The 57671-nt window shown below is 68.1% G+C and carries 53 protein-coding genes, 2 tRNA genes and 1 pseudogene (2 of these 56 cut by a window edge); 42 read left to right on the plus strand and 14 right to left on the minus strand.

What is annotated here, in order from left to right:
- Positions 1–531, plus strand: the 3' portion of a protein-coding gene (locus FFS52_RS07405) for a hypothetical protein (RefSeq protein WP_058250035.1). 159 nt of this gene lie to the left of the window's left edge; only the last 531 of its 690 coding nucleotides appear in the window; its start codon lies off the left edge, out of view; the stop codon is at positions 529–531.
- Between the two features lie 189 nt (positions 532–720).
- Positions 721–2418, plus strand: a complete 1698-nt coding sequence (locus FFS52_RS07410) for an HNH endonuclease signature motif containing protein (protein WP_137809317.1) — start codon at positions 721–723, stop codon at positions 2416–2418.
- Positions 2419–2508: 90 nt separating this feature from the next.
- On the opposite strand, the gene FFS52_RS07415 is transcribed toward FFS52_RS07410, so the two are convergent.
- Together FFS52_RS07415 and FFS52_RS07420 are read right to left on the minus strand one after the other, a co-directional pair.
- Positions 2509–4299, minus strand: coding sequence for a glycoside hydrolase family 13 protein (locus FFS52_RS07415; RefSeq protein ID WP_137809318.1), 1791 nt, complete (start codon positions 4297–4299; stop codon positions 2509–2511).
- A 77-nt stretch (positions 4300–4376) separates the two neighbouring features.
- A complete protein-coding gene (locus FFS52_RS07420) occupies positions 4377–4823 on the minus strand; it encodes a globin (RefSeq protein WP_226513045.1) in 447 nt (148 codons plus the stop codon).
- A 133-nt stretch (positions 4824–4956) separates the two neighbouring features.
- On the opposite strand from FFS52_RS07420, the gene FFS52_RS07425 reads away from it, so the two are divergent.
- From FFS52_RS07425 to FFS52_RS07435, 3 genes are all read left to right on the plus strand, one after another.
- On the plus strand, positions 4957–5538 hold the full coding sequence (locus FFS52_RS07425; protein ID WP_137809319.1) for an HNH endonuclease: 582 nt from the start codon (positions 4957–4959) through the stop codon (positions 5536–5538).
- A gap of 149 nt (positions 5539–5687) precedes the next feature.
- Positions 5688–5942 (plus strand): hypothetical protein, encoded by a 255-nt coding sequence (locus FFS52_RS07430; RefSeq protein WP_058250036.1) that lies wholly within the window; start codon positions 5688–5690, stop codon positions 5940–5942.
- Positions 5929–6423: a DUF5130 family protein gene (locus FFS52_RS07435; protein WP_171011575.1), complete on the plus strand. Its 495-nt coding sequence runs from the start codon at positions 5929–5931 to the stop codon at positions 6421–6423. Before FFS52_RS07430 ends, FFS52_RS07435 begins: the two co-directional genes overlap by 14 nt.
- 68 nt (positions 6424–6491) lie before the next feature.
- Here the strand turns inward: FFS52_RS07435 and FFS52_RS07440 are convergent, their stop codons facing one another.
- Positions 6492–7925 (minus strand): cation:dicarboxylase symporter family transporter, encoded by a 1434-nt coding sequence (locus FFS52_RS07440; RefSeq protein WP_137809320.1) that lies wholly within the window; start codon positions 7923–7925, stop codon positions 6492–6494.
- A gap of 143 nt (positions 7926–8068) precedes the next feature.
- Between FFS52_RS07440 and FFS52_RS07445 the strand changes: the two genes are divergently transcribed.
- Together FFS52_RS07445 and FFS52_RS07450 are read left to right on the plus strand one after the other, a co-directional pair.
- Positions 8069–9628 (plus strand): ATP-binding protein, encoded by a 1560-nt coding sequence (locus FFS52_RS07445; protein ID WP_137809321.1) that lies wholly within the window; start codon positions 8069–8071, stop codon positions 9626–9628.
- Positions 9625–10305 (plus strand): response regulator, encoded by a 681-nt coding sequence (locus FFS52_RS07450; RefSeq protein WP_137809322.1) that lies wholly within the window; start codon positions 9625–9627, stop codon positions 10303–10305. Before FFS52_RS07445 ends, FFS52_RS07450 begins: the two co-directional genes overlap by 4 nt.
- A gap of 19 nt (positions 10306–10324) precedes the next feature.
- Here the strand turns inward: FFS52_RS07450 and pepN are convergent, their stop codons facing one another.
- Together pepN and FFS52_RS07460 are read right to left on the minus strand one after the other, a co-directional pair.
- The gene (gene pepN / locus FFS52_RS07455; RefSeq protein ID WP_137809323.1) at positions 10325–12928 is read right to left on the minus strand and encodes an aminopeptidase N; all 2604 of its coding nucleotides are present in this window, start codon (positions 12926–12928) and stop codon (positions 10325–10327) included.
- Positions 12929–12947: 19 nt separating this feature from the next.
- Entirely contained in the window at positions 12948–14213 is a 1266-nt protein-coding gene (locus FFS52_RS07460; protein WP_137809324.1) for a TetR/AcrR family transcriptional regulator, read from the minus strand.
- Between the two features lie 194 nt (positions 14214–14407).
- Here FFS52_RS07460 and FFS52_RS07465 point away from each other — a divergent pair, with 194 nt between their 5' ends.
- The gene (locus tag FFS52_RS07465) at positions 14408–15028 is read left to right on the plus strand and encodes a DsbA family protein (protein WP_137809325.1); all 621 of its coding nucleotides are present in this window, start codon (positions 14408–14410) and stop codon (positions 15026–15028) included.
- 33 nt (positions 15029–15061) lie between these two features.
- Here the strand turns inward: FFS52_RS07465 and FFS52_RS07470 are convergent.
- Positions 15062–16108: pseudogene (locus FFS52_RS07470) on the minus strand (M48 family metallopeptidase).
- 22 nt (positions 16109–16130) lie between these two features.
- Here FFS52_RS07470 and FFS52_RS07475 point away from each other — a divergent pair.
- The 4 genes from FFS52_RS07475 to FFS52_RS07490 all read left to right on the plus strand — a co-directional run bounded on the left by FFS52_RS07475 (position 16131) and on the right by FFS52_RS07490 (position 19035).
- Positions 16131–16613: a ribose-5-phosphate isomerase gene (locus tag FFS52_RS07475; protein WP_137809326.1), complete on the plus strand. Its 483-nt coding sequence runs from the start codon at positions 16131–16133 to the stop codon at positions 16611–16613.
- Positions 16614–16628: 15 nt separating this feature from the next.
- Entirely contained in the window at positions 16629–17432 is an 804-nt protein-coding gene (locus FFS52_RS07480; RefSeq protein ID WP_137809327.1) for a DNA-formamidopyrimidine glycosylase family protein, read from the plus strand.
- A 103-nt stretch (positions 17433–17535) separates the two neighbouring features.
- Entirely contained in the window at positions 17536–17973 is a 438-nt protein-coding gene (locus tag FFS52_RS07485) for a homocitrate synthase (protein ID WP_078113594.1), read from the plus strand.
- A 108-nt stretch (positions 17974–18081) separates the two neighbouring features.
- The gene (locus tag FFS52_RS07490; protein WP_137809328.1) at positions 18082–19035 is read left to right on the plus strand and encodes a PE-PPE domain-containing protein; all 954 of its coding nucleotides are present in this window, start codon (positions 18082–18084) and stop codon (positions 19033–19035) included.
- A gap of 30 nt (positions 19036–19065) precedes the next feature.
- On the opposite strand, the gene FFS52_RS07495 is transcribed toward FFS52_RS07490, so the two are convergent.
- Both FFS52_RS07495 and FFS52_RS24095 read right to left on the minus strand, forming a co-directional pair.
- Positions 19066–19764: a L,D-transpeptidase gene (locus FFS52_RS07495; RefSeq protein ID WP_137809329.1), complete on the minus strand. Its 699-nt coding sequence runs from the start codon at positions 19762–19764 to the stop codon at positions 19066–19068.
- Between the two features lie 307 nt (positions 19765–20071).
- On the minus strand, positions 20072–20257 hold the full coding sequence (locus FFS52_RS24095; protein WP_058250048.1) for a hypothetical protein: 186 nt from the start codon (positions 20255–20257) through the stop codon (positions 20072–20074).
- Between the two features lie 241 nt (positions 20258–20498).
- On the opposite strand from FFS52_RS24095, the gene FFS52_RS07505 reads away from it, so the two are divergent.
- Positions 20499–20753, plus strand: coding sequence for a hypothetical protein (locus FFS52_RS07505; RefSeq protein WP_137809330.1), 255 nt, complete (start codon positions 20499–20501; stop codon positions 20751–20753).
- 57 nt (positions 20754–20810) lie between these two features.
- Here the strand turns inward: FFS52_RS07505 and FFS52_RS07510 are convergent.
- Positions 20811–20884 (minus strand) — tRNA-Gly (locus FFS52_RS07510).
- Positions 20885–21117: 233 nt separating this feature from the next.
- On the opposite strand from FFS52_RS07510, the gene FFS52_RS07515 reads away from it, so the two are divergent.
- From FFS52_RS07515 to proB, 16 genes are all read left to right on the plus strand, one after another.
- Positions 21118–21191 (plus strand) — tRNA-Pro (locus tag FFS52_RS07515).
- 88 nt (positions 21192–21279) lie between these two features.
- Positions 21280–22647, plus strand: coding sequence for a trigger factor (gene tig / locus FFS52_RS07520; protein ID WP_171011576.1), 1368 nt, complete (start codon positions 21280–21282; stop codon positions 22645–22647).
- Positions 22648–22924: 277 nt separating this feature from the next.
- Positions 22925–23524 carry an ATP-dependent Clp protease proteolytic subunit gene (locus FFS52_RS07525; protein ID WP_078113597.1) on the plus strand — a complete coding sequence of 200 codons (600 nt, stop codon included), beginning with the start codon at positions 22925–22927 and terminating at the stop codon, positions 23522–23524.
- A 64-nt stretch (positions 23525–23588) separates the two neighbouring features.
- On the plus strand, positions 23589–24284 hold the full coding sequence (locus FFS52_RS07530; RefSeq protein ID WP_058250292.1) for an ATP-dependent Clp protease proteolytic subunit: 696 nt from the start codon (positions 23589–23591) through the stop codon (positions 24282–24284).
- A 209-nt stretch (positions 24285–24493) separates the two neighbouring features.
- Positions 24494–25774, plus strand: coding sequence for an ATP-dependent Clp protease ATP-binding subunit ClpX (gene clpX / locus FFS52_RS07535; RefSeq protein WP_058250051.1), 1281 nt, complete (start codon positions 24494–24496; stop codon positions 25772–25774).
- Positions 25775–25880: 106 nt separating this feature from the next.
- Entirely contained in the window at positions 25881–26525 is a 645-nt protein-coding gene (locus FFS52_RS07540) for a molybdenum cofactor guanylyltransferase (protein WP_283205434.1), read from the plus strand.
- A 95-nt stretch (positions 26526–26620) separates the two neighbouring features.
- Entirely contained in the window at positions 26621–29284 is a 2664-nt protein-coding gene (locus FFS52_RS07545; protein ID WP_137809370.1) for a valine--tRNA ligase, read from the plus strand.
- Positions 29281–30813 (plus strand): folylpolyglutamate synthase/dihydrofolate synthase family protein, encoded by a 1533-nt coding sequence (locus FFS52_RS07550; RefSeq protein ID WP_068972581.1) that lies wholly within the window; start codon positions 29281–29283, stop codon positions 30811–30813. The genes FFS52_RS07545 and FFS52_RS07550 overlap by 4 nt, the downstream gene beginning before the upstream one ends.
- Positions 30810–31199 carry a DUF4233 domain-containing protein gene (locus FFS52_RS07555; RefSeq protein ID WP_058250055.1) on the plus strand — a complete coding sequence of 130 codons (390 nt, stop codon included), beginning with the start codon at positions 30810–30812 and terminating at the stop codon, positions 31197–31199. The genes FFS52_RS07550 and FFS52_RS07555 overlap by 4 nt, the downstream gene beginning before the upstream one ends.
- A gap of 225 nt (positions 31200–31424) precedes the next feature.
- The gene (locus FFS52_RS07560) at positions 31425–31877 is read left to right on the plus strand and encodes a hypothetical protein (protein ID WP_065629007.1); all 453 of its coding nucleotides are present in this window, start codon (positions 31425–31427) and stop codon (positions 31875–31877) included.
- Positions 31878–31915: 38 nt separating this feature from the next.
- Positions 31916–32332 (plus strand): nucleoside-diphosphate kinase, encoded by a 417-nt coding sequence (gene ndk, locus FFS52_RS07565; RefSeq protein ID WP_058250057.1) that lies wholly within the window; start codon positions 31916–31918, stop codon positions 32330–32332.
- A gap of 428 nt (positions 32333–32760) precedes the next feature.
- On the plus strand, positions 32761–36282 hold the full coding sequence (locus FFS52_RS07570; protein ID WP_137809331.1) for a translation initiation factor IF-2 N-terminal domain-containing protein: 3522 nt from the start codon (positions 32761–32763) through the stop codon (positions 36280–36282).
- 283 nt (positions 36283–36565) lie between these two features.
- The gene (gene rplU / locus FFS52_RS07575) at positions 36566–36877 is read left to right on the plus strand and encodes a 50S ribosomal protein L21 (RefSeq protein WP_004019625.1); all 312 of its coding nucleotides are present in this window, start codon (positions 36566–36568) and stop codon (positions 36875–36877) included.
- A 38-nt stretch (positions 36878–36915) separates the two neighbouring features.
- The gene (gene rpmA / locus FFS52_RS07580; protein ID WP_004019626.1) at positions 36916–37179 is read left to right on the plus strand and encodes a 50S ribosomal protein L27; all 264 of its coding nucleotides are present in this window, start codon (positions 36916–36918) and stop codon (positions 37177–37179) included.
- A 95-nt stretch (positions 37180–37274) separates the two neighbouring features.
- Entirely contained in the window at positions 37275–38744 is a 1470-nt protein-coding gene (gene obgE / locus FFS52_RS07585) for a GTPase ObgE (protein ID WP_058250060.1), read from the plus strand.
- Positions 38741–39892 carry a glutamate 5-kinase gene (proB, locus tag FFS52_RS07590; protein WP_058250061.1) on the plus strand — a complete coding sequence of 384 codons (1152 nt, stop codon included), beginning with the start codon at positions 38741–38743 and terminating at the stop codon, positions 39890–39892. Before obgE ends, proB begins: the two co-directional genes overlap by 4 nt.
- Positions 39893–39899: 7 nt before the next feature.
- Here the strand turns inward: proB and FFS52_RS07595 are convergent, their stop codons facing one another.
- The 4 genes from FFS52_RS07595 to ectA all read right to left on the minus strand — a co-directional run bounded on the left by FFS52_RS07595 (position 39900) and on the right by ectA (position 43283).
- On the minus strand, positions 39900–40778 hold the full coding sequence (locus FFS52_RS07595) for a Sir2 family NAD-dependent protein deacetylase (RefSeq protein WP_058250062.1): 879 nt from the start codon (positions 40776–40778) through the stop codon (positions 39900–39902).
- A gap of 48 nt (positions 40779–40826) precedes the next feature.
- Positions 40827–41258 carry an ectoine synthase gene (locus FFS52_RS07600; RefSeq protein ID WP_058250063.1) on the minus strand — a complete coding sequence of 144 codons (432 nt, stop codon included), beginning with the start codon at positions 41256–41258 and terminating at the stop codon, positions 40827–40829.
- The gene (gene ectB, locus FFS52_RS07605; RefSeq protein WP_058250294.1) at positions 41255–42526 is read right to left on the minus strand and encodes a diaminobutyrate--2-oxoglutarate transaminase; all 1272 of its coding nucleotides are present in this window, start codon (positions 42524–42526) and stop codon (positions 41255–41257) included. The genes FFS52_RS07600 and ectB overlap by 4 nt, the downstream gene beginning before the upstream one ends.
- A 229-nt stretch (positions 42527–42755) precedes the next feature.
- Positions 42756–43283 carry a diaminobutyrate acetyltransferase gene (gene ectA, locus FFS52_RS07610; RefSeq protein WP_058250064.1) on the minus strand — a complete coding sequence of 176 codons (528 nt, stop codon included), beginning with the start codon at positions 43281–43283 and terminating at the stop codon, positions 42756–42758.
- Between the two features lie 164 nt (positions 43284–43447).
- Between ectA and rsmD the strand changes: the two genes are divergently transcribed.
- The 6 genes from rsmD (at position 43448) to mutM (ending at position 47881) form a co-directional block, all read left to right on the plus strand.
- Positions 43448–43999 carry a 16S rRNA (guanine(966)-N(2))-methyltransferase RsmD gene (rsmD, locus tag FFS52_RS07615; RefSeq protein ID WP_065629001.1) on the plus strand — a complete coding sequence of 184 codons (552 nt, stop codon included), beginning with the start codon at positions 43448–43450 and terminating at the stop codon, positions 43997–43999.
- A 16-nt stretch (positions 44000–44015) separates the two neighbouring features.
- The gene (coaD, locus tag FFS52_RS07620; RefSeq protein WP_078112235.1) at positions 44016–44504 is read left to right on the plus strand and encodes a pantetheine-phosphate adenylyltransferase; all 489 of its coding nucleotides are present in this window, start codon (positions 44016–44018) and stop codon (positions 44502–44504) included.
- 118 nt (positions 44505–44622) lie between these two features.
- Positions 44623–45492, plus strand: coding sequence for a DivIVA domain-containing protein (locus FFS52_RS07625; protein ID WP_058250067.1), 870 nt, complete (start codon positions 44623–44625; stop codon positions 45490–45492).
- A gap of 93 nt (positions 45493–45585) precedes the next feature.
- Positions 45586–46218 (plus strand): DUF177 domain-containing protein, encoded by a 633-nt coding sequence (locus FFS52_RS07630; RefSeq protein ID WP_171011583.1) that lies wholly within the window; start codon positions 45586–45588, stop codon positions 46216–46218.
- Positions 46211–46936 carry a ribonuclease III gene (gene rnc / locus FFS52_RS07635; protein WP_065628999.1) on the plus strand — a complete coding sequence of 242 codons (726 nt, stop codon included), beginning with the start codon at positions 46211–46213 and terminating at the stop codon, positions 46934–46936. Before FFS52_RS07630 ends, rnc begins: the two co-directional genes overlap by 8 nt.
- Positions 46937–46969: 33 nt before the next feature.
- On the plus strand, positions 46970–47881 hold the full coding sequence (gene mutM / locus FFS52_RS07640; protein ID WP_137809332.1) for a bifunctional DNA-formamidopyrimidine glycosylase/DNA-(apurinic or apyrimidinic site) lyase: 912 nt from the start codon (positions 46970–46972) through the stop codon (positions 47879–47881).
- Positions 47882–47917: 36 nt separating this feature from the next.
- On the opposite strand, the gene FFS52_RS07645 is transcribed toward mutM, so the two are convergent.
- The gene (locus FFS52_RS07645) at positions 47918–48796 is read right to left on the minus strand and encodes a hypothetical protein (protein ID WP_083229499.1); all 879 of its coding nucleotides are present in this window, start codon (positions 48794–48796) and stop codon (positions 47918–47920) included.
- A gap of 134 nt (positions 48797–48930) precedes the next feature.
- Between FFS52_RS07645 and FFS52_RS07650 the strand changes: the two genes are divergently transcribed.
- The 7 genes from FFS52_RS07650 to FFS52_RS07680 all read left to right on the plus strand — a co-directional run.
- The gene (locus FFS52_RS07650) at positions 48931–49389 is read left to right on the plus strand and encodes an OsmC family protein (protein ID WP_137809333.1); all 459 of its coding nucleotides are present in this window, start codon (positions 48931–48933) and stop codon (positions 49387–49389) included.
- Between the two features lie 4 nt (positions 49390–49393).
- Positions 49394–49684, plus strand: coding sequence for an acylphosphatase (locus tag FFS52_RS07655; RefSeq protein ID WP_137809334.1), 291 nt, complete (start codon positions 49394–49396; stop codon positions 49682–49684).
- Between the two features lie 43 nt (positions 49685–49727).
- The gene (gene smc, locus FFS52_RS07660) at positions 49728–53336 is read left to right on the plus strand and encodes a chromosome segregation protein SMC (protein WP_137809335.1); all 3609 of its coding nucleotides are present in this window, start codon (positions 49728–49730) and stop codon (positions 53334–53336) included.
- Complete coding sequence (gene ftsY, locus FFS52_RS07665) at positions 53333–54919, plus strand: signal recognition particle-docking protein FtsY (protein WP_137809336.1); 1587 nt, start codon at positions 53333–53335, stop codon at positions 54917–54919. Before smc ends, ftsY begins: the two co-directional genes overlap by 4 nt.
- A gap of 230 nt (positions 54920–55149) precedes the next feature.
- Positions 55150–56502, plus strand: coding sequence for an ammonium transporter (locus FFS52_RS07670; RefSeq protein ID WP_171011577.1), 1353 nt, complete (start codon positions 55150–55152; stop codon positions 56500–56502).
- Between the two features lie 50 nt (positions 56503–56552).
- The gene (locus FFS52_RS07675) at positions 56553–56891 is read left to right on the plus strand and encodes a P-II family nitrogen regulator (RefSeq protein ID WP_004572306.1); all 339 of its coding nucleotides are present in this window, start codon (positions 56553–56555) and stop codon (positions 56889–56891) included.
- Between the two features lie 113 nt (positions 56892–57004).
- Positions 57005–57671 carry the start of a [protein-PII] uridylyltransferase gene (locus tag FFS52_RS07680; protein ID WP_068972341.1) on the plus strand. 1874 nt of this gene lie beyond the right edge of the window, so only the first 667 of its 2541 coding nucleotides appear in the window; its start codon is at positions 57005–57007; the stop codon falls past the right edge of the window.

Below are 57671 nucleotides of genomic sequence, written 5' to 3' on the forward strand. Positions count from 1 at the left end.
ACCCGATCGGTGACCGGACGAATCGCGCCGACCGACATCGTGTGCGACGCTTCGACACTGCGTGCGACCGTCGAATCGGCCGGCCCGGGCACGGCGGTCGATCCCGGTTTCTCCCTCGACAGTGCCTGGCGCGGAGCGCTTCCCGCTGCGGTCGGGTTCCGACACATCGACGACGTACCCGCCCGCAGCGTGGTCGAACTGTCCCGGGAAGGCGCCCGGGTGGCGCGCGAGGAGGGGAGCGGGCACGGTCCCGCAACGGGTCTGCTCGATCAGGATGTCCTCGAGGTCACGTCGGAGGAGGGTGCGCTGCGGGCCGCGGTGAGCATGCGATCGGTCTTCGCCCTGACCGGCATGGGATTCATCCGCGACGCGGACGGACGAGCGGTCACCGAGACCTCCGACACCGGGGCGATCGCAGCCGACGAACCGGTACGAATCCGGATGTCGGCGGCGTGGATTCGGATCGATGCACGCTTCGGCTCGGTGTATCAGCGCCGGCACCGCGATCTCGCGGTCACCGTCCTGAACTAAACGGTGTGTCTCACGATGATCTCTCTTGTCGCCTGAGCTCCAGCCATGGTGATTCGCACTGGCCGCCACGCAGACACGATTATCTCGAAGTCGGAGGCCTGTCAGTACGTCGTGGTTCGATTTGTAGGACGTCCGGGACTTGGAAAAATCAAGCCTTGACTCGAACATATTTTCGAGTACGATGGTGTCATGTCATCGGGGGCGGGGGCCGGATCCACGGCGGTGGACCCATCACAGGAGTCCGTCGAACCGCGCTTTCGTCCCGACCATGAACTCTCCGCATCCGAACTCGTCGAGGTCCTCAACCACTGCGCGGGCTTGGCGGCAGCGTCCGCGCATCGAATGATGGTCGTTGCCAGCCTCATTCACGATGAACGCGAGATGGATTACGCGCAGCGCCGCGCCGAGACGCACAGCGGCGAACTCGACTCCATCGAAGCCTTCGAGCACCTATCAGCGCGAGTGGCCGCCGGCGAGAACCCCTACGAGCAGTTCGGGCCCAACGGTCTCGAACAAGCCATCGCCGAAGTCGGCGCCACCCTCACCGTGACACCGGCCGAGGCGAAAGACCTCATCGAGGCCGGCGACGCACTGCGCTACCGACTCTCCTTCACCGGGCACGCACTGGCGTGCGGTCGAATCGACAAGCGCCGCTTCCTCATCGCTCTCAAGCGCACCGATCTCATCACCGACGACGAAGAGATGCAGACCGTCGACGCCCATCTCGCCGAAGCGATCTTCGCCCGCCCACCGATGTCGACGGCCCGGTTCACCGCCATGGTCGATTCGATCGTCGCCAAGTGGGCACCCGACGCGATCCGCCGACGCAAGGAGCGAGTGAAGTCCGACCGCAAGGTGACGGTCACCCCCGATCGGTTCACACCCGGGCAGTCCCGGATCTCCGGGACGCTGCCCGATGCTGATGCCGCCGAGTTCGACGCCCGCCTGACGGCGATGGCCACCGCGGTCCACGCCGGCGACCCTCGAAAGTTGGCCAACCGCCGGGTCGATGCCCTCAAAGCACTTTCGCGCGGCGAAGCCGCCATCACCTGCCTCTGCGACGACTGTGTCATCACCGCAACCGAACCCGACACAGCACCAGACCTCGACGCAGCGACAGTGGATACCGCCGAGCCGCCTACATCAGCTGCTGAGATGGTGGATGCGGACAACGACGTCGACCCGTCAGCCGACGTCGTTGTCGATGACCCGGCCGCGCCGACCGACTCGGCGTCGGACTCGCTGGCGCCGCGCGCGACTTTCCACATCGTGGTGAACCTGTCGACCCTGATCGGCCTCGACGACGACCCCGCCTTCCTCGACCGCCACGGCATCATCGACGCCGACACCGCCCGAACACTCCTCGCCGAAGCCCGCCGCACCTACATCCATCCCGCACCCGACGCACCCGACGGTTCACCGCCTCCCGACGCGGACAGTTCGACAACGCGATACACCCCCTCGAAGAAGCTGCAGGCGCTGGTGCGCGCCGGCGAACTGTGCTGCACCTTCCCCGGCTGCAACGCCCCGGTCTGGCAGATCGATCTCGACCACACCGAACCCTTCGACCACGCCGACCCGCGTCGCGGTGGCCCGACCGATGCGCGCAACCTCAAACCGCTGTGCCGGTTCCATCACCGCATCAAGACCTTCACCAGCTGGCAGGACCACCAAGACGAACTCCAGACCGCCTGGTTCACCACACCCACCGGGCACATGTTCGTCGGCAACGCCTTCAGCGGACGCGACCTGTTCAACAAGCTCTTCCCCAGACGATCACCCGATCACCCCGCCCGCGACCGACTCACCAAGCAGCGCGACAACGACTTCCGACGCCACCAACGCGCCGAGAAGCGCTGGAACGACGCCAACCCGCCGCCCTTCTAGCAGCGTTTCACGATTGTCTTGCTTGCTATCGACGGCGGTGAGGTGCCTGCGTGCCCCTCACGTGGTCCGCGGCCGGCTGCCCGAGTTCAGTCACACCAGCCAGGCAGCTGCGTCTGGCGCCAGCATCCCGTCGATGAGAGGCGAACTGACGAGCAGCAATTCGCCGGGCGGAAGGGGCACCGGCTCATCGCCGGCGTTCAGCGCACAGACCAGCTGACCCTCGGAACGACGGAACGCCAGGCATCCCTCCGGCGCGCCGTACCACTCGAGGTGCTCACCGGTGAACTCCGGACGGGTCACCCGCAGGTCGATGGCTGCGCGGTACAGCGACAGCATCGACCCCACGTCCTCGAGCTGGGCCTCGACGGTGAGCGCGCGCCACGACTCCGGGATCGGCAGCCAGGTCTCGGGCGTCGCACTGAATCCGAAGGGCGGCTCGGTCCCCTCCCAGGGGATCGGGACACGGCAGCCGTCCCGCCCGCGTTCGGTGCGTCCGGACCGTTCCCACACCGGGTCCTGGAGTGCGTCGTCGGGCAGGTCGTCGACGTTCGGCAGTCCCAGTTCGCTCCCGTTGTAGAGGAAAACCGTTCCGGGCAGGGCCATTTCGACGACGAGCATCGCTCGTGCGCGCCTCGTGCCGCGCTCGAGGTCGAGTGCCCCGGTCTCCGGGTCGGCGACGGCGTATCGCGTGACCTCGCGGGCGACATCGTGATTGGACAGCGTCCACGTCGGAGTACCCGACACCGACAACACCGCGTCGAGTGAGTTCTCGATGGCCTCCCTGATCGCACCGGATTCGAACGGCGCCTTCGCGAGCCGGAAGTTGAACCCGAGGTGCAGTTCGTCGGGACGCAGGTACTCGGCGAATCGCTCGTTGTCGCTGACCCAGATCTCACCGACGTTGGCGGCCCCGGGGTACTCGTCGAGGACCTTGCGGATCTTGCGGTGGATCTCGTGCACCGCATAGTTGTTGAAACGCGGGTCGTCGTCGGAGTTCTGCAGCAGTTTGGTCGCCGACAGATCCATGTCGGGCAGGTCCGCGGGTTTGGCCATGCCGTGCGCGACGTCGATGCGGAAGCCGTCGACACCCCGATCGAGCCAGAAACGCAGCGTCTTCTCGAGATCGGCGAAGACGTCCGGGTTCTCCCAGTTCAGGTCCGGCTGCTCCTTGGCGAAGATGTGCAGGTACCACTGTCCCGGCGAGCCGTCGGCCTCGGTGACGCGGGTCCAGGCGGGTCCGCCGAAGATGCTGTGCCAGTTGTTCGGCGGCGCGTCGCCGTCGTCACCGAGGCCGTCCCGGAAGATGTACCGTTCGCGTTCGGGACTGCCGGGGGCCGCGGCCAGGGCGGCCTGGAACCACTCGTGCTGGTCACTCGTGTGGTTGGGGACGAGGTCCATCGTCACCCGGATGTCGCGTTCGTGGGCCTCGGCGATGAGCTCGTCGAAGACGTCGAGGTCGCCGAAGAGGGGATCCACGTCCCGGGGATCGGAGACGTCGTATCCGTGATCTGCCATGGGAGAGGCCATGATGGGACTGAGCCAGATCGCATCGATCCCGAGGAGTTCGAGATAGCCGAGTTTGTCGATGACACCGGCGAGATCGCCGACGCCGTCACCGCTCACATCGGAGAACGAGCGCGGATAGATCTGATAGAACACCGCGGACTTCCACCACGTGGTGTCGGCCGGATCCAGCTGCGAGACAACGGGTGGTGCGACCGGTGCGTCGGCGGCGACGACGGTCTCGTCGGCAGCCGGCTCCTCGAGCGCATCGACGTCGGACTCGATCGCGCCGTCGTCGAACGAGACGTCGTCGGGCTGACCCCCGTCGGATGGCTCGGCGGGGACGACCTCTGGTGTCTCATCGCTCACCGTGGTCATTGTGCCCTACCTGAGTTTTCTCGGAGAAATCCAGGTCAGTCGGCGAGTCGGGCGGCGTGTCGGGACAGAAAACGCTCTCAGATGGGTGAATTCATCATCGATTGCGCCGCCATCTCCATGTAGTCGATCAGCGCCTGGCGGTGGGGTGCGTCGAGCGTGTCGTCATCGATGGAGGCGATTGCGGTGTGCATACAGCGCAGCCACGCGTCCCGCTCGATGGGCCCGACGCGGAAGGGGTTGTGACGCATGCGGAGTCGGGGGTGGCCGCGCTCATCGGAGTAGGTTCGCGGGCCGCCCCAGTACTGTTCGAGGAACATGCGCATCCGACGCTCGGCCGGACCCAGGTCCTCCTCGGGATACAGCGGGCGGAGCACCTCGTCGCGCGCCACCTCGCGATAGAACACAGCCGTGAGTCGCCGGAACGTCTCGGCACCGCCGACCTCGTCGTAGAAGGTCCGCGCGGGGGTTGCCGGCGCCGGTGGGGTCGGAGGGGATGTGTTGGGTTCGCCAGTCACCCTCGCCATTGTCCTCACCCGGGCGCGGTGTCTCAACGTCGACGCCGGGTCGGCCCTGTGAGCTGGCCGGACACCGTGAAACAGCTGTCACGGGGACCGCCACCGTGGTGGACTTGTGCTCGTCGGGGTGGCGGGAGGCGAGATGACGCACAGATCACACGGGAAGACGGGACGCGGGCAGATCCGTCCCGCTCGCTGCGCCGGGGCCTGGACACGCCGCCGGGTGCTGCTCCTCAACGCTACGTACGAGCCGCTGACGGCCGTGACGGTCCGGCGTGCGGTCGTCCTCATCCTCCGTGATCGCGCCGATCTGGTGCACGCCGACGAACAGGGCGAGGCGGTGCACTCCGTGGGTGGCGCGGTCCCGGTTCCGACCGTGATCCGCCTCCGCAGGTACGTCCACGTGCCGTACCGGGCGACCGTGCCGATGACCCGGGCCGCTCTGATGCGTCGTGACCTGACCAGGTGCGGCTACTGCGGTGCACGGGCGACGACGATCGACCATGTGGTCCCGCGGAGCCGGGGCGGGACGCACACCTGGGAGAACTGCGTGGCGTGCTGTGCCTCGTGCAATCACCGGAAGGCGGATCGTCTGCTCGGGGAGCTGGGGTGGACGCTGCGGACGGTTCCGACCGTGCCGAAGGGCAGGCACTGGCGTGTGCTGGCCACCATCAAGGACATCGATCCGGCGTGGCTGCAGTACCTCGATGCCGGCGCCGCGTGACGGCGTGATCCGGTCGCACGGGGTCGCCTCACACGTCTACGACGCGCTGTAGGCCCCCGTGGGCAGGGCGGCGGCCAGTGGGTTAGATTGATCAACGATGACCTGCGCCGACAACCGGGCGGGTCCGGCGCGACCATCGAAAGGGTGACATGGACGTCGACAGCCTGATCGTCCCCATCGGAGTGCCAGTCACGATTCTCACGGTGCTTGCTGTTCTGCTCTGTGTTGTCGCGATGGTGTTCTCCTCCGGGGTCAAGTACCCGAAGGTCGAGGAGTACACCCTCGACCAGCAGTGGGAGCACGCACCGCTTCTCTTCAGTGCCACCGACATCGAACCGATGGCACTTCCGCGGCATGCGGAACCCGGCGACGTCGATGGGAGCTCGGCCAGTGGCAAATGGTGAGGTTACGCACGCAAATGTGAGCGCCGAGGTCGCGGCCCGGTCGGCCGCCGAACTGCCGCTGGGCGCCGTCTTCACCAACAGCGGTCGCATCTCGGCGGCACGCTACCCGGCCGACGCTCCGACGACGCCGCCGTTCAGCAAGAAGGATCTGATCGCGCTCGACGAGACGCTCAAGGCCGCCAGCGAGAAGGCCCTCGTGCGCTTCTCGGTCTACATCGGCGACCTCGACGGTGAGCTGGAGACCAGCGCCCGTGCGATCCTCGCGAAATCGCCCGAGCCCGCGTACGGCACCCTCATCGCCGTCTCGCCGAACTCGCGTGACGTGGTCATCGTCTCCGGCAACAAGGTGTCCACCCGCGTGAACGATCGCGTCGCGGCTCTCGGTGTCACCGCCGCGGTCACCGGCTTCCGTCAGGGCAACCTGATCGACGGGCTGATCGCCTCGCTGCGCGTGATGGCCACCGCCGCCGCCGGCGGCTGATCGCTCGCACACCCTGATACACGAAGGCCGCCCCACCGTTCCGGTGGGGCGGCCTTCGTCGCGGGTCGTCAGTGGGTGAGGACCTTCTCGTGGGCTCCGCGAGCGGTGGTGACGTCGTCGAGCTCGTCGTCGACCATGTTGCTCTCGTCGAACGGATCCCGGCCGGACAGCACGTCGTCGACGCGCTGCTTGTCGATGGTGCTGGTCCACGAGCCGACGAGCAGCGTCGCGACCGCGTTGCCGGAGAAGTTGGTGACCGCGCGGGCCTCCGACATGAACCGGTCGATGCCGACGATGAGGCCGACGCCGTCGAGCATGTCGGGGCGATGGGCCTGGAGTCCGCCGGCGAGGGTGGCCAGTCCCGCACCGCTGACGCCGGCGGCGCCCTTGGACGCGATGATCATGAACGCGAGCAGGCCGATCTGCTCACCGACCGACAGCGGGTCGCCCATCGCGTCGGCGATGAAGATCGACGCCATCGTGAGGTAGATGGCGGTGCCGTCGAGGTTGAACGAGTACCCGGTCGGCACCACGACGCCGACTGTGGTCTTCTCCACGCCGAGGTGCTCCATCTTCGCGATCAGGCGAGGCAGCGCGGACTCCGAGGACGACGTCGCGAAGATCAGGATGTACTCGCGGGTGAGGTACTTGACGAGTTTGAAGATCGAGACGCCCGACACGGTGCGCAGCAGCACCCCGAGCACGCCGAACACGAACACCAGGCAGGTCAGATAGAACGCGAGCATCAGCGTCAGCAGCTGCTGGACCGCGGCCCAGCCGGTCTGTCCCACGACGCTGGCGATGGCGCCGAACGCGCCGATCGGGGCCACCCAGAGCACCATGGTGAGCACCTTGAAGACGAGCTTCTGGAAGTAGGAGACCGCGGTGAGGATCGGTTCGCCGGTGCGGCCCATCGCCTGGATCGCGAACCCCACGAGCAGCGCAACGAACAGCGCCTGCAGGACGCTGCCCTCGGTCAGCGCGGACAGCATCGATTCCGGGATGATGCCCTGGATGAAGTCGAGGGTTCCGCCGGACTCGTGTGCGTCCTCGGCGAGTTCCTGGCCCTTGCCCGACACCGAGTCGATGTTCAGGCCGTCGCCCGGCTGGATGATGTTGCCGACGACCAGGCCGATCGCCAGTGCGACCGTCGACATCGCCAGGAAGTAGACGAACGCGAGTCCGCCGACCTTGCCGACCGTCGCCGCCTTGCGAACCGAGCCGATGCCCAACACGATCGTGCAGAAGATGACCGGGGCGATCATCATCTTGATGAGGCTGACGAACATGGTCCCCAGCACTCCGAGGTCTTTGCCGACGCCCGGCGCGACGAGCCCGACCACGACGCCCGCGATCACCGCGATGATGACACCGATGTACAGCCAATGGGTGCGGTCGCGCTTGGCCTTGGATGGCGTGTCGGCCGTATCGTCGGGCGTGGTCACGATGGGATCGGAACCGTCCCCGGCCGGTGAGTCGCCGGACCTACCTCGAATGTTCATCGGTGATTCTCTCCTCGTACACCTCGGACAACAGTGATGAGGATTGTGGCCCGATGTGGTGACGCGGGTCACGATTGTGTTCATTACGTTCATATTCAGCACGTCCGGAGTCCTCACTTCGGACAGGAACGAGGTCGGCAGGGATGCGGTGGTACCCGCGCACGCTCGCCGGACAGGTCGCCGCGCTCGCATTGGCGGTCTTCGCGGTGGTCGTCGTCGCCGAGAGCGTTCTGGCGGCCGTCGACGCCCGCATCGACGCGGACCGCGCGGCCCGGGCCGAGGTGACAGCGGTGGCCGTCAGCCTGGCGGAGTCGCCGTCGACCGTCGCCGCCCTCACATCTCCGGATCCCAGCGCGGTGCTGCAGCCGGTCACCGAGCGGGTGCGCGCGGCAACCGGGATCGCGTTCATCACCGTGCTGGCGCCCGACCGGACCCGCTACACCCACACCGACCCGGCGCGAATCGGCGAGCCGTATCTGGGGAGCATCGACGCGGCACTGCGCGGGCAGACCGTGACCGAGAACTACACCGGCACGCTGGGCCCGTCGATCCGGACGATCGTCCCCGTCCGTGATGCCGACGGCCGGGTGGTGGGGATGGTCGCTGCCGGGATCACCCAGCGCTCGCTGACGTCGGCGTGGCGTGGCCAGCTGCCGATGATCGCCCTCGCCGCGTTCGCGGCACTGCTCACCGCCGTCGGCGGCGTGTGGTGGATCCGGCGACGACTGCTGCGGCAGACCGGTGGACTCGCGCCCGACGAGTTACGGCTGATGTACGACCACCACGACGCCGTGTTGCGTTCCGTGCGCGAGGGATTGGTCGTCGTGGAGGACGGGCGACCGGCACTCGTCAACTCCGAGGCGCACCGCCTGCTCGAGATCGGACCCGACACGGCCCCCGCGGACCTGCCCGCCTTCCTCACCGACGGCGACGAGGAGACGGACGTGACCTACGCCGACCGCGGCCGGGTGCTGCTGGTGAGTCGTTCCCCGGTGGCCGGCCGACGCGCGTCGTCGGTGGTCACCATCCGTGACCGCACCGAGCTCTCGGAGGCGATGGGCGAACTCGACTCGATGACGCGGTTCGCCGAGGCCCTCCGATCGCAGGCGCACGAGGCGGCCAACCGGTTGCACACGATCGTCGCCCTCGTGGAGATGGGCCGGCCCGACGAGGCGATCCGGCTGGCGACGACCGAGTTCGAGCTCTCCCAGCACCTCATCGACCGGATGACCCAGGCGGTGGCCGAGCCCGCGCTGGTCGCCCTCCTGCTGGGGAAGACGGCGCAGGCGGCCGAACGCGGGATTGCGCTGTCCCTGACCGAGGAATCGCAGGTGAGTGACGCCGCCACCGGGCTCCTCACGCCCGGTGAGATGATCACGGTCGTGGGCAACCTGATCGACAACGCCCTGGACGCCTGCGACCCCGCGGACCCGTGGGTGGAGGTGACGGTCGTCGGGGACGACCGCGTGCTCGACATCGTCGTCGCCGACAGCGGCAGCGGCATGGATGCCGACCTGCTCGCACTGGCGACCACTCGGGGTTACTCGACGAAGCCCGGAGGTGACGCCGCCGGGCGCGGCCTCGGTCTCGCCCTCGTCGCCCAGGTCGTCGCGCGTCGGCACGGGACGATGAGCGCCGAGAACACCTACGGCTCGGTCATCTCGGTACGCGTGCGCGCCGACGCGGGGGAGCGCGGACGATGATCCGCGTCCTGATCGTCGAGGACGAACCCGTGATCGCTGAGGCGCATCGCGATTATCTCGTCCGGCTGGGCGGATTCGAGGTCGTCGGTGCCGTGTCCACCGCGCAGGAGGCGCTGCGGATGGCCACCGCCGGACCGGTGGATCTGGTGCTGCTCGACCTGGGTCTGCCCGACGCACGTGGCGTGGACCTCGCCTCGGCGCTGTCGGGTGTCCGCCCGGCGCCCGACGTCATCGCGATCACCGCCCAGCGCGACCTCGCCACCGTCCGGAGCGCGATGTCGCGCGGGGTGCTGCTCTACCTGTTGAAACCCTTCACCTTCGCCGCGTTCCGGGAGAAGATCGAGCAGTACCTGCGCTACCGCGAAGCCCTCACCGGCGACGCCGACGCGGTCAGTCAGCGCGACGTCGACCGGGCGCTCGCCGAGCTGCGCACGAGCGACACCCGTCGATCGGCGAAGAAGGGCGCGGCGCCGCAGACCGAGGACGCGGTCAGCCGGGCGGTCCGTGACAGCCCCGACGGGCTGACCGCCTCGGAAGTGGCGCGCGCCCTCGGATCGTCGCGGGTCACCGCATGGCGCTACCTCGAGCGGCTCGCCGACGACCATGTACTCGAACGCTATACCGAGTACGGCTCGGCGGGCCGCCCGCAGGTGCGCTACCGGTGGCGACGGCGCTGACCCCCGGCGTCCGCGGGGTTCAGCTCTCCTGCGCGTCGTAGGCGCGCGCCCGCAGCGAGCGGGCGACGCCGTCGCGGCCCTCGGAGATCAGCCGCTTCAGCGCAGACGGGTGGTCCCCGGACAGGAAGTCCTCGGCGAGGTCGAGGGCATGCTGCGACATCGCCCAACTCGGGTACAGGCCGATGACGACGGTCTGCGCGACCTCGCTCGACCGGCGTGCCCACACCTTCGGAACCGCCTCGAAGTACTTCTCCACGTAGGGCTCGAGGAGTTCGCCCTGGCCGGGACGGGCGAATCCGCCGATCATGGTGCGGGTGTACATATTCGACAACGAGTCGTCCTCGATGGCGCGAGTCCAGGTGTCCGCCTTGGCCTCTGCCAGCGGACGCGCCGCCCGCGCCAGCGCCGCCGAACGCGTGCCGGTGGCGGTGTTGTCCCGCTCGGCCTCGGCGTCGATGACCGGGGTCGACTCCGGATCGGTGTCGATCGCCCCGGCGGTGGCCAGCGCGGTCACCAGCTTCCACCGCAGGTCCGTGTCGACGGCGAGACCCTCGAGCCCGTGGTCGGCGGGATCCGCGCCCTCGAGCAGCGCCCGGGCCACCTCGGTGTGGTCGTCGTTGATAAGGCCGCCGAGCCAGGTGTTGACGAACGCCAGCTGATGGTCGGAACCCGGCTCGGCCGCGCGGGCGAGTTCGAGCATGCGCGAGCTGAATCCGGGACGGCCCGTGGTGGCCGCCCACTCCGGGTCGGCATAGGATTCGATGGCGGTCGTCGCCTGCAGCAGAACTCGTTGCACCACACCGATTTCCGACTCCCCAGCGATGTCCTGCCGAACGAGTTCGACGAAGTCACGGGCACGCATCTCGGCCTGACGGGTCATCTCCCACGCCGCCGACCAGACCAGGGTGCGCGGCATCGGATCGCTGATGTCGCCGATCCGGGCGGTCGCCGTCGCCAGCGACTCCGGATCGAGCCGAACCGAGGCGTAGGTGAGGTCACCGTCGTTGAGCAGCACCAGATCTCCACGATGCACACCGACGAGGTCGGCGACGTCGGTGCGCTCGCCCTCGATGTCGAGTTCCACACTGTGCGTCTGCTCGATGGCACCGGATCCGTTGTCGGCGTAGACACCGACGCGCAGTCGGTGTGCCCGGGTCTCGCCGGCGCCCGGGGCGGCGCCGTCCTGGACGATGGTGAACCGCGTGAAGGCGCCGGAGTCGTCGACCTCGAAGTCGGGCCGGATGACGTTGATGCCCGTGGTGCGCAACCACTGGTCGCCCCAGTCCGACAGGTCCCGGCCCGACGACTTCTCCAGAGCGCCGAGGAGATCGGCGAAGGTGGCGTTGCCGAACTGGTGCGCGGCGAAGTAGCTGCGCAACCCGGCGAGGAAGTCCTCGAGGCCCACGTAGGCGACCAGCTGCTTGAGGACCGACGCGCCCTTGGCGTAGGTGATGCCGTCGAAGTTGACCTCGACGGCCGCGATGTCGGGGATGTCGGCTGCGACCGGGTGGGTCGAGGGCAGCTGGTCCTGCCGGTAGGCCCAGGACTTCTCGACGTTGGCGAATGTCGTCCAGGCGCTGGCGTATTCGGTCGCCTCGGCCTGGCACAGCACGGACGCGAAGGTCGCGAACGACTCGTTGAGCCACAGATCATCCCACCACTGCATGGTGACCAGGTCGCCGAACCACATGTGGGCCATCTCGTGCAGGACGGTCTCGGCGCGGCGCTCGTAGAGGTACTTGGTCACGCGGGACCGGAAGACGTAGTCCTCGAGGAAGGTCACGGCGCCGGCGTTCTCCATCGCGCCGGCGTTGAACTCGGGGACGAACAGCTGGTCGTATTTGCCGAAGGCGTAAGGGATCCCGAAGTTCTGGTGGTAGAAGCCGAAGCCCTGTTTGGTCTCGGTGAACAGGCGCTCGGCGTCCATGTGCTCGGCGAGCGATGCGCGGCAGTAGATGCCGAGCGGGATGTCGCCGTGCTCGTCGGAGTAGACGTCGGTCCACTCCGCATACGGCCCCGCGATGAGCGCGACCAGATAGGTGCTCATAGGTACTGTTTCCCGGAAGCGGTGCACCACAGTGGATGTGGAGCCGTCCGGTTCGCCAGGGGCCTCCGCGTGCGCGGCGTTGGAGATGACCTTCCAGTCCGCGGGAGCGGTGACGGTCACCGTGTAGGTCGCCTTGAGATCGGGCTGATCGAAGCAGGCGAACATCCGCTTGGCGTCGGCCGTCTCGAACTGTGAGTACAGGTACACCGAGTCGTCGGACTGGTCGACGAAGCGGTGCAGACCTTCGCCGGTGTTGGAGTACGCGCAGTCGGCGACCACAGTGAGCGTGTTCTCGGCGGCGAGGCCCGACAGCGGGATACCCACTGATTCGTCGAAACCGGAGACGTCGAGGTCGGCTCCGTTGAGGGTGGCCGAGATCAGGGTGGGTGCCACGAGATCGACGAACGTCTCGCTGCCCTCCGTCGCGGTGAACCGCACCGTCGTCGTCGAGCGGAAGGTCTCGGTCCCGGGCGCCCCGGAACCGTCGGTGAGGTCGAGGTCGATCTGGTAGTTCGACACGTCGAGAATCGCTGCGCGGTCGCGGGCCTGGTCTCTGGTGAGGTTCGGAGCAGTCACGCAGGCCAGCTTATCCAGGTCAGGACTCCGGCGGTGCTCCACGCAGTCCGGTGGGGTTCAGGATCGCCCGTGCGATCGTCTCGAGTTCGGCGGTGACCCCGGGCCGGGACCGCAGCTGCGGCGACTCGATGATCTCGCACGTGTAGCCGAACAACGACTGGGCGAGCGCATTCGCGTCGGCCGCGGTCAGCAGTGGGTTACGGGACCGGATCGCGTCGATCCATTCGGCCCGGTAATCCATCTGCGCGTTCCGGAGCTGCGTCTTCTCGGTGTCCGGGAGATACATGAGGTCGCTCGTGAAGACGGGCATGATGCGGCCGTGGACGTCGAGTGCGTACTCGACGAAGACGCGGATGAGCACGTCGAGCGGGTCGTCGGAACCGGCGCGGCTCAACGCATGGGCGGTGACGTAGAGGATGCCCTGCACACCGCGCCACAGCACCGCCCGCAGGAGATCGGATTTGCCGGAGACCTCCTGATAGAGCGTCGCGATCGAGACATCGGCGGTACGGGCGATCTCGTCGATGCGGACGTCGGTGAAGCCCCGCTCGGAGAACAACTGGGTGGCGGCGTCGAGAATCCGCTCGCGACGGGAGGCGGGGCGACGGTGCGCGGGCGCGCGCTCGGCATCGGGGCCCGGCTCCGGTGGCCCCGGCAGCCGGCACGCGAGGATCGAGTCCGCCACGGCGCGCTGGACCTCCATGAGGCGGGCGGGCGACAACGAGCCCCGCATCTCGGAGGTGTTGGAGTACACGCTGAGTGCAGCGGCACCCAGCATCGCCGCCTCCGACGGCACGACGTCGGGACGCGCCGCGACGATGAGTGAGGCGAAGTGTTCGCTCAGCTGGCCGAAATAGCTTCTCATCACATCGAGTTCGGCCGGCTGCAGATGGCGTTGCTCGCGACGCCACAGCGTCGACACGTCCCGATGGGCGGTGAGGTCACCGAGCCCGTCGAGCAGAAGTGCGAGCTGCTCGACCGGCGACCGGCCGTGCTCCTCGGCGTCGGCCATGAGTGTCGCGACGAGCTCAACCTGCGTCGTCAGCGCTTGCGAGAGGATGTCGTGTTTGCCGGGGAAATGTCGGTACACCGCCGGCCCGGTGAGACCGACCGCGGCGCCGATTTGCTCGATGCTGACGTTTCGGAATCCCGCGTCCTGGAACAGTCTTGTGGCGGCGCGGACGATCTGTGCCGAGCGCTGTCCGAGAGATCGGGGTTCGAGCGGCCGGAGACGCGCGACCACCCTGGCGGGTTCGTCCGGATCGGACGGTGGCGACGACGGCATCCCGGGTCCTCTTCCTCGGCGGTTCTTGCACCATCTCACACCGTGCCCGGACCGGGCCCCGCGAATCCACAGCGCCGGCGACTACTCCGCGCATCGGGAACAGTTCGAACCGCCGGGGTGTTGAGCCGTCCGACGGCGCCACCAGCCGATCGTCGGCGGCCCGTGCTCATTGTCGACTCTCGAGAGGATGTTCCATGTCAGAGCAGGCCCAGCCCACCGATCGCGTCGATTTCTGGTTCGACCCGCTCTGCCCGTGGTGCTGGATCACCTCACGCTGGATCCTCGAGGCCGAGAAGGTCCGGCCGATCGAGGTCAATTTCCACATCATGAGCCTCGCCGTCCTCAACGAGGGCAAGGACATCCCCGAGGAGTACCGCGAGGGCCTCAAGCACGCCTGGCGTCCGGTCCGGGTCATCGCCGCCGCCGCGGCGCAGAAGGGTGACGAGATCCTGGCGCCGCTGTACACGGCGATGGGGACCCGCATCCACAACCAGGGCATCAAGGATTTCGACGAGGTCATCGCGGGCGCGCTCGAGGAGGTTGGCCTCGACGCCTCGCTCGCCGAGGCCGCCGACCGTACCGAGTTCGACGAGGTCATCCGCGAGAGCCACCACGCCGGAATGGACAAGGTGGGCGACGATGTCGGGACGCCCACCATCCACGTCAACGACGTCGCCTTCTTCGGCCCCGTGTTGTCGCGGATCCCGCGTGGCGAGGACGCCGGGACGGTGTGGGACGGTGCGCGCGCACTCGCGTCCTACCCCCACTTCTTCGAGCTCAAGCGCACGCGCAACGAGGATCCGCAGTTCGACTGATCGGCTTCGGTTGCACGCCAGCGGTTCAGTACGTCAGAAGCGTGGTGGCGGTTCGATGCCGTTGGGCAGTCCGTCGGGCGTGAGCGTCGCCGGATGGGGAGGCGGCGGCACCGCCACCACGTTTCCACTCCCGACGCCCCGGACGATCTGACTCGGACGCAGCAGCATCGCCCCCGCGCGGGTCCGGTCGCGGAGTGCGGCTGCCCGCCAGGTCAGCACCGGATGCGACGACATCGCGTTGGTCAGAAAGGTGAAGAACCCGCGCTCGTGGGTCGCCCGGTCGGCGAACTGGTCGAAGTCCACCGCCGAGAGCATGTACTTGCCGGCGGCCAGGACACCCATCGCCCCGGGCGCCCCACCGGGTCTGGCGTACTACCCGTAGTTGTCCGCGCTGTACTCCTGCGCGCGGGACAGGGCGGCGCCGAGCACCGGGATGTTCATGCCGACGATCGTCGACAGCTGTCGCCAGTACGAGGTGTGCCCGGCGGCGATGTGCCCGACCTCGTGGCCGATGATAAACTCGAGCGCCTGCGGGTCCCGGGCGGCGCCGCCCACCTCGAACAGGTCGGAGTACACGACGACGAACCGCCGGAACCCGTGCCCGGAGGCGAATGCGTTGATCGCGCCGTTGCCGAGGACGACGTAGGCATCCGGCACGTACTCCAGTCCGAAGCGGGCTGCGGCTTCGACGACCATCCGGTGTCCGTCGGGGAACTGGGTCGGCGTCATCTGTACGCCGTTGACCCGCGGTGATGCATAGGTCAGGCCGCGGATCACGAACAGCAGGAGCGGGAACAGCAACGCGCCCAACAGGAGTTGGTCGAGTGTGCCCAGCGCGACGAGGACGATGATCGCCGCGTATCCGAGCACCGTTGCGAGGATCACCAGCACGAGGGTGGGGATCTCCCAGGGGTGCAGCCGCGGCCGCGCGGCGTAGTGCGCCGGGCGCAGCCACCGTCGACCGGGATCGGCCGGCGCGGGTGGCGGCGGGTCGGCGACACCGGGCACGTTGGGGATCGGCGCCCCGGAGGCGGGTGTGCCGGCGGCCGGCTCGCGGGGGACGGGCAGGGGCGTGTCCACGCCCTCAATCTATAGTGACGCCATGCGTGTCTACCTCGGTGCCGACCATGCCGGATTCGAACTCAAGAACCAGATCGCAGACCACCTCCAGGCCACCGGCCACGAGGTCGTGGACTGCGGTGCCCACGAGATGGACCCCGCCGACGACTACCCGGCGTTCTGCATCGCCGCCGCGGCCAAGACCGTCGCCGACCCCGGCAGCCTGGGAATCGTCCTCGGCGGCAGCGGCAACGGCGAACAGATCGCCGCGAACAAGGTCCCCGGCGCGCGCTGCGCACTCGCCTGGAGCGTCGAGACCGCCCAGCTCGCCCGGCAGCACAACAACGCACAGCTCATCGGCATCGGCGGCCGGATGCACAGCACCGCCGAGGCGCTGGCCATCGTCGACGCGTTCCTGGCCACCCCGTGGTCGGAAGAGGCGCGGCACCAGCGGCGCATCGACATCCTCGCGGAGTACGAGCGCACCGGCGAGGCTCCCGAGGTGCCGGGGGCCCCGGCCCAGTAGGTCTCGGCCGAGTCCGTGCCCGAGGGCCACACTCTCCATCGACTGGCCCGCCGGCAGCAGCGACTGTTCGGCGGGCAGCGGGTCCGCGTCAGCAGCCCGCAGGGTCGCTTCGCCGACGGTGCGGCGATGGTGGACGGACTCACCTTCCACGCGGCCGAGGCCTGGGGCAAGCATCTCGTCCATCGTTACCGGGACGGGCGTGCCGAACGAATGGTGCACATCCACCTCGGGCTGTACGGCTCGTTCACCGAACTCGCGGTGCCCGTGCCGGAACCGGTCGGGCAGGTTCGACTCCGCATCGAGACCGAGACCGCCGGAACGGACCTTCGGGGTCCGACGGCGTGTGAGATCTACCACCCCGCCGATCTCGAGGCGTTGGTCGCCCGACTCGGTCCGGATCCGCTGCGACGCGACGCCGATCCCGACCGGGCATGGTCGGCGATCTCGCGGTCCGCGCGGCCCGTCGGCGCCCTGCTGATGGACCAGAAGGTCATCGCCGGGATCGGCAACGTGTATCGCGCCGAGATCCTCTTCCGCGCCGGCATCGATCCGATGAGACCCGGAAAGCGTGTTCTCCGAGACGACTTCGACGCTCTGTGGTCCGACCTGGTGACTCTCATGAAGATCGGCGTGCGTCGTGGACGCATCCACGTGATCCGGCCCGAAGACGATTCCGGGGCGCCGTCCTACGCCCCGAACCGTCCGCGGACCTACGTGTACCGGCGGGCGGGCGAGCCATGCCGGATCTGCGGGACACCCGTCCTGATCGCCGATCTGGAGGCCCGAAAACTGTATTGGTGCCCCGTCTGCCAGACCTGACAGGTTACTGCCCGGTCGGTGTGGATAGCCGAACCTTAGTAACATGTGCGGAGCCGTGAGGTTCTTACTCATGCGAACGGTCGGGGAGACAAGAGGGGGCAGTGTGACAATCAGCGAAAGCATCCGGTCTCATGCCGGACTGATCTCGCGGGGCGAGGTGTCCCCACTCCGAGACGTACCTTTCCACGGCGCGGCCGACGCGCCGATCACCCGTCGTGTGCTGGCCGGTGGGGATCTTTTCCCGGAGGCCGAGAAACGCGTCGTGGCACATGAGATGCGGGCCGTCTCGGCGGCTTCACGTGACTACTGCGAGCCGCACGTGCACGACTGCCCGGAGATCAACATCCTGCTGTCGCTCGACCGTCTGGTCTACGAGATCACGCTCGGGGACGAGGTCTATGAGGTCGAGGCGCCCGCGAGCATCTACATACCGGCCGGCCTGGTGCACAGCGCCAATGTGATCGAGGGCAGCGGTTTCTTCGTGGCGATCATCGAGACCGCCGACTACGTCGCCAAACCGCCACCGGCGCAAGCATCCTGATCGGTCACGGCTGCGAGGTGCGGGCCGCGGCGCCATGACACGGTCGAGGTGGGAATCTCAGGGAGCCCTCAGCGCTCCTGCGGGCGGTTCATACGTCCGGGACCCACCATGGGTGAGGTGCAGCATGTCAGAACCCCGCCACGGCCCGGCGGGGCACCGCCGATCACCGTCTTCGTGGTCGGCGGGACGGGGGAGTCGTACCCCGGTGACCCACGGACCGAGGTGTCCGGGCTCCTCACCGGAGTGGCCGACGAACTCGATGACCGCTTCGACTGTCTGTGGATCGGATACCCCGCGAGCTATGGTCCCGCCCCGCGTCCGGGCGGGATGAGTTTCGTCGAGAGCGTCGGGATCGGTGCGGGCCGACTGCGGGCGGCCATCCGCGCCACGGCAGGACCGGTCGCGCTGGTGGGTTACTCGCAGGGGGCCGTGGTCATCCGATCCGCGGTCGCCGATCTGGCGACCGGGGACGCCGAGACTGCATCCGACCTGGACCGGGTACTCGGTGTCGGGCTGGTCGCCGACCCGCACCAGCCGCCGGGCGTGGTGCCCGGTTGCGACGGGTGGGGAGTCGCCGGCCCGGGAGCGGATCTGCCGACCGGGCTGCCCGTGTACTGGGTGGGCGCGTCCCAGGACGTGATCTGCAACGCCGACGCGGACTCGCTTGTCCGCGACGTCGCCGACCTCACCGGCTCGATGACGCTGGCCGGGCTCGGCCGATGGGGGAGAAGTGCGTGGGATGTGTTGCGCGCCAACGACTTGCAGAACGCACGGCGGACGTCGGTCCGGCCGGCGCAGTGGCGGCGCGACCCCGGGCGGATGCTGGCGGCGTGGCGCGAGGTCAGATGCTACCTCCCGTCGCGCATCCGGGTAGGTGGTGTGTGGCTGACCAACGCCGTGGGTGGCCGGCACACGTCGTATCGGAGCGACCCCTATCGGCGGACCTCGGTCACCGATCCGGCGTCCACCGGTTGTCAGGTCATCGCCCAGTGGCTTCAGGTCCAGGCGACGTTCGCCGACCCGACCGCCACCTGGTCACACGACAGAGGGCCGGTCACCTGACGGTGACCGGCCCTCGTCGTCTGCTCGAGACTAGGTGTTCTGGTACTTCCCACCGATGGTGTTGCGCACCACGATCGGGGTGTTGCGGGGAACGTTGTCGTAGACCCACTTGGCGTGATCGTTGGTGACGTTGATGCAGCCGTGGCTCACGTTGCTGCGGCCCTGCTGATTGACCGACCAGGGGGCGCCGTGGATGAAGATGCCGTCCCACGACATCCGGGTCGCGTACTCGACGTAGGTGCGGTAGCCCTCGGCGGAGTCGACCGGGACGCCGTACGTGGACGAGTCCATGTACATGTCGCGGTACTTCTCCTTGGTGTAGTAGACGCCGTTCGAGGTGGGGTTCTTGTCCGAACCCATCGAGATCGGCATCGTCCGGACGACCTTGCCGTTGTGCCACCAGGTGATGGTGTGGGTGTTGTCGTCGGCCAGGGCGATGTAACCGGTCTCGGTCTTGACGTTCGGGATGACCGGCCCGGCCGGCTTCTCCTCGGTCGTCGACGGCGGCGGCTGCGGAGCTTCGGGGGTGGTCGGCGCCGGCGGGGTCGGCAGACCGGGGACCGCGGGGATCTCGACCGGCGGCAGGCCGGGTATCACGGTGACCGGGACGGCGTTGGCGACGCCGGGAAGTGCGAGGGCCATGGCCAGGACGCCGAAGACGACAGCCGTGAGTCGTCGAGCCGAACGGCGGCGCGAGGCGCGCGGGGTCGGCAGGTGAGAGTTCAACACAGGTCGTACCTTCGGTTCGATGGTTCTTTCGCGCATCGGCCTGAGCGCGGAACCATCGTTACACAACCGTTGCCTTGGGTCCAAGGAGCGGGCCACGCCGAATGACGCCGCCATCGCGAACCCTCAGTACGACGTGGCAAAACCCGAGGTAGCGTCGTTGTCGACACCGCGTGTGACGGTCGTCACATTTAAGGTCGCGCATGCGCAGCGGGTTCCGGCATGGGACTCATTGTGGCCGTCGGGCCCGCGCATCCAACAGGATCGTTTGTCCCACTGGGGACTGCTCGCTCGGGCACCGTGTTGCCGCTCAGGCGGGTTGTGGATGTTCGGTGCGAAGGTGTTGCGCAGGTTGCGAACACGCCTCGTCTCGGCAGACGAGCATCACGTCGACGCGACCGATACCGGCCTCGGACTCGGTCACGTCTCGGCGGACGTACAGGGGTGCGCCGCAGGATCCGCACCGGCGTTGGGTTTTCGTGTGGCTGGAGGACATGGGTCAACGGTACGCCTGGTGTGGCGTGGATCACAGGACGAGTCCGGACCGGCGGGATGTGGTCCGGTCGGGTGACTTGGGCGGGGATCTGTGACATCGCCGACCCGAATTGCATGTGGTTCGCAGACAGCGGAGGAACGTGAGGGAAACGCCAGGTGAACGGGCGTTGTCACAGGAAGGGAGTGCCTTCATCCATCCGCAGCCTCTCCTCCCGGGGAGGCCGTCCTCGAGAGGTCCGACGATGTTCCGACTCGCAGCAACCCTGACACTGTCCGCCGCCGCTTTCCTCGGCGGTGCGGCACTGGCCGACGCCGAGCCATGCAAGATGGCCGTCGGCAACGGCCAGTTCGCGCCCTGTCCACCACCGATCGTCTCGACCGGCCCCGGCGATTCGTCGGCACCCGGGCACCCGGAGGAGGAGGCGACTCCCGAGATCGTCTACGAGTACACGCCCCTGCCGTTGCCGTGGAACAAGCCGCCGGAGCCGCCCAACTAGGCGCCCGGAGTAGCCCGGACCGACGAAAAAGGCTCGGAGACAATGTCTCCGAGCAGGTGGAGCGGGTGACGGGAATCGAACCCGCGTAGCTAGTTTGGAAGACTAGGGCTCTACCATTGAGCTACACCCGCGTTGCTCGCGGTGACCGTCGAGATCCCGGCGTCGCGTGCGATGAGTGACTGTACCGGCAGCGGCGCCGGAACCGAAATCGGGGTGGATGCGACGAGGTGGCATCCGACGGACGACCATCGGTTCCGGCGTCGCCGCGGCACCCGTGCGCGGGCCCGGCCGCGGTGGCACGTACTATCTCTTGTTGGCCCTGATGCGCGGTCGCCCTCCGGGGTTTCCTCGCGTGTTCGGACCCCGGGATGTGGCGCAGCTTGGTAGCGCATCCGCTTTGGGAGCGGAGGGTCGCAGGTTCAAATCCTGTCATCCCGACTTGATCGATGTGGCCCGACCGGTCACCCGGTGCACGGCCCGCGAACGACCGAACTTCCACCACCGTAGATATAAGGAGTATTCAGGCGTGAAGAGCACTGTCGAGCAACTCACCCCGACCCGGGTCAAGCTCAACGTCGAGGTCCCGTTCGAGGAGCTGTCGGCAGACTTCGACCGGGCCTACCGGTCGTTGGCCCAGCAGATCCGGATCCCCGGATTCCGTCCGGGCAAGGCGCCCGCGAAGCTGATCGAGGCCCGTGTCGGCCGCGATTCGATCCTCGCGCAGGTCGTGAACGACGCCATCCCGGCCAAGTACTCCGAGGCCGTCGCCGAGACCGAGACCAAGGCCATCGGTCAGCCCGAGATCGACCTGTCCGAGCTGAAGTACGGCGAGTCGGTCACCTTCACGGCCGAGGTCGACGTCCGTCCCGAGATCACCCTGCCCGACTACTCGACCCTGTCGGTCGAGGTCGACGCGATCGAGGTCGACGAGGCCGCGGTCGACGAGCAGCTCGAAGGCCTGCGCGCCCGCTTCGGCACCCTCAAGGGCGTCGAGCGCGGCGTGGAGAACGGCGACTTCGTGTCGATCGACCTGGCCGCGACCGTCGACGGCGAGGCCGTCGAGGAGGCAACCACCGAGGGGTTGTCCCATGAGGTCGGCTCCGGCCAGCTCATCGACGGACTCGACGAGGCGCTCATCGGCCTGAAGGCCGGCGAGGACAAAGAGTTCACGACCAAGCTCGTCGCCGGCGATCACGCGGGCGAGGAGGCCCTCGTGAAGGTGACCGTGCAGTCGGTCAAGGAGCGCGAGCTGCCCGAGGTCGACGATGAGTTCGCCCAGATGGCCAGCGAGTTCGACACCGTCGAGGAGCTGCGCGCCAGCCTCGCCGAGCGGGTCGAGCAGTCCGCGAAGCTGGAGCAGGCCAACAAGATCCGCGACGCGGTGCTCGACAAGCTCCTCGAGACCGTCGAGATCCCGCTGCCGGAGAAGGTCGTCGACGAAGAGGTCGAGGGTCAGCAGCACCAGGTCATCCACGCGCTCGGACACGACGACGAGCAGGTCGCCAAATTCCTCGAGGCGCAGGGTAAGACCCGCGAGGAGTGGGATGCCGAGTCCCGTGCCGAGGCGGAGAAGTCGGTCAAGCAGCAGCTGCTGCTCGACGCGATCGCCGATCAGCAGGACACCGAGGTCAGCCAGGACGAGCTGACCCAGCAGATCATCTTCACCGCCCAGCGCTACGGCATGCAGCCGCAGGAGTTCATCCAGCAGCTGACGCAGGCCAACCAGGTCGGCGCCGTCTACGCCGACGTCCGGCGCGGCAAGTCGCTGGCGAGCATCGTCAGCGACGTGACCGTCACCGACACCAAGGGCGCCACCGTCGACACCGCCGAGTACTTCGGCGGCAATGACGACGCCGACGAGTCCGCTGCGGACGAGTCCGACTCCGACAACTGATCGGGCTCCCGCGGTCCAGCACAGCCGCACTTTTCTCCGCGATCGCCGGTCCTCGAAGTACGAGGGCCGGCGATCGCCGTCGGTCCACCATCACACACGGGCCGTTCACGGTGCCGAAGGCCGTTCTGCTCTCAGCGAAGAGGCGTGTCCTCGGGAGTGTCCGCGGGTGTCGATTGGTTAGTGTCGGTGAGGACGTCATCAGAGAAGCATTCGATGTGCGTGCGCGTCACCCGCGGGTGACGCGCAGGTCATGACAACAAGGCAAAGGTAGGAACCCGTGAGTGAGCCGACCATCCACACACCCACGATGAGTTCGGGTGTGGCTGGGTTGAACCTGACCGATTCGGTGTTCGAGCGTCTGCTGCGCGAGCGCATCATCTTCCTGGGCACCCAGGTCGACGACGACATCGCGAACCGGCTGTGCGCGCAGATCCTGCTGCTCTCGGCCGAGGACCCGCAGAAGGACATCCACCTCTACATCAATTCGCCCGGTGGATCGGTGACCGCCGGAATGGCGATCTTCGACACCATGCAGCTCGCAGAATGCGACGTCGCGACCTACGCGATGGGTATGGCGGCGTCGATGGGCCAGTTCCTGCTCGCCGCCGGCGCCAAGGGCAAGCGACATGCACTGCCGCACGCGCGCATCATGATGCATCAGCCGTCCGCCGGCATCGGTGGTACCGCCGCCGACATCGCCATCCAGGCAGAGCAATTCGCGCTCACCAAGAAGGAGATGAACCGGCTCAACGCCGAGTTCAGCGGTCAGCCGCTCGAGAAGATCGAGGCCGACGCCGACCGCGACAAGTGGTTCACCGCGGAAGAGGCCAAGGAGTACGGCTTCGTCGACAAGGTGATCGCGCGCCCGGGTCGGTGAGACCCCGGTCCGACGACCGCTCCCGTACCCACCGCCGAGCCACCTCTACCCAATGGAGCAACAGATGACCAACTCCCTTTCCTTCGACGGCATGCCCGCCGAGGTCGCCGCCGGCATCCCCGCGTCGGCCCTGGCGCTGAAGAACATCGAAGCGCGGTACATCCTGCCGTCGTTCATCGAGCACACCCCGAACGGCCAGCGACAGTACGACCCGTACGCGAAGCTGTTCGAAGAGCGGATCGTGTTCGTCGGCACGCCGATCGACCAGGTCGTGTCCAACGACGTCATGGCGCAGCTGCTCGTCCTCGAATCGCAGGACCCCGACCGCGACATCACCATGTACATCAACTCGCCCGGTGGCAGCGTGCCCGACATGCTCGCCATCTACGACACGATGCAGTACGTGCACTGTGACATCGTGACCGTCTGCCTCGGTGAGGCGGCCTCGGCGGCGGCGATCCTTCTCGCCGGCGGAACCCCGGGCAAGCGTGCGGCGTTGCCGAACGCCACGGTCCTGATCCACCAGCCGCGCACCGGCGGCGCCTACCAGGGTCAGGTCTCCGACCTCGAGATCCAGGCCGCCGAGATCGAGCGCATCCGCGATCGCCTCGACGAGATCCTGGCCAGCCACACCGGTCAGGACAAGGAGAAGATCCGCAAGGACACCGACCGCGACAACATCCTGACCGCGGCCGCGGCCAAGGAGTACGGCATCGTCGACGAGGTCTTCGAGTACCGCAAGAAGTCGATGAAGAAGTAGTCCTGGCCAAGAAGTAGTTGTGGCAGTGCAGAAGTCCCGGTGATTTTCTGCCGCGACATTTGGCCTTATCGGTCGAAGTTCGAGCGACACGCGGGTACCGTCGGGTTACTGGGCATTCGAGTGTCGATCAAATGACCCATGCCCGGCTGCGTGCGACGCGACGGACCAGACACGACAGTCCGGCAACGAGGAAGTAGGTACAGCGCGAGATGGCACGAATCGGAGACGGCGGCGACCTGCTCAAGTGCTCTTTTTGCGGCAAGAGCCAGAAGCAGGTGAAGAAGCTCATCGCCGGCCCCGGCGTGTACATCTGCGATGAGTGCATCGACCTGTGCAACGAGATCATCGAAGAGGAACTGGCCGAGAACGGCGACGTCAAGCTCGACGAGCTGCCGAAGCCGACCGAGATCCGTGACTTCCTCGAGAAGTACGTCATCGGCCAGGACACGGCGAAGCGGACGCTCGCGGTGGCGGTCTACAACCACTACAAGCGCATCCAGGCGGGCGAGAAGAAGGACGCCCGGACGGGTGAGACCGTCGAGCTGATGAAGTCGAACATCCTGATGCTCGGCCCCACCGGATGCGGCAAGACGTACCTGGCGCAGACCCTCGCGAAGATGCTCAACGTGCCGTTCGCGATCGCCGACGCAACCGCGCTGACCGAGGCCGGATATGTCGGCGAGGACGTCGAGAACATCCTGCTCAAGCTGATCCAGGCCGCCGACTACGACGTCAAGCGTGCCGAGACCGGCATCATCTACATCGACGAGGTCGACAAGATCGCCCGCAAGAGCGAGAACCCGTCGATCACGCGCGATGTGTCCGGTGAGGGAGTCCAGCAGGCGCTGCTGAAGATCCTGGAGGGCACGCAGGCGTCGGTGCCGCCGCAGGGTGGACGCAAGCATCCGCATCAGGAGTTCATCCAGATCGACACGACGAACGTGCTGTTCATCGTGGCCGGCGCGTTCGCCGGTCTGGAGAAGATCGTGTCCGAGCGGATCGGCAAGCGCGGTCTCGGCTTCGGCAACGAAGTGGCGAGCAAGGACGAGGTGGACACCTCGGATCAGTTCGCCGACGTCATGCCGGAGGACCTGATCAAGTTCGGGCTGATCCCGGAGTTCATCGGCCGTCTGCCGGTCGTCGCGTCGGTGACGAACCTGGACAAGGACTCGCTGGTGAGCATCCTGTCGGAGCCGAAGAACGCGCTGGTGAAGCAGTACACCCGGCTGTTCGACATGGACAATGTCGAGCTGGAGTTCACCAAGGACGCCCTCGAGGCGGTCGCCGATCAAGCCATCCACCGCGGGACCGGTGCCCGCGGCCTGCGGGCCATCATGGAAGAGGTCCTGCTGCCGGTGATGTACGACATCCCGAGCCGCGACGACGTCGAGAAGGTCGTCGTGACCGGGGAGACCGTCCGCGACAACGTCCTCCCGACAATCGTGCCCCGCAAGGCTTCCAGCGACGAGCGTCGCGACAAGAGCGCCTGACGATCACGATCATCTGACGACGAGAAGCCCCGCCCGGCGCTCCGGGCGGGGCTTTCTCTTGTCCATCTCGCCCCGCGGCGGTGCCGCATCGAGCACACTGAGCGATGTGACTCAACACGGATCGGATACCTCGGTGCTCGCCGGCCTGGTGCTGGCGGGCGGACGTTCGCGACGGATGGGCAGCGACAAGGCCGCGCTCGACTGGGACGGTGAACCCATGCTCGCGCGAGTGGTGCGGGTGGTGTCCCAGCGCTGCGATCCGGTCCTGGTCGTCGCGGGCGAGACGTCTGCGGCATTCCGCGGCGTCGACGACATCCGCGACCGGGCGGCGCCGGGGATCGATTCGTCGAAGGTGCACTGGGTGACCGACGAGCAGGAGGGGACGGGTCCGCTCGGCGGGCTCGTCGCAGGCCTGTCCGCGGCGGCTGCCGCGGGTGCCGAGTTCGCGTTCGTCTGTGCCACGGACATGCCGCTGATCGCGCCGGAGCTGGTCGACGAGCTGCGGCTGGGGCTGACCGACTCGACGCAGGCGGTCATCGCCCACGACGCCCAGCGGGATCATCCGATGGCGGGGATCTACCGCACGGATGCCGCGGCGATGATCGCGGATGTCGTCGCCGGCGGTGAACGGCGCATGCTGGGCGCGATCGAGGCGCTCAACACCCATCGGGTGGGGATCTCCGATCCGGACTGGCTGGTCAACGTCAACGCGCCCGAGGACCTGCACAGACTGCGGGTCTCCGCGGGTTAGCACGAAGCGCTCGGGCGCGGACGGGTCCCGGGCGAGGTCCGGCCCGGCGAAAACATAGAATAGCGGCCGTGACATCACCCGACCAGACATCCGCGTTGCCCGAGACAGCGTCGCCCCGGACTGCCGTACCCGAGACCGGGTTGCCGAAGTCCTGGGACCCCGCTGAGCACGAGGCGTCGCTCTACCAGGGCTGGGTGGACGCCGGGTACTTCACCGCGGACGCGGCGAGTGACAAGCCGCCGTTCTCCATCGTGATCCCGCCGCCGAATGTCAACGGCTCGCTGCACATGGGCCACGCCTACGAGCACGTCCTGATGGACGCGCTCTCGCGTCGTCGTCGGATGCAGGGCTACGAGGTGCTGTGGCTCCCCGGCATGGACCACGCGGCGATCGCGATGCAGACGATGGTCGAGCGCAAGCTCGCCGCCGAGGGCAAGACGCGCGACGACCTCGGCCGGGAGGCGTTCATCGACCGGGTGTGGGCCGAGAAGGCCGAGATCAGCGGCAACATCGGCGAGCAGATGCGCCGGCTCGGCGACAGTGTCGACTGGTCGCGCGAACGCTTCACGATGGACGAGGGTCTGTCGCGCGCGGTGCACACGGTCTTCAAGAAGATGTTCGACGACGGGCTGATCTATCAGGCCGAGCGCCTCGTCAACTGGTCGCCGGTCCTCAAGACCGCCGTCAGCGACATCGAGGTGAGTTACGCCGACGTCGAGGGCGAGCTCGTCAGCTTCCGCTACGGGTCACTCGACGACACCGAGCCTCACATCGTCGTCGCGACGACCCGACTCGAGACGATGCTCGGCGACACCGCGATCGCGGTGCACCCCGACGACGAACGGTATGCCCACCTGGTCGGCACCGCACTGCCGCACCCCTTTGTCGACCGGATGATCCCGATCGTCGCCGATGATTACGTCGACCCCGAATTCGGTAGCGGCGCAGTCAAGATCACGCCGGCACACGACCCCAACGACTTCGCGCTCGGTCAGCGGCACAACCTGCCGATGCCGACGATCATGGACGAATCCGCCCGGATCGCCGACACCGGAACCGAATTCGACGGCATGGACCGCTTCGAGGCGCGTGTCAAGGTGCGCGAGGCGCTGGCCGAACAGGGCCGGATCGTGAAAGAGGTGCGTCCGTACCTGCACAGCGTCGGGCATTCGGAGCGCACCGGCGAGCCGATCGAACCGCGCCTGTCGATGCAGTGGTGGGTGGCGGTCTCCACGCTGGCCGCGGCGGCCGGCGACGCGGTGCGGGACGGGTCCACGGTGATCCACCCGAAGTCGATGGAGCCGCGCTGGTTCAGCTGGGTCGACGACATGCACGACTGGTGTATCTCGCGTCAGCTGTGGTGGGGTCACCGCATCCCGATCTGGTACGGACCCGACGGCGAGGTGGTGTGCGTCGGACCCGACGAGCAGGCCCCCGAGGGTTACGTCCAGGAGACCGACGTCCTCGACACCTGGTTCTCCTCCGGGCTGTGGCCGTTCTCCACGATGGGCTGGCCCGATCAGACCGCGGATCTCGAGAAGTTCTATCCCACCTCGGTTCTCGTCACCGGGTACGACATCCTGTTCTTCTGGGTGGCCCGCATGATGATGTTCGGCACCTATGTGGGCAAGGATCTGGGTCCGGGCAACGAGATCCCGTTCCACAACCTGTTCCTGCACGGCCTGGTGCGCGACGAGCACGGCCGCAAGATGTCGAAGTCGAAGGGCAACGGCATCGACCCGCTCGACTGGGTGGAGCGCTTCGGGGCCGACGCCCTGCGCTTCACGCTCGCCCGCGGTGCCAACCCCGGTTCGGACATCTCAGTCGGCGAGGACCACGCCCAGTCGTCGCGCAACTTCGCCACCAAGCTCTACAACGCCACCAAGTTCGCGTTGATGAACGGCGCGAAGGTCGGCGAGCTCCCCGACGCCGAGACGCTGACCGACGCCGACCGGTGGATCCTCGGCCGGCTCGACGAGGTGCTCGCCGAGATCGACGCCGGGTTCGAGTCCTACGAGTTCTCGAAGGCATGCGAGGCGCTCTACCACTTCGCGTGGGACGAGGTCTGCGACTGGTACCTCGAACTCGCGAAGGTGCAGTTCGCCGAGAACGACGAGAAGCGTTCGGAAGCAACGTCGCTCGTGCTGGGCGCGGTCCTCGAACCATTGCTGCGCGCGCTGTCGCCGGTGATGCCGTTCGTCACCGAGGTGCTGTGGAAGGCGCTCACCGGGGGTGAATCGCTCGTGGTCGCCCCCTGGCCGACCACTTCCGGACGCGATTGGTCGTCGGATTCGGCCGCCCGCGTGGACGATCTGCAGCGACTGATCACCGAGGTGCGGCGTTTCCGCAGCGATCAGGGTCTCCGTCCGGGCCAGCGCGTCGCCGTGCAGTTCGACGGACTCGGCGAAGCCGGGCTCGAACACCTGCTGCCGTACGTGACCTCCCTCGCGCGCCTGGACCCGGCCGGTCCCGACTTCGGCGCGACCGCGACCATCGAGGTCCGCCTGAGCGTGGCCACCGTGGTCGTCGCGATCGACACCTCGGGCACCGTCGACGTCGAAGCCGAACGCAAGCGGCTCGCCAAGGACCTGGCGGTGGCCGAGAAGGAACTGTCGACGACCTCGGCGAAACTGGGCAACGAACAGTTCCTGTCCAAGGCGCCCGACCACGTGGTCGCCAAGATCCGGGACCGTCAGCGGATCGCGACCGAAGAGGTCGAACGGTTGAACGCGAAGCTGGCGAGTCTGGCCGGCGCGTGAGCGACGACACCGGTTTCCCCGAAGAGGATCCAGCCGTCCTGGGAATGGATGCGGCAGGCGACCCCCTGGGTCTCTCGGCGATCCTGGGGGAGGACGAACCCGATCCGGATGCCGAGCCGGCGCGGCTGCGCGTCACTGACAGCGCCGACGATCTCGCCGAACTCGCCGAGGTCGAGGCCGAGCTCGACACCCGGTGGCCCGAGACCAAGATCGAGCCGTCGCTGACCCGCATCGCGACGCTCATGGATCTGCTCGGATCCCCCCAGCACGGATACCCCGCGATCCACATCGCCGGGACGAACGGCAAGACGTCGGTCACCAGGATGGTCGACGCGTTGCTGTCCGCGCTGCACCGGCGCACGGGCCGGATCACGAGTCCGCACCTGCAGCGCGTCACCGAGCGGATCTCGGTCGACGGCAAGCCGATTCCGGCACGCACCTACATCGACACCTATCGGGAACTCGAGCCGTACATCACCATGGTCGACGATTCGTCGACAGCCGCGGGTGGACCCCGGATGAGCAAGTTCGAGGTGCTGACCGCGATGGCGTATGCGGTCTTCGCCGAGGCGCCGGTGGACGTCGCCGTCGTCGAGACGGGCATGGGCGGTCGATGGGACGCGACCAACGTCATCGACGGCACGGTCTCGGTCATCACACCGATCGCGATGGACCACGCGGACTATCTCGGCGACACCCTGACCGCCATCGCGGGGGAGAAGGCCGGCATCATCAAGCCCGCCGAACCCGATGCGGCCGGCACCGTCGATCCCGTCACGGTGATCGCCGAACAGAGCCCCGAGGTGATGGACGTCCTGCTGCGCGCGGCCGTCGATGCGGGCACCATCGTCGCCCGCCAGGGATCGGAGTTCGCGGTCCTCGACTCGGTCATCGCCGTCGGTGGGCAGATGCTCACCATCCAGGGCCTCGGCGGTGTCTACGACGAGATCTTCGTGCCGCTGCACGGTGCACATCAGGCGGCCAACGCGGCGCTGGCGCTCGCGGCGGTGGAGGCGTTCTTCGGTGCGGGCGCCGATCGTCAGCTCGACATCGACGCGGTGCGTACGGGTTTCGCGTCCGTCGCCAACCCCGGACGGCTCGAGCGACTGCGCAGCGCCCCGACGGTGTTCGCCGACGCGGCGCACAATCCCCACGGAGCCGCGGCGCTGGCGCAGGCGCTGGCCGAGGAGTTCGACTTCCGTCGACTCGTCGGCGTCATCGGCGTGCTGGGTGACAAGGACGCCCGCGGAGTCCTCGAAGCCCTCGAGCCGGTGCTCGACGCGGTCGTCGTCACCGACAACGGGTCGCCACGGGCCCTGGAGCCCGAGACGCTCGCGGAGTACGCGCGGGAGGTGTTCGGCGAGGACCGCGTGGTCGTCAAACCCTTCCTGCCCGACGCCGTCGAGGAGGCCATCGCACTGGCCGAGGAAGCCGACGGCGAACGCGTGTCCGGTGCGGGCGTGGTCATCACCGGGTCCGTCGTGACCGCCGGTGCCGCGCGAACACTCTTCGGTAAGGAACCCTCATGACCCGGTACACCCCACCCACGAACGATCCGTGGAAGGGGCTCCGCGGCGTGATGGCCGGCACGATGATCCTGGAGGTCATCGTCGTGATCCTGGCGTTCCCGATCGTGTGGCGCCTCGGCGACGGGCTGACCTGGTTGTCCGGCGGATACCTCACGCTCGTCGTCATCGCGATGATCCTGGCCGCCGGGATGCAGGGCCGGCCGTACGCGATCAACCTCGATCTCGGCCTGCAGGTCGTGCTGATCATCGGGGGGCTCTTCCACTGGTCGATCGCGGTGGTGGGAGTCGTCTTCGGGTCGGTCTGGCTGTACATCCGCTACATCAAGGCCGACGTCGAGAAACGGGTCGAACGCGGGATGCTGCCCGGCCAGGAGCCGATCGAGTAATCGGTCCGGCGGCCACGGCCGTCTCGCCGCCGGCTGTCCGACCAGCGGTGTTCTCGTTGCTCAGGGCGGGGTTTGGTGGCCGCAAGACCTGTGGCCGGACCGTTATCGCCGAACCCGGGCGGCCAGGTGGGCTTGCTGTAACAATGGCCCATGCCGCGGGGGCCGACAAGTCGATCCTCGCAGCTTGTCGAACCCCTTCTCGAGACACCCGATGTGAGGACATACGTGCAGTTCCAGCTCTTCCGGACCACCTCCGCCCGAACCCGACGCCCCGTGCTCCCCGTCGTCGTCCTCGCGGGCGCGGCGCTCGCACTGACCGTCCCGGCCACGGCGGCGGCCGAACCGGAGCAGGACCAGGCACCCATCGGGATCGCGAACCTCATACCCGCCGCGGACGCACCTGTTCCCGTCGGTCCGGGGGAGTACAGCTATGTCGCCACCCACGAGATCACCCAGCGTGCCGCGACCATGAAGGCGCCCGAGGCCATCGCCAGCCTCCCGGTGCCCGCCCAGTACCGGCCCGCGAATCTCGGTCTGGCGCAACAGTTCGATCTCGCGCTCGCCGGCGCGCTCGCCTCGCCCGGCGGCTGTCTGCAGGTGGTCGTCGATCCGCGCTCGCGCACCGGCAGCCTTTTCGACTACGGCTTCTTCCCGGTCGCCGGCGAGTACTGCTCCTGACCGGTACGTGACCGTAGCCGGTCGATAGGGTGTCAGTCGTGACTGAACGCACTCTCGTACTCATCAAGCCGGACGGCGTCGAACGCAACCTCGTCGGCGACATCATCAGCCGTATCGAGCGCAAGGGCTTGACCCTGGTGGCTCTCGAACTCAAGACCGCGAGCGACGAGGTCGCTCGCGGGCACTACGCCGAGCACGAGGGCAAGCCGTTCCACCCCTCGCTGCTCGAGTTCATCACGTCCGGTCCGCTGGTCGCGGCCGTTCTCGAGGGGCCCCGCGCGGTGGCGGCGTTTCGCCAGATCGCCGGCGGTACCGACCCGGTCGAGAAGGCCGTGCCCGGAACGATCCGTGCCGACTTCGCGCTCGACACCCAGTACAACCTGGTCCACGGGTCCGATTCGCCCGAATCGGCACAGCGCGAGATCGCTCTCTGGTTCCCCGGACTCGAGGGCTGAACGCGAGCGCCTCGGCTCGACGCGCAACGTCAAACGCTCATCCTTTGCGGTCATCCGACCGCGGTGTGGGATACTTGCACAGTTATCGCCGACACACTTTGTCGACGACGACCGGATGACGCGCCCCGGTACCGGCGCGTCGCGGTGCGGCACTGACGCACCGCGACGCCACGGAACCGCAGCTGACCCCACCGAGTTCGCCCTGCTGCCAGCGGGCGAACACTCAGGTTCCGCCTGTGCCCGGTGGCGTGGAAAGCGATCAGGGACGCGGTCATCGACACAGCAAGAGCGTCGTCAGACGACCCGTGAGACGGACCGCCGCGACGACGCGCAGACCACACAACACCGGTCCGACGAGGACCGGGACACAGAGCAGACCCTCGCGTGGCCGCGTCAGCCCGACGCGCCCGGGGGTTCGAGGAGACTGAGTGACCGACAACGGGTCGCCGGCTGACGCGAACGCAGCGTCGGAATCGGCGGAAGAATTTCCCAGCAAACTTCGTGTGCACGCCCTGGCCCGCTTCCTGGGCCTCACGAGTCGACAGGTTCTGGCTCACCTGGCGAATCTCGGCGTGCAGACCCGCAGCCCGCAATCCAGCGTCGATCGTGACCTGGCGAAAGCCGTGGCCGAACGGGTGCGCTCCGGCGTCGACGAGACCGGCGAGACGCCGCCGCAGGCCGCCCCGGCCGGCGACGCGGCTCTGCCTGACGCCGCTGCCGACACGACGCCGGCCGAGGCCCCTGCCGACACCCCGCCGACGGACGCGGCACAGGCCGAGGCGGCATCGGTCGAAGCCGCACCAACCGAGGCGGTGTCCGCCGAAGCGGCGCCCGCCGACGACGCACCGACGGCCGAAGTCGCATCGACCGAGGATGCTGCACAGACCACCGCCGACGACTCGCCCGCGGCACCGACCGCAGCCCCGACGTTGTTCTCGGCCGCCCAGTACGACGCACCGGTGGCGACCCCGGCCGCGGAGACCGACGCCTCGACCGGCGCGCAGCCGCTGTTCCTGCAGCCTCAGGCCCCGGCCGACAAGCCCCGCGCCGCCCGCTCGGGTCGTGCGAAGACCCGCGCTGAGACGGGCGCGAAGGACGAGTCGGCGGACACCCCGGCAGACGAGTCCGTCGCTGCCGAGACCGCGACCTCGACATCAGCGGACGCGCCCGCCCGCTCGGACAGGTCGAGAGCCGATGATTCGACTGCGGCCGACCGGGACGCCGACGTCTCGACCCCGGACGAATCCGGCGCCGACGACGCCGATGATTCCAACGCCGATGATTCCAACGCTGATGATTCCGGGTCGGGCCGGAGTCGCCGGCGTCGACGCGGACGTCGTGGACGCGGGCGCGGTAGGGGAGACCAGGGGGGCGACTCTGATTCGGACACGGATGAGTCCGACGCCGAGGCGTCCGATGCCGACGAGTCGACCGGTGACGGGGCAACCGATGCCGACACGGACTCGGAGGACACCACGTCCGACGAGTCGGCCGAGGACTCGCGCTCGGAGGAGGGCCGTCCGTCGGGCAAACGCACCCGCCGCCGCAGCCGTCGTTCGGGTGCGGACAAGGCGGAGGACTCCGAGGCGTCCGGCGCCACGGGCGACCGCGCCGACGAGTCCGGTGACGATGCCGACTCCGCCGACGCCGAAGACGCATCCGATGACGACGACTCCGGTGACTCCTCGTCGACTCGCCGCCGCCGTCGCCGTCGCCGTCGCAAAGGTGGCGGCGAACCCGATGAGGCGTCTCCCGACGATCCGCCGAACACGGTGGTGCACGAGCGCGAGCCGCGCAGCAAGCGCGCCCGCGACGAGGTGCAGGGCATCTCGGGGTCGACCCGACTCGAAGCCAAGCGTCAGCGCCGGCGCGACGGGCGCGATGCCGGCCGGCGTCGTCCGCCGATCCTGACCGAGTCGGAGTTCCTGGCACGCCGTGAGGCGGTCGACCGCGTCATGGTCGTCCGAGAGCGCAGCGCGAACAGCCGCATCTCCGGCAACGACGGGCACGAGCACGCCGCGGTCGAGGACTACACGCAGGTCGCGGTCCTCGAGGACGGTGTCCTCGTCGAGCATTTCGTGACGACCGCGACGTCGTCGTCGATGGTCGGCAACATCTACCTCGGACGCGTCCAGAACGTCCTTCCGGGTATGGAAGCCGCATTCGTCGACATCGGTCGCGGACGCAACGGCGTGCTCTACGCCGGTGAGGTCAACTGGGACGCTGCCGGACTCGACGGCGGTTCGCGCAAGATCGAGCAGGCGCTCAAGCCCGGCGACAACGTGCTCGTCCAGGTCAGCAAGGACCCGGTGGGTCACAAGGGCGCCCGTCTGACCACGCAGATCTCCCTCGCCGGCCGCTACCTGGTGTACGTGCCCGGTGGTTCGTCGACCGGGATCAGCCGCAAGCTGCCCGACGTCGAGCGCAAACGTCTCAAGCAGATCCTGGCGAAGCTCGTCCCCGACGAGGCCGGGGTCATCATCCGCACCGCGTCGGAGGGAGTCAGCGCCGAGGAACTCGGTGCCGACATCGCCCGCCTCGAGTCGCAGTGGAAGTCCATCGACGAGGCGGTGGCCCAGGCCAAGAAGGGCGGGTCGTCGAGCCCGAAGCCGCTGTACGAGGAGCCCGACCTCCTGGTGCGCGTCGTCCGTGACCTGTTCAACGAGGACTTCAAGAAGCTCGTCGTCGAAGGTGACAAGGCCTGGAACCTGGTCGAGGGTTACGTCAGCTCGGTGGCCTCGGATCTCATGGAGCGGGTCGAGAAATTCGACAAGCCGCACGCCGACGCGCCGGATTCGTTCGTCGTGCACCGCATCGACGAGCAGCTCGCGAAGGCGCTCGACCGCAAGGTGTGGCTGCCCTCCGGCGGCACGCTGATCATCGAGCACACCGAGGCGATGACCGTCGTCGACGTCAACACCGGCAAGTTCACCGGCTCGGGTGGCAACCTCGAGGAGACGGTTACGCGCAACAACCTCGAAGCCGCCGAGGAGATCGTGCGGCAGATGCGGTTGCGCGACATCGGCGGGATGATCATCGTCGACTTCATCGACATGGTGCTCGAGTCGAACCGGGATCTGGTGCTCCGCAGGCTCACCGAGGCGCTCGCTCGTGATCGCACCCGTCACCAGGTGTCCGAGGTGACCTCGCTGGGCCTCGTCCAGATGACGCGTAAACGTCTGGGAACCGGTCTGCTGGAAGCGTTCTCGACCACCTGCACCGCCTGCAGCGGTCGAGGCATCATCGTGCACGCGAATCCCGTCGAGGTGAAGACCGACGACTCTTCGCGTGGCGACGGTGCCGGCTCGAAGCGGCCCCGTCGAGGCAAGAAGAAGGCCGACGCGCAACCGGAGGCAGTCGCCCCGGCCGTCGCGCCCGCTCACAAGCCGGCCGAGCACCCGATGTTCCGGGCGATGGCGGCGCACGCGCACGACGACGAACACGGCGAGGAGTCCGGCGCGACCACCGACGGTGACACCACGAGTCGGGTCGAGGATGCGGCGAAACCCGTCGTCGAGGGTTCGTCGCCGCAGCAGACGGCCGACAGCCGGGTGGACACCGCTGTTGCCGAGCCGACCGAGACCCTGCCGTATCCGGTGGCGACGGAACCGGCTGAGACGGATTCGGCTGGAACGGATTCGGCTGGGACGGAATCGGCTGAGTCCGAGCCTGCGGCGGTCGAGACGGTGCCCGAGCCGGTCGGCTCGGCCACCGACGGACAGGCTCCGGCGGCCGCACGGCGTCGTCGGCGGGTCGTCCGGCGTCCGGCGCAGACGACCACTCCGCCCGACACCGTGGTGATGACCGCGGCGGATGTCGTGGCGGAGACGCCGGTGACGACCTCGGGTCCGGTCTCCGCCGCTAACTCGGAGGCGGCGGTCGCGGTACGGCGCCGGCCGCGCAAGCGCAGCGCGGGCCGTCCCGCGGGACCGCCACCGGCCGACGACTGACCCGGGTGACCGGGCCGCGCCGGACCCGGGTCGGGCGAGTTTGACCCGACCGCCGACGTTCCCGTAACCTTGGAAAGTCGCCTCCCGCGGAGGGTCTGCGCTGTTCTGCCCGCTTCGGCACAGCAACGGTGCGTAGTCCGTCGGCAGGCCCTCTGGTGCGAACCGCAGCTTCCCCGGCCACATGCCCGGGTGCCCTGCGGCCCGCCCCGGCACGCACAACACAAACGCCCCAGGAGCGCTCGCGCCCCCAGGGTCCGAGTAGACGAGTAAGAGGAATACTTCGATGGCAACGTACGCGATCGTCAAGACCGGCGGTAAGCAGTACAAGGTCGCTGAAGGCGACACTGTGAAGGTCGAGAAGATCGACGGAGAGATCGGCAGCACGGTGAGCCTGCCGGTCGCGTTGGTCGTCGACGGGTCGAACCTGACCACCGATGCCGACAAGCTGGCCAAGATCTCGGTCACCGGCGAGGTCGTCGACCACGTCAAGGGCCCCAAGATCCGCATCCACAAGTTCAAGAACAAGACCGGCTACCACAAGCGCCAGGGTCACCGTCAGAAGCTGACGGTCCTCAAGGTCACCGGCATCAAGTAGTTCGACCCGCTTCGAGAAGACCTCAGGAGGACTGACACATGGCACACAAGAAGGGCGCGTCCAGCTCGCGCAACGGTCGCGATTCCAACGCCCAGCGACTCGGCGTGAAGCGCTTCGGCGGCCAGCAGGTGAGCGCCGGTGAGATCCTGGTCCGCCAGCGCGGCACCAAGTTCCATCCCGGCGTCAACGTCGGTCGCGGTGGCGACGACACCCTGTTCGCGCTCGCCGCGGGCGCGGTGGAGTTCGGCTCCAAGCGTGGCCGCAAGACGGTCAACATCGTCCCGGAAACCGCTTCGGTCTGACCTGAGCAACCGGCACGACAAGCTCTTACACAGGGCGGGCAGGGTCATCGCGTACCCCGCCCGCCCTGTTCTTTTTTGACGGAAGAAGGATTTCGATGTCTCGGTTCGTCGACCGCGTGACCATCCACGTCGCCGCGGGGAACGGCGGCCACGGCTGCGCGTCGGTCCATCGCGAGAAGTTCAAGCCTCTCGGCGGACCCGACGGCGGCAACGGCGGCAACGGCGGGTCCGTGCGGCTCGTCGTCGACCCTCAGGTGCACACGCTCCTCGACTTCCACTTCCACCCGCACGCGAAGGCCTCGAACGGCAAGCCTGGGGCCGGCGACAACCGCGACGGCGCCACCGGCGGCGACCTCGTCCTCAAGGTTCCCGACGGCACGGTCGTCCTCGACGAGCGCGGCACGATCCTCGCCGATCTGGTCGGCGAGGGGACGGTCTTCGAGGCCGCGCAGGGCGGCCGCGGCGGGCTGGGGAACGCGGCGCTCGCGTCGAAGGCGCGCAAGGCCCCCGGCTTCGCCCTGCTGGGCGAAGAGGGGCAGCAGCGTTCGCTCGTCCTCGAACTCAAGTCGGTCGCCGACGTCGGGCTCGTCGGTTTCCCGTCGGCCGGCAAGTCGTCCCTGGTGTCGGTGCTCTCGGCCGCCAAGCCGAAGATCGCGGACTACCCGTTCACCACGCTGGTCCCGAACCTCGGGGTCGTGCAGACCGCGGGCGATGTGTTCACCATCGCCGACGTCCCCGGTTTGATCCCGGGCGCCTCGACCGGCCGCGGGCTCGGCCTCGAGTTCCTCCGCCACCTCGAGCGCTGCGCGGTGCTCGCGCATGTCGTCGACTGCGCCACACTGGAACCCGGGCGCGACCCGATCTCCGACATCGATGCTCTCGAAGCCGAACTGGCCGCGTACGTCCCGGCACTCGACGACGACCACGGACTCGGCGACCTCGCCTCCCGCCCCCGCGTGGTGATCCTCAACAAGCTGGACGTACCCGACGCCGCCGAGCTCGCCGACCTCGTCGAACCCGAACTGACCGAACGTGGTTGGCCCGTGTTCCGGATCTCGGCGGTCGCCCACGAAGGTCTGCGCGAGCTCACCTTCGCGCTGGCGCGGATGGTGCGCGAATACCGAGATACCCAGCCCGCCAAGGTCGCTCGGCGCGCGATCATCCGCCCCAAGGCCGTCGACGACACCGGCTTCACGATCGAGACCGACCCGGACAACGAGGGCGGCTTCATCGTCCGCGGTTCCCGCCCGGAGCGGTGGATCGCGCAGACGCAGTTCGACAACGACGAGGCCGTCGGTTACCTCGCCGATCGGCTCAACCGGCTCGGCGTCGAAGACGAACTGGTGAAGCGCGGTGCACAGCCTGGCGCGCCCGTCACCATCGGTGCGGTCACGTTCGACTGGGAACCGTCCACGCCGATGGGCGACGACGTCCCGATTACCGGGCGCGGCACCGACATCCGGCTCGATCGCTCCGATCGCGTCGGCGCCGCCGAACGCAAACAGGCTCGTCGTCTGCGGCGCGGGCTGCCGGACGAGGACGGCGGGGAGCGGGACCTCCCGTGAGCACCGGTTCCGCCGACCGCGTTCACGAGGGGTCGGTACGCGACCGGATCGCGCACGCGCGCAGCGTGGTCGTGAAGATCGGGTCGTCGGCACTCACCGACCTCACCGAGGGACTCGACCGCAACCGCCTCGACGCACTGGCCGACGCCCTCGAGGCCCGGATGCGGGCCGGGTCGGATGTGATCGTCGTGTCCTCGGGGGCCATCGGGGCCGGGATCGCCCCGCTCGGACTCAAGAAGCGACCCACGGATCTCGCCACCAAGCAGGCGGCGGCAAGCGTCGGACAGCTCGCCCTCGCGCATGCGTGGGGTACGTCGTTCGCGCGCTACGGCCGCACGGTGGGGCAGGTACTGCTCACCGCCGACGACATCTCCAACCGCGGTCACCACGCGAATGCCCAACGAACACTTGACCGTCTGCGTTCACTCGGCGCCGTGGCGGTGGTGAACGAGAACGACACCGTGGCCACCAACGAGATCCGTTTCGGGGACAACGACCGGCTGGCCGCGCTCGTCGCCCACCTGTCGGGTGCCGATGCGCTCATCCTGCTCTCCGACGTCGACGGCCTCTACGACGGTGATCCGCGCCGGGTCGACGTCGACGGCCGTCGCGCCCGGTTGATACCCGAGGTCAACGGCCCTGAGGATCTCGACGGGGTGATCGCCGGCTCCGGCGGCGCGCTGGGTACGGGTGGCATGGCCTCCAAGCTGGCCGCGGCCCGCTTGTCGGCCGATGCCGGCGTGCCCGTACTGCTGGCGGCCGCCTCCTCGGCGGCGCAGGCGCTGGCCGACGCCTCGGTGGGCACGGTGTTCGCCGCGCGGCCCGAGCGGCTGTCCGCGCGTCGGTTCTGGGTGCGTCACGCCGCCGACGCGCGGGGTCGGATCGTGCTCGACGACGGCGCCGTGGACGCGGTGTCGCGCAGGCGGCGTTCACTGCTCGCCGCGGGGATCGTCGGGGTCACCGGCAGGTTCTACGAGGGCGACGTCGTCGAACTCGTCGACCAGTACGACACGGTGCGGGCCAGGGGAGTCGCGGCCTACGGCGTCGACGACATCGCGTCGATGGTCGGCCGCTCCACCGGCGATCTTCCGCCCGAACTACAGCGCCCGGTGGTGCACGCCGACGATCTGGTGGTCGTGGGCCGCTGACCAGAGGTCAGAACGTCGCCAGCGCCGGGAGCACGAACCCGGCCTCGTGATCGATCTTCAGGGTCGCGATCTCGTCGGCACGGGTGACCCCGCGGTTCACGATGATCAGCGGCTTGCCGGCGCGGTGCGCGCGCCGCGCGAATCGCAGGCCGGACATGACGGTGAGCGACGACCCGACGACCATCAGTGCGTCGGCCTCGTCGACCACTGAATATGCCTCGTCCACAACGTCTTTCGTGACCGTCTCGCCGAAGTAGACGATGTCGGGCTTCAGGATGCCGCCGCAGTTCGGGCAGTCGATCATCATGAAGTCGGACGTGTCGGACAGGGTGGCGTCGGCGTCCGGCGCGACTTCGATGGCACCGCGGCCGCTGACCCGACGCGCGAACTCGGTGTTGATCTCTTCGAGTTGTCCGGCGAGCCGGTGACGGGAGATACGCCAGTCGCAGTTCAGACAGCGGACACGGCCGTAGCATCCGTGGAGTTCGATGACCCCGCGGGTGCCGGCCTTGGTGTGCAGCATGTCGACGTTCTGGGTGAGCACCCGCGACATCCACCCGCGCTGCTGGAGTTCGGTGAGCGCCAGGTGGGCTCGGTTGGGGATCGCGGCGTCCATGTGCCGCCAGCCGAGGTGGTTGCGCGCCCAGTAGTGGCGTCGGAAGTCCGCCGACGACAGGAACATCTCGAGGGTCATCGGCGTCCGCGGCGGGGAGCCGGGACTCCGGTAGTCGGGGATGCCGGAGTCGGTGGAGATGCCGGCGCCGGTCAGAACCGCGAAACGGCGTCCGGCGAGGATGTCGGCGGCCAGTGCGATCCGGTCCGCGACGTCATCGTCGAGGGGGGTGTGTTCGGCCGGGGCGGAGCCGAGCTGGAGACGAGTACGCACCCTGCCCAGGATAGGCAGGGTGCGTACTGGAGATGTCTGCGAGAGCCGTCAGGTGACGGGCGTCTCCGCGTGCTTGCCGGCCGGCTGCGGCACGGTCACCAGCGGATACACGCCGTTCTCGTCGTGGACTTCGGTGCCCACGACAGGCGGGTTGAACACGCACAGCATGCGCATCTCGGTGTCGGCGGTGACGGTGTGCCGCTCGTGGCCGTTCAGCAGGTACATCGTGCCCGGCGCGAGCGGATAGGTCTCGCCGGTCTCCCGGTCGAGGAGCGTGCCGGTGCCTTCGACGAGCCAGACGGCCTCGACATGGTTGGCGTAGTGGAACTCGTTGACCGAGCCCGCCTTGATCGTGGTCTCGTGGAACGAGAAGCCCACATTGTCGCCGCCGAGGATGATGCGCTTGGAGACCCAGTTGCCCTTGGGGTCGGCGACGTCGCGGTCGGTCCCGGTGATTTCTTCAGTGGTTCGGACGATCATCCGATCACCTCCTTGACTGCATCGGACAGGATGGACAGGCCGCGGTCGAGGTCTTCGCGCGAGATGGTCAGCGGCGGGAGCAGCTTCACCACCTCGTCGGACGGGCCCGACGTCTCGGCCAAGAGTCCCGCGCCGAAGGCCTGCGCGCAGACCTTGCCCGCGGCGGTATGGTCCTCGAACGCGAGTCCGCGCACCATGCCACGCCCACGGGTGGAGATGCCGTCGTAGCGCTTGCACAGGTCGGTGAAGACCTCGTGGATCCGCTCGCCCTTGGCATGGATGTCGCGGGTCAGCGCGTCGTCGGCCCAGTAGGTTTCGATCGCCTTGGCGGCGGTCACGAAGGCCGGGTTGTTCCCGCGGAAGGTGCCGTTGTGCTCGCCGGGGGTCCACACGTCGAGCTCGGGCTTGAACAGGGTCAGCGCGAACGGCAGTCCGTAGCCACTGATCGACTTCGACAGGGTGACGATGTCGGGCTTGATGCCGGCTTCCTCGAACGAGAAGAATTCGCCGGTGCGGCCACAGCCCATCTGGACATCGTCGACGATCAGCAGGATGTCGCGACGCTGGCACAGGTCGGAGAGGGCCCGCAGCCACTCGGCACGAGCGACGTTCACGCCGCCCTCGCCCTGGACGGTCTCGACGATGACCGCCGCCGGGCGGTTCAGGCCGCTGCCGGAGTCGTCGAGCACACGCTCGAACCAGGCGAAGTCCTCCATGACGCCGCCGAAGTAGTTGTCGAAGGGCATGGGCGTCGCGTGGACGAGCGGGACACCAGCGCCGGCACGCTTCATCGAGTTACCGGTCACCGACAGCGATCCGAGCGTCATGCCATGGAAGGCGTTGGTGAAGCTGATGATCGACTCGCGACCGGTCACCTTGCGCGCCAGCTTGAGTGCCGACTCGACGGCATTGGTACCCGTCGGGCCGGGGAACTGGATCTTGTAGTCGAGTCCGCGCGGCTCGAGGATGTGGCTGGTGAACTTCTCGATGAAGTTCCCCTTGGCGACGGTCGCCATGTCGAGACCGTGGGTGATGCCGTCGGACTCGATGTACTCCAGGAGGGCCTTCTTCAGGACCGGGTTGTTGTGGCCGTAGTTCAAGGACCCGGCGCCCGCGAAGAAGTCGAGGTATTCGCGGCCGTCCTGATCGGTGATGTAGGAGCCCTTGGCGGTGGTGAACACAGCCGGCCAGTTACGGCAGTAGCTGCGCACCTCGGATTCGTGGGCGGTGAAGACTGAATCGTCCATGTGGGTGTCGAGAAGTGGCATGTCGTGTGCTTCCTTCTGGTGTGACAACGTGGGGTTCATGTGCCCGGCTCGGGGTCGCGTCATCGCGATCGCCGGGTTCGGCTGAGCCCCACGGGCTGGGGTCGGCCTTTGGTCGGGATGTCATGCGGGACAACCGATTACGGGGTCGGAAAGATGGAAACGCCGCGCGCGTGCCGCATCTGAGGCGTCGGCCCGGTGGTCCAAGACGACGATCGGAGTCGCGCCGGACTCAGGGCTCGGGGATCTCCGGCTCGAGCATGTAGAGATCTTCCGGCTCGTGGGAGTCGGGGAATGTGTTCGCCGCGAACAGGTCTCGACGTTCGAAACGAAGTCCGCGGGCCTTGGCCACCGAGGCGAACAGGCGTTGGGACGGGACGTTGTCCGGGCTGATCGTCGTGTGCATGGCGACCATGCCCTGCCGGTTGACGCGGTCGAACAGCTCGTGCAGCATGGTCGCCGCGATGCCGTGTCCGCGCACCTCGTCGTCGACGGCGACCTGCCAGACCATCAGGGTGGAGGGGTCGCTCTGCCGCCGGTATCCGGTGACGAAACCGACTGCGCGGCCATCGACTTCGGCGACGATCGAGGTGGTGGCGAAATCGTGGCACCACAGCACATAGGAGTAGCTCGAGTTGACGTCGAGAACCTGTGAGTCCGAAGCGATTTCCCAGAGGCGGATACCGTCGTCGACCGTGGGAACCCGGTAATCGACGGTGAGGGTTGTTGTCGGGGCCGTTCTTGTTTGGGAAGGGCTCATAACGCAAACGACGTTAACAATGCGTGTCGTAGAAGTCATGTACCTGCGGAAATTGGTCCGCGGAACGCCTACCTTGTCCCTGTTCAGACACACAATGTGAAGCGGGTCACAAAGACGTGATTCCGGATTGGTTCGGCTGGCTTCCGGGGTTGCAGAATGGCCTCATGACGAGGATCATCGCCGGCCGGTTGGGTGGGCGCCGACTGCGTGTTCCGGGCGAGGGCACCCGGCCCACCTCCGACCGGGTTCGCGAATCGGTGTTCAACATATTGGCCGCCCGATCCGATCTGGACGGACTCTGGGTCCTCGACTTGTACGCGGGTTCGGGGGCGCTGGGTCTCGAGGCGATCTCGCGTGGTGCCGCGGGGGCGACGTTCGTCGACTCCGGGCGCCGGGCCGCCGTCACGATCGCCGCCAACGTGCGGGCCTGTGGGGTGGGCCCGCACGCCACCGTACATACGCGCACGGTGTCGGCCTACCTCGGCGGCGCCGCGGAACGGCGGTTCGGCCTCGTCTTCTCCGATCCGCCGTACGACCTCCGGGCCGACCGGATCACCGCGGACCTGGAGCTGCTGCGGTCGCACCTGGACGACGACGCGCTGATCGTCGTCGAACGCTCGACGCGGTCCACCGGCGAGATCTGGCCATCCGAGTACGAGGTGGTCGTCGACAAGTCCTATGGCGACACCCGGGTGGAGATCGCCCGCCTGGTCTGACCGGTAAGTTCGGGCCATGACGACGGCAGTGTGTCCCGGTTCCTTCGATCCCTTCACCCTCGGCCACCGATACGTGGTGGAACGCGCCGCGGCGTGTTTCGACGAGGTCGTGATCACCGTGGTGGTCAACCCCAACAAGCGCGGCATGTTCGGTGTGGACGAGCGGATCGAACTCATCGAAGAGGACTGTGCGGACCTGGCGAACGTGCGGGTGGACCGATGGGAGGGCCTGCTCGTCGACTACCTGCGGCAGGAGTCCATCCACACCATCGTGAAGGGGCTGCGCTCTGCCGTCGACTTCGACTACGAGGTGCCGATGGCCCAGATGAACCGTGAGCTCGCCGATGTGGAGACGATCTTCCTGCTCACCGACCCACGATTCGCCCACGTCTCGAGCTCGCTGGTGAAGGAGGTGGCGAAGTTGGGTGGAGACGTGACGCCCTTCTTGTCCGCACATGTCCACAAGAGCCTGATGAGCCGGTTGTCCGGCGAGCTCTCGGCCTGACCCATCGGTCGGGCGCGACACACCCCACGCGCTTCACGAGTCACAAGCGCAACATTCGGCACAATAGTCACAGAATCACCAACTGTTGCAACCAGGCAAGCGCCGGATTGGGGTGGCTGTGTACCGGGTATTTGAGGCTCTCGACGAGCTGGTCGCGATCGTCGAAGAGGCGCGGAGTGTGCCGATGACCGCCGGGTGCGTCGTGCCGCGCGGAGACGTGCTGGAACTCCTCGACGACATCAAGGACTCCATCCCCGGCGAACTCGACGACGCGCAGGACGTCCTCGATCAGCGTGACACGCTGATCGGTGATGCCCGCGAGCACGCCGAGACGACAGTGTCCAAGGCGGATTCCGAGTCCGAGGCGGTCCTCGCGCACGCTCGCGCCGAGGCCGACCGGATCCTCTCCGAGGCGAAGGCGCAGGCCGACCGTATGGTCGACGAGGCGAGCGCGCACTCGGGCTCGCTGGTGGAGGACGCCGCCGAGGAGGCACACCGTCTGCAGACCAGCGCGGCGCGCGAATTCGAGGCCGTCACCGGCCGGGCGCGGGCCGAGGCGCAGCGCACCATCGACGCCGCCAACAACTCCTACGACAAGTCGGTGGCCGACGGTATCGCCGAGCAGCAGCGCCTGGTCTCCGAGACCGAGGTCGTCGGTGCGGCGAAGTCCGAGGCCGAGCGGATCATCGACGCCGCGCACGCCGAGGCCGACCGCCTGCGCGGTGACTGTGACGTCTACGTGGACGAGAAGCTCGCCCAGTTCGAGGAGATCCTGACCGGCACGCTGCGATCGGTGAACCGGGGTCGGCACCAGCTGCGGACCGGCGCCGGCATGCACGACTATGTCGAGTACCCCCGTGGTGTCGACGAGTCCGGGCGTGGCGACGGTGCGCGTTCGCGCGAGTCCCGTGGCGACGATCCCCGCTCGCGCGAGACCTCGGCCCGCCACACCTACGACCGCGACCACGGTTCGCCGCTCGCGGTGTGACACGCTCGTCGACCGGGCTGTCCACACGCCGCCGGCGTCGGTCGATCATTCCCGGGTGCGAGCGTATGGTGGGCGTTTGTGGCTGATCATGCTGTGACATCAGAGCCGTCGCACGGTCCCGGTTCTACTCCCAGGCGCGAGCCCTTCGTGCTGGATGTGCGTTCGATGGGACGCCGCCCGGGCACGATGTCGGAGGTGCACCGTACTGTACGGACACCCGAACGGTTGGGCGTCGAGATGGTCGGGATCCCAGCGGATTCCGATGTCGACCTCGACCTCCGTCTGGAGGCGGTGTCCGAGGGAATCCTGGTGACCGGGACGGTGTGCGGTGAAACCGTCGGTCAGTGCTCGCGTTGCCTCGAGCCGATCGACGGCACGGTGACGGTCTTCCTCACCGAGTTGTTCGCCTACCCGGACAGCGCGACCGAGCAGACCACCGACGCCGACGACATCCATCGCATCGCCGACGACCGTATCGACCTCGAACAGTCGATCATCGACGCCGTGGCACTCGAACTGCCGATGTCGCCCCTCTGTTCGTCGGACTGCGAGGGTCTGTGCCAGACCTGCGGGGTGCGTCTGGCCATCGCCGAACCGGGTCACTCCCACGAGGTCATCGACCCGCGCTGGGCCGGACTCGCCGACAAGTTCGCCGACCTCGGGAAGGACGATTCGCCGACGGACGGTGCCGCAAACGACCCCGACCCGGAACGACATCGTGACTGAGGCCGTGCGTGCGGACGGTCCGCGTGCGGCCCTGCTCGACGCGCTGGACACCGACATTCCCGACGACCTGCTGACGCTGGCACTGACCCATCGTTCCTACGCGTATGAACACGGCGGTCTGCCGACCAACGAGCGCCTGGAGTTCCTCGGGGACTCGGTGCTCGGTGTCGTCATCACCCAGCGTCTCTACCTGCGTTATCCCGATCGACCCGAGGGCGAGCTGGCGAAGATCCGGGCCAGCGTCGTCAACATGCATGCGCTCGCCGACGTCGCGCGTGGTCTCGGGGACGAGGGCGGTCTGGGCAAGTACCTGTTCCTCGGCCGCGGCGAGGAGATGACCGGCGGGCGCGACAAGGACTCGATCCTGGCCGATGGTCTGGAGTCGCTGTTCGGCGCGGTCTTCCTCAGTCACGGACTCGAGACCTCGCAGCGCGTCATCCTGCGTCTGTTCGACGAGCGCCTCGAACGTGCCGGCAACCTCGGCGCAGGGCTGGACTGGAAGACGTCGCTGCAGGAGTTGAGTTCGGAGCGCGGGTTCGGTCCGCCGCAGTATCAGATCAGCGCGACCGGTCCCGACCACAACAAGGAGTTCACCGCGACCGCGCTGGTCGCCGGCGAGAGCCTCGGCGAGGGTGTCGGCCGGACCAAGAAGGAAGCGGAGCAGCAGGCCGCCGCACACGCCTGGAAAGTGCTGACCGAGCGCGCGTCGGCGTCGTGAACCCTTCTGTCAGCCGGCTTTTCGCGATCTGCGATGCCTGAACTCCCCGAGGTCGAGACCGTCCGCATCGGTCTCGAGACCCATCTCGTCGGTCGGGTGGTGGCCTCGACCGAGGTCTTTCATCCGCGCGCGGTCCGTCGTCACGCCGGCGGTGAGCCGGATCTGATCGGTCGGCTCGCCGGCAAGCGGGTGACCGGCGTCCGGCGCCGCGGCAAGTACCTGTGGATCGATGTCGCCGACTCCGCCGACCGTGCGGCGCTCGTCGTCCACCTCGGGATGAGCGGCCAGATGCTGATCGCCCGGACCGGAACTCCCGATCACACGCACCTGCGGATCCGCGCGGTCCTCGACGACGAGAACGAACTCCGCTTCGTCGATCAGCGGACCTTCGGGGGTTGGCATCTCGACGACTACACACCCGATGTGTACGCGCCCTCGGGGAGTACGGACACGACCGACCCGTCGCCCGCCGACATCCCGGTCTCGGTGGCGCACATCGCAACCGATCCGTTCGACCCGGCCTTCGATCCCGTCCGCGTGGTGGATCGCATGCGCGCCAAACACTCCGAGATCAAACGGGTCCTGCTGGATCAGACGGTGATCTCCGGCGTCGGCAACATCTACGCCGACGAAGCGCTGTGGCGCGCACGTCTGCACGGCTCGCGGATCGCCGAGACGATCAGCCGCAAGAAACTGCGCGAACTCATCGATGCCGTCACCGACGTGATGGCGGATGCGCTGAAGGTCGGCGGTACCTCGTTCGACGCGCTCTACGTGAACGTCAACGGACAGTCCGGCTACTTCGAGCGGTCCCTGAACGCCTACGGGCGGGCGGGGGAGCCGTGTCGCCGGTGCGGCGCGATCATGCGCCGGGAGCAGTTCATGAACCGTGGCTCGTTCTCGTGTCCGCGATGCCAGCGGGCGTCGAAGGCGAACCCGGGCTGACCGTCCGGTATCCGCGGCGGTGCTGCATCGGGAGTATCAGGCCTGGCGTTCGAGGCGGTAGTGCAGGCGAAGCGCCCGGAATCGTCCGACCTTCAACTCATGATCGGTGCGGAGTACGCCTTCCTCGTCGACGTATACCCGGAACGACTCCGCCAGTGTCGGCTGCGCCGAATACCACTGATCGCCGAACAGGACCGACACGTAGGCGCCGTCCGCCCCGAATCGTCGAGAGCGGGATGTCAAGGTGAGCGCCCCGTCGGCCTCGGCGCGTGGAGCAAGGAAAACGTGGATGTTGCCGAGTTCCAGGGGAAACGCGACGGCGACGTGCGGCTGCGGTTGTCCTGGAAGCGAAGCCGATCGATAGAACCCGCTGTACACAGGGGAATTGTCCAGGCGGAGCCGTCGCAGCCACGCCGCGCCCACTCTGTGTCCTGAGTGGTCGGTGACGACCCGGATCTCGCTGGACATGCCACGGCTGACAGATAGCGGTTCGGTCGGCAGAGCGAGTTGTTCGACGCGCCGCCCGAACAACGCTGCGACCGCCATCCCGCCGGGTGCGAACAGCGGGTTCCACTGCGACCAGACCTCCATCCGCCACGATCCGGTCCGTTCGTAGAAGTCTCGCACCGCGGGGTGCAGCGCTGACGCCCGGAAGTCCGGTCCGTCGAGCACTGCCATGTCTTCGAACAGGCCGGCGGTCGGCGACGGCGGCGCGACCGCACCCTGCTTCTCGTACTGGCGCAGCCAGGCGTCGCCGACCTCGTGCCGGCCATTGTGCGGCGCGCCCAGGAATGCGAACTCAGGCGTCGACATGTCGACCCGCCGGCCGACCGCTCGCCACCACCGACGGCTCAACGGATCCAGCACGTGCATCGTCGGTCGGTGGGTCCTCGTGACTGCGGTTCTGCGACGCATGCGGAAGACCCTAGCCACCAGGCAGACTCACCTCGGCAGACATGCGCCGGGAACAATCGACGTGCCGGGGCTCTTACTATTGGTCGCGATGCCGGCGGCGCCGGCCGACAACATCTTGAGAGGACCCGTCTTCGATGACCACCGAAGCAACTGCCCCCGCGTCCGGGGTTCCCTCCGACCAGGCCCACACCGATCTGTGGGTCGAGCGAACCGGCACGCGCCGGTACACCGGTCGCAGCTCGCGCGGCGCGGAGGTGCTGATCGGCTCGCAGGACGTCGAGGGCGTCTTCACCCCGGGTGAACTTCTCAAGATCGCGCTGGCCGCCTGCACCGGCATGTCGTCGGACCGGCCGCTGGCGCGACGCCTCGGTGACGACTACGACGCGACGATCCGCGTCAGCGGCGACGCCGACCGCGAGAACGAGGTGTACCCGCGCATCGAGGAGATCCTCGAGATCGACCTGTCCGAACTCGAGCCCGACGCCGCGGCCCGGTTGCTCGTCGTCGTCGAACGCGCCATCGACGCGGTGTGCACGGTCGGGCGCACGGTGAAGGCCGGCGCCGAGGTGGATCTGCGGATCGAGACGGAGTGACCGCATGAGCGAGGACGGCACCGACCGCGTCCGGCTCACCGCGCACGTCCACGGGCACGTGCAGGGCGTGGGCTTCCGCTGGTGGACCAGAGCGCGTGCTCTCGAACTCGGGCTCGTCGGCTACGCGTCGAACCAGGCCGACGGCCGGGTGCTGGTCGTTGCCGAGGGGCCACGGGACAAGGCCCTCGCCCTGCTCGACGCGCTCCGGTCGGGAACCACGCCCGGACGGGTGGACCTGGTGGTCGAGCGTGTGGATGAACCGCGCGGGGACCTCGACGGCTTCGTCGAACGGTGAGGAGAGCCGAAACACGTCGCGATGGTGAGTAGTCTGTACCGTCGTGCACCTCAAAAGCCTGACCCTGAAGGGCTTCAAGTCGTTCGCCTCGGCGACGACCCTGCGCTTCGAGCCGGGTATCACGTGCGTCGTCGGCCCCAACGGCTCCGGTAAGTCGAACGTCGTCGACGCCCTGACCTGGGTGATGGGCGAGCAGGGCGCCAAAGCACTGCGCGGCGGGAAGATGCAGGACGTCATCTTCGCCGGCACCTCGGGCCGTCCTCCGCTGGGCCGCGCCGAGGTCACCCTCACCATCGACAACGCCGACGGTGCGCTGCCGATCGAGTACTCCGAGGTGTCCATCACGCGCCGGATGTTCCGCGACGGCGCCGGCGAGTACGAGATCAACGGCAGTTCCTGTCGCCTCATGGACGTGCAGGAGCTGCTGTCGGACTCCGGTATCGGTCGCGAGATGCACGTGATCGTCGGCCAGGGACGGTTGTCGGCGATCCTCGAGTCCCGGCCCGAGGACCGCCGCGCGTTCATCGAAGAGGCGGCCGGGGTCCTCAAACACCGCAAGCGCAAGGAAAAAGCGGTCCGCAAGCTCGACGCGATGCAGGCCAACCTGGCGCGTCTGAACGATCTGACGGCCGAACTCCGTCGTCAGCTCAAACCACTGGGACGCCAGGCCGAGGTCGCCCGCCGGGCCCAGACCGTCCAGGCCGATCTCCGCGACGCACGGTTGCGCCTGGCCGCCGACGACCTCGTCACCCGCCGCGCCGAGATGGCCGAGCACGCCGCCGTCGAGGACGAGGTCCGGCGTCGGCAGGACGAGGTGGCCGCCGAACTCGACCGTGCGAACGCGGAAGTGACCGAACACGAACAGCATCTCGCCGAGATCACGCCCGCCGCGGCCGCGGCCAACCGCGCCTGGTTCCGGTTGTCGGCGCTCGCCGAGCGCGTCGACGCGACCCGCCGGGTGGCCGCCGAACGCAGCCGGTACCTCAGCGAGCCGTCGAGCGAGGCGTCCGGGCCCGACCCGGAGGAGCTCGACGAGCAGGCCCTCGAGGCCGCCGAACTCGAAGCCGAGCTGACCGAGGGTGTCGAGATCGCCGCCGAACAGCTCGAGAGCGCCCGCGAGGTGCTCGGCGAACGCGAGTCGATTGCGGAGGCCGCGGAGGCGGCTCACCTCGCGGCTGTCCGGGCCATCGCCGACCGTCGCGAGGGTCTGGCGCGCCTCGAAGGGCAGGTGGACAACCTGCGGACGCGTTCGGAGTCGGTCGACGCCGAGGCGCAGCGCCTCACCGCGGCCATCTCGGCCGCCACCGAACGCGCCGAAGTCGCAGTCACGCAACAGGATTCGGCGGCAAGCGAGCTGGCACAGCTGGAAGCCGCCGAACAGGCGCTCGACGAACACCACGAACGATGCGTGGCCGCGCTGAACCTGTCCAACGAGCGCGTGGCCACCCTGCAGGCCGCACACCGCGACGCCGAGCACGCCATCGCATCCTTGTCGGCCCGGGCGGACGCACTCGCCATGGGACTCGAGCGCGGCGACGGCGGCGCATGGCTCCTGGAGAACGCGCCCGACGGCCTGCTCGGACCGATGTCGGAGCTGGTCACGGTCGAAGCGGGTTTCGAGACGGCCATCGCCGGGGCGCTCGGACCCGCTGTGGACGGCATCGTCACCGTGGACGGGATCGCGGCGGTGCGGGCGCTGGCGGCCCTGAAGTCGGGCGACGGGGGACGGGCCGCGCTGATCTGCGGCGGACTCACCGGCCCGGACCGATCGAGCGACGTCGCGCTGCCCGACGGGGCGAGGTGGGCGGCCTCGGTGGTCGACACCCGGCCGGAGATCCGCGGTGCGATCGACACCGTCCTGGCCGACACCGTCATCGTCGACGACCCTGCGCAGGGGCTCGAACTCGCCCGCCGTCTGGGCGTGCGCGCGGTGACGCCCGCCGGCGACCGCATCTCGGCGGCGTCGGTCGAGGGCGGTTCGTCACGCCGCCCCTCCACGCTGGAGGTCCAGTCGGCGATCGATGCCGCTACCGCCGAACTCGCCTCGACCCGCAGGCGCGTCGAAGAACTCGAGGCGGCGCTCGCCGGTGCGCTCACCGAGCAGCACGATCGGCGGGAGGCGGCCGAGGAGGCGCTCGCGGCGCTACACGAGTCCGACGCCGGCGTCGGCGCCGCGTATGAGCAGATGGCCCGGCTGGGCCAGGAGATCAGAGCCTCGCGTGCCGAGGCCGACAAACTGACCCGACAGCGGAATCTGCTCGAGAAGGGCCGCGAGGAAACCCTCGAGAACCTGCAGGAACTCACCGAGCGACTGCGTCTCGCCCGCGATGAGTCCGAGGTGGGGACCGAGATGTCCGCCGACGACACCGACCGCGCGAACGCCGCGACCGCCGTCGGCGTGGCACGCAGCGCCGAGATGGAGGCGCGCCTGACCCTGCGGACAGCCGAAGAACGCCTGGCGTCCGTCCGGGGCAAGGCGGACTCGCTGCGGCGGGCCGCACAGCGCGAGCGCGAGGCACGCGAGCGGGCTCGTCGGCAGGACGAGATCCGACGGCAGGCCGCCGGGGTCGCGGCTGCCGTCGAACGCGCCGGTGCCCAGGTCAGTGAGCGTCTCGCCGCGGCGGTGGCCTCGGCGCAGGCCGGGCGCGACGAACTCGAGGAGATCCGGACCGCCCGCACCGCGACCCTCGACGCGCTCCGGGTCCGGGCTGGCGAACTGACGACCACGCTCAATTCGCTGCGCGACACCGTCCATCGCGACGAGGTGGCGCGGGCCCAGGTCGCGCTGCGGATCGAACAGCTCGAGGAACAGGTCCTCGAGACCTTCGCGATGGCGCCCGACGATCTGATCGCCGAGTACGGTCCCGACGTGCCGATGCCCCCGTCGGCGCTGGAGATGGCCGAGTACGAGCAGGCCCGGGAACGCGGCGAGCAGGTCGTCGCACCGGCCCCGATGCCCTACAACCGGGCGACGCAGGAGGCCCGCGCCAAGAAGGCGCAGAAGGACCTCAACACGCTCGGCAAGGTGAACCCGCTGGCGCTCGAGGAGTTCGCCGCCCTCGAGGAGCGGTACAACTTCCTGTCGTCGCAGCTCGAGGACGTCAAGGCGGCCCGCAAGGACCTCCTCGACGTCGTGGAAGAGGTCGACGCCCGGATTCTGCAGGTGTTCACCGAGGCGTACGCCGACGTGGAACGCGAGTTCGGCCAGGTCTTCCAGACCCTGTTCCCCGGCGGGGAGGGCCGGCTCGTCCTGACCGAACCCGGCGACATGCTCACGACGGGCATCGAGGTCGAGGCGCGTCCGCCCGGTAAGAAGGTCAAGAGGCTCTCGCTGCTGTCGGGCGGGGAGAAGTCCCTGACGGCGGTCGCGATGCTGGTGGCGATCTTCCGCGCGCGCCCGTCGCCGTTCTACGTCATGGACGAGGTCGAGGCCGCGCTCGACGACACCAACCTGCGTCGATTGATCACGTTGTTCGCCCAGCTGCGGGAGAAGTCGCAGCTCATCGTCATCACCCACCAGAAGCCCACGATGGAGGTCGCGGATGCGCTCTACGGCGTCAGTATGCGCGGCGACGGCATCACGACGGTCATCTCGCAACGCATGCGCGGAGTGAACATGCCCGTCGGTCAACAGGAGGACACCAGCCAGTGAACACCGGAATCATCATCGGCATCGTCGTCGCGGTGCTCGTCGTGATCGCGCTGATCGTGCTCGGGCTGGTGCTGTCGCGCCGCCGGCGCATCTCGCTGACCGACGAGCGGCAACCGGAGATCGTCGACGGGACGACCCGCCAGGTCGACCGGTCCGGGGGCTACCAGGCCGGATCGGGGTTCAGCTTCAGTCGCGGGGAGGCCGCGGGTGACACCGCCCTCGCGGAACCGCCGCGACGGAGACCGGAACCCCCGGCTCCGGAGTCTGCGACGCCGGCACCCGAGGTGGTCCGGCCGCCCGGAGAGCGCACCGATGTCGACGGTCAGCCGGGCGTCGGTGACGACTCCGCGGTGCCGCGGGATTCGATCCGGCGCGGCGTCACCGAGGTGTCGCTGCCCGAGCCGGACACCACCGAACCCGAGACCGCAGAACCTGCCACCGCCCGCCCCGAAACCGTCGAGCCGGAAACCGTCGAGCCCGAGACGGCGGAGCCCGACGTCGCCGAGCCCGCGTCCGCTACTGCCGCACCCGCGCAACCCGAGGTCGCCGAGCCCGAGGTCGCCGAACCCGAACCGGCCACCGCCGAGCCGGCAACGACCGAGCCCGGGACCCGGGTACCCGACGATGTCGCGGAGGCGACCACCGCGCCGCCGCTGGACGAGATCGCGCCGACGGCGGGCCGGATCGGTCGGCTGCGCGGCCGGCTGTCCCGGTCACAGGGCGCGATCGGCAAGGGTGTGCTGGGCCTGCTGGGCGCCGGCGATCTCGACGAGGACAGCTGGGAGGAGATCGAGGACACGCTGGTGATGGCCGATCTCGGTGCGTCCACGACGGCCACCGTCGTCGAGACGCTGCGCACCGAGCTCGCGGCCAACCCGGTCCGGACCGCGGGTGAGGCCCGGGCGTTGCTCAAGCGGGTCCTGGTCGAGCAGCTCGACCCGACGCTCGACCGCTCGATCCGGGCGCTGCCACACGCGGGCCGTCCCGCCGTCGTCCTCGTCGTCGGCGTCAACGGCACCGGCAAGACCACCACGACCGGCAAGCTGGCACGCGTCCTGGTCGCCGACGGGCGTCGTGTCGTGCTCGGCGCGGCGGACACGTTCCGCGCGGCTGCCGCCGACCAACTGCAGACGTGGGGTGAGCGGGTCGGTGCCGAGATCGTGCGCGGCAAGGAACAGGCCGATCCCGCCGCCGTCGCATTCGACGCGGTCGACCGGGGCATCGAGAGCGGCGTCGACGTGGTCATGATCGACACCGCCGGCCGGCTGCACACCAAGACCGGCCTGATGGACGAATTGGGCAAGGTCAAGCGCGTCGTGGAGAAGAAGGCGCCGGTCGACGAGGTGCTGCTGGTGCTCGACGCGACCGTCGGACAGAACGGACTGATGCAGGCCCGGGTGTTCGCCGAGGTCGTCAACATCACCGGCGTGGTGCTGACCAAGCTGGACGGCACCGCCAAGGGCGGCATCGTGTTCCACGTACAGAAGGAGCTCGGCGTGCCGGTCAAGCTCGTCGGGCTGGGGGAGGGCGCGGACGACCTCGCGCCCTTCGAACCGGAGGCATTCGTCGACGCACTGCTCTGACGCTGTGGACGCTGCCGTGAAGTCGGGATCTGTGATCGGAAATACCGGGTCAGACATCGTCCACGGAGTCTGAGAGACAGCTCAGAGCCGAACTGGGACGTTACATGGGCGAAATACAAACCGCCCAGGGGGTTACGCGCCCGAAACGTCAGGGCACCACGGCTGAAACCGACTGCCGACAATCTCTTTGGAGGCGCCGAGCCGTCGGCGCATCCTGAGGAGGTTTCGTAGTGGAGTTGGCTCAGTTGCCAAACGAATCGTTTGGCCCGATAGACACGGGCAACACGGCATTCATGCTCGTGTCAGCCGCCATGGTGTTGCTGATGACCCCGGGCCTCGCGTTCTTCTACGGGGGGTTGGCGCGAGGCAAGTCCGTCCTGAACATGATGATGATGTCCTTCGGCGCGCTGGCGTCGATCAGCGTCGTGTACGTGCTGTGGGGCTTCTCGATGTCGTTCAGCGACGGGATCACCGGCAGCAGCGACATCGGCGGGATCTTCGCGAACCCGTTCGCGCTGTTCGGCTCCGACCAGCTGATGAGCACCATCGGCGAGGGCGACACCGAGCAGTACGTCACCGGCGGTCTGTCGATCCCGGCGATCGTCTTCATGGGATTCCAGCTGACCTTCGCGGTCATCACCGTCGCCCTCATCAGCGGTGCGCTCGCCGAACGCGTCAAGTTCTCCACCTGGATGGTCTTCACCGTCCTGTGGGCGACGATCGTGTACTTCCCGCTGTCCCACATGGTCTGGGGCGGGCTCGTCGGTGGCGGCGGCCTCCTCGGCGGCGGTGAGGACGGTCTGGCGGCCAAGATGTTCGGGACCGACGAGGAAGGTGCGGCCAACGTCGCGCCGATCGACTTCGCCGGCGGCACGGTCGTGCACATCAACGCCGGTATCGCGGCGCTGGTCCTGGTTCTCATCATCGGCAAGCGCGTCGGCTTCGGCCGCACCGCCTACCGTCCGCACAACATCCCGTTCGTGATGCTGGGCGCAGCACTTCTCTGGTTCGGCTGGTTCGGGTTCAACGTCGGCTCCGAGCTGGGCGCCGATCTGCTCGCCGGTCAGGTGTGGGTCAACACCACCGCTGCCACCGCCGCGGCGATCCTCGGCTGGCTCGCGGTGGAGATCATCCGTGACAAGCACGCCACCAGCGTCGGCGCCGCCTCGGGTGTGGTCGCCGGTCTGGTCGCCATCACCCCCGCGTGTGGTTCGCTGACCCCGGTCGGCTCGCTCATCCTCGGTGTCATCGCGGGTGCTCTCGCCGCCGTCGCGATCGGCCTGAAGAACAAGTTCGGCTACGACGACTCGCTCGACGTCGTCGGTGTCCACCTCGTCGCCGGCCTCTGGGGCACGGTGGCCATCGGCCTGATCGGCGAGGACGTGGGCCTCTTCTGGGGCGGAGATTACAAGCAGCTGGTGGTCCAGGTCGTGATCGCCTTGTTCGCCCTCGTGTTCACCGGTGTTCTCACCGCGATCATCGCCCTGGTGCTCAAGCCGCTGGGTTGGCGCGTCAGCGACGAGGACGAGAAGAGCGGCATCGACGAGGCGGAACACGCCGAGACGGCCTATGAGCTGGCATGACGCTCGAAGCCATTCGCTACTACGCTGAATCCTGTGGAGAGGGATAACTAATGAAGCTGATCACTGCAATCGTCAAGCCGTTCACACTCGAGGATGTCAAAGCCGGGTTGGAGCAGGCCGGCATCCTGGGCATGACCGTGAGTGAGGTCCAGGGCTACGGCCGCCAGAAGGGTCACACCGAGGTCTATCGCGGCGCCGAGTACTCGGTCGACTTCGTACCCAAGGTCCGCGTCGAGGTCGTGGTGGACGACGCCGCCGTGGACAAGGTCGTCGACGTGATCGTCGAGGCCGCCCGGACCGGCAAGATCGGTGACGGCAAGGTGTGGGTCTCGCCGGTCGAGTCCGTGGTTCGCGTCCGAACCGGCGAGCGCGGTGGCGACGCACTGTAGCGAGCCCGCCGAGGCGTCGACGAATTCCCGGTGAACGGCCCCGTGCCCGACGACCAGTCGGGCGCGGGGCCGTCGGAGTTCCACACCTCGTATTCCTTTCTCTCCCACACACTTTGGAGGCAGTCGTAAGCGCCGCAGACCTGGCCAAGACCCGACGGCAACTCACCGAGTCCGGCCGATCGGGAAAACTCGACGCACCGGCATTGCGCCAGGTGCTCGTCGACCTGCACGAATTCTGGCTGACCAGCAAGGGCGCGGAACTCGGCATCAAGCCGCACAGCGGGTTCGCGATCGTCGCCGTGGGCGGACTCGGTCGCGGTGAGATGCTCCCGTATTCGGACCTCGATCTGATCCTGCTGCACGACGACATGCCCGCCGAGCGGGTGTCCGAGGTTGCCGACGGACTCTGGTACCCGTTGTGGGACGCCAACATCCCGCTCGACCACAGTGTGCGGACGGTGCCGCAGGCGCTGCAGGTCGCCGGCGACGATGTCACCGCGGCCCTCGGCCTCCTCGAGGCGCGCCACATAGCCGGCGACGAGGATCTGTCCACGTTGCTGATCGGCGGGGTCCGCCAGCAGTGGCGCAACGACATCCGCAATCGGTTCCCCGAAGTGGTCACGCACGCGCAGGACCGCTGGCGGCGAGCCGGCGACATCGCACATCGCGCCGAACCCGACCTCAAGAGCGGCCGGGGCGGCCTGCGTGACGTCCAGCTCCTGGGAGCGCTGGCGATCGCCCAGCTCACCAGCGGGATGGCGAGCCTGCGACCCGATTCGC

The organism is Gordonia sp. ALPHA1B1 (genome assembly GCF_005502615.1).
Taxonomy (GTDB): domain Bacteria; phylum Actinomycetota; class Actinomycetes; order Mycobacteriales; family Mycobacteriaceae; genus Gordonia; species Gordonia hongkongensis.

Bases quoted from the DNA above. Each gene is read 5' to 3' on its own strand.
- FFS52_RS07410 (WP_137809317.1), top strand. From the start codon at position 721: ATGTCATCGGGGGCGGGGGCCGGATCCACGGCGGTGGACCCATCACAG.
- FFS52_RS07415 (WP_137809318.1), bottom strand. From the start codon at position 4,299: ATGACCACGGTGAGCGATGAGACACCAGAGGTCGTCCCCGCCGAGCCA.
- FFS52_RS07420 (WP_226513045.1), bottom strand. From the start codon at position 4,823: ATGGCGAGGGTGACTGGCGAACCCAACACATCCCCTCCGACCCCACCG.
- FFS52_RS07425 (WP_137809319.1), top strand. From the start codon at position 4,957: ATGACGCACAGATCACACGGGAAGACGGGACGCGGGCAGATCCGTCCC.
- FFS52_RS07430 (WP_058250036.1), top strand. From the start codon at position 5,688: ATGGACGTCGACAGCCTGATCGTCCCCATCGGAGTGCCAGTCACGATT.
- FFS52_RS07440 (WP_137809320.1), bottom strand. From the start codon at position 7,925: ATGAACATTCGAGGTAGGTCCGGCGACTCACCGGCCGGGGACGGTTCC.
- FFS52_RS07445 (WP_137809321.1), top strand. From the start codon at position 8,069: ATGCGGTGGTACCCGCGCACGCTCGCCGGACAGGTCGCCGCGCTCGCA.
- FFS52_RS07450 (WP_137809322.1), top strand. From the start codon at position 9,625: ATGATCCGCGTCCTGATCGTCGAGGACGAACCCGTGATCGCTGAGGCG.
- FFS52_RS07460 (WP_137809324.1), bottom strand. From the start codon at position 14,213: ATGCCGTCGTCGCCACCGTCCGATCCGGACGAACCCGCCAGGGTGGTC.
- FFS52_RS07465 (WP_137809325.1), top strand. From the start codon at position 14,408: ATGTCAGAGCAGGCCCAGCCCACCGATCGCGTCGATTTCTGGTTCGAC.
- FFS52_RS07475 (WP_137809326.1), top strand. From the start codon at position 16,131: ATGCGTGTCTACCTCGGTGCCGACCATGCCGGATTCGAACTCAAGAAC.
- FFS52_RS07490 (WP_137809328.1), top strand. From the start codon at position 18,082: ATGGGTGAGGTGCAGCATGTCAGAACCCCGCCACGGCCCGGCGGGGCA.
- FFS52_RS24095 (WP_058250048.1), bottom strand. From the start codon at position 20,257: ATGTCCTCCAGCCACACGAAAACCCAACGCCGGTGCGGATCCTGCGGC.
- FFS52_RS07505 (WP_137809330.1), top strand. From the start codon at position 20,499: ATGTTCCGACTCGCAGCAACCCTGACACTGTCCGCCGCCGCTTTCCTC.
- FFS52_RS07530 (WP_058250292.1), top strand. From the start codon at position 23,589: ATGACCAACTCCCTTTCCTTCGACGGCATGCCCGCCGAGGTCGCCGCC.
- clpX (WP_058250051.1), top strand. From the start codon at position 24,494: ATGGCACGAATCGGAGACGGCGGCGACCTGCTCAAGTGCTCTTTTTGC.
- FFS52_RS07555 (WP_058250055.1), top strand. From the start codon at position 30,810: ATGACCCGGTACACCCCACCCACGAACGATCCGTGGAAGGGGCTCCGC.
- rplU (WP_004019625.1), top strand. From the start codon at position 36,566: ATGGCAACGTACGCGATCGTCAAGACCGGCGGTAAGCAGTACAAGGTC.
- rpmA (WP_004019626.1), top strand. From the start codon at position 36,916: ATGGCACACAAGAAGGGCGCGTCCAGCTCGCGCAACGGTCGCGATTCC.
- obgE (WP_058250060.1), top strand. From the start codon at position 37,275: ATGTCTCGGTTCGTCGACCGCGTGACCATCCACGTCGCCGCGGGGAAC.
- FFS52_RS07600 (WP_058250063.1), bottom strand. From the start codon at position 41,258: ATGATCGTCCGAACCACTGAAGAAATCACCGGGACCGACCGCGACGTC.
- ectB (WP_058250294.1), bottom strand. From the start codon at position 42,526: ATGCCACTTCTCGACACCCACATGGACGATTCAGTCTTCACCGCCCAC.
- ectA (WP_058250064.1), bottom strand. From the start codon at position 43,283: ATGAGCCCTTCCCAAACAAGAACGGCCCCGACAACAACCCTCACCGTC.
- rsmD (WP_065629001.1), top strand. From the start codon at position 43,448: ATGACGAGGATCATCGCCGGCCGGTTGGGTGGGCGCCGACTGCGTGTT.
- coaD (WP_078112235.1), top strand. From the start codon at position 44,016: ATGACGACGGCAGTGTGTCCCGGTTCCTTCGATCCCTTCACCCTCGGC.
- mutM (WP_137809332.1), top strand. From the start codon at position 46,970: ATGCCTGAACTCCCCGAGGTCGAGACCGTCCGCATCGGTCTCGAGACC.
- FFS52_RS07645 (WP_083229499.1), bottom strand. From the start codon at position 48,796: ATGCGTCGCAGAACCGCAGTCACGAGGACCCACCGACCGACGATGCAC.
- FFS52_RS07650 (WP_137809333.1), top strand. From the start codon at position 48,931: ATGACCACCGAAGCAACTGCCCCCGCGTCCGGGGTTCCCTCCGACCAG.
- FFS52_RS07655 (WP_137809334.1), top strand. From the start codon at position 49,394: ATGAGCGAGGACGGCACCGACCGCGTCCGGCTCACCGCGCACGTCCAC.
- FFS52_RS07675 (WP_004572306.1), top strand. From the start codon at position 56,553: ATGAAGCTGATCACTGCAATCGTCAAGCCGTTCACACTCGAGGATGTC.